This window comes from Bacillus sp. FF-1 (assembly GCF_028548245.1).
GTDB classification, from domain to species: Bacteria; Bacillota; Bacilli; order Bacillales; family Bacillaceae_G; genus Bacillus_A; species Bacillus_A paranthracis.
In genome coordinates this window covers 1-56,955 of the sequence record NZ_JAQQGG010000006.1, presented here as the reverse complement: position 1 = coordinate 56,955, position 56,955 = coordinate 1, and the positions used below count along the sequence as shown (strand labels likewise).

The following is a 56,955-nucleotide window of genomic DNA, read 5'->3' as shown; positions in this document are numbered from 1 at the left end:
CAGCAAAACCGCAGCCTCCGCCGCAACTACCACCAAATCCCATAATAGTTCCTCCTTTAATAAGAGGGGAAAACAAAGGGTCACTCGTGTTTTTTAACGGATTCCATTTACTTTATGTTTGACGCCTGAATGTGAGTAGGTCCTTTTGAAAATAAAAAAAGACACCTTGAGGTGCCTTCCGTCCCATTTATTTCATTCATATTCGTTAGCGTAAAATTCTTTTATTAGCTTTATTTCATTTGTATCTGGGTTAAACTTAAATATTTTAATTTGATTAGATTCATCTTTATAGGCAAATGTATGATCGCCAATTTGGGTCATATTACTAGTGTTTAACATAGGATCGCTACTATGGTCAGTGATTTCTACAGGTTTCTCACGGTCCCAAAATGCGATGACGATAATTAAGATGATAAGGCATATACGTATGTTACGTAATTCTCTTGCTAGAGGATGCTCCATATGATAGTCTCCTTTTTCATTTGCTAGATTTTGTGTATAAAAGAGATATTTTCGATGAGAATATAAATAAAAAAGACACTGTAAAAAGTGTCTTTTTTATTTGATTTATGCGCATTGCTTAATAAGACGCTAGTTCCTCAAGTTAAATATGAGTAACTATGTAGGGTGATTTCATTATAACATTTTAACCATTACTGGGTCTATATGGAATTTTATCGATGGTTATGTTTGATTATTCAGAATGGTACATGTAGTGAAAGATATTTATTGCCTATAGTAATTGTAAAATATAACGATGTATATAACTAGTCTTGTAATGAATTTTTATTATATTTAAGATTGAAATAGAAATGAAAAAAGCACAAAGAAGGAGCTGTGGCATATGGGCGCTTGGGGAACTGGATTATTTGATGATGACACGACTTGTGATGTGAAAGATCAATTTATTGAGTATATAGAAGAGGGTAATAGTGCGGAAGAAGCAACTAAGTTCATTTTAGAAGAGTATGTAGATGAGTTTGATATAGAGGAAGAGTTAGAAGAAATATCTTTAGTATATATTGGTCTTGCGGCAATACAATTGGAGAAAGGTTGTCTTCAAGAAGAAGTTCGTAACAAGGCAATTGCATTAATTGAACGTGGGGCTGACCTTGAGCTTTGGGAAGAAGCCGATACGGAAGATTATGAAGAGAGAAAGAGAGTTTTAGATGAATTTAAGCAACAGTTAATTAACGGTTAGTAGTTTACAACATAAAACTTATATATTGTCTAATATATAAGTTGAGGTGAGAGAAACACTTTTGCTTGTATAAAGATGTAATTGAGAAGAATAGTGAAAGTTTAGAGCTTTACGTATGAAAAGGAGACATCTTAATGGATGTCTTCTTTTTTTAAGTATGGAAATTGATTTCCCTTTACACAAGCATAACGGTATAATATAGTTAAGTTAAGTGAACTTAACTATTAAACAAAATAACAGCATGGAGGAAGAGTGCTATGACTAGAACGTATAAAGAAATAATTAATGAAATGAACCGAGCCTATAATGAATTCTACATTTTACTATTTCAGGAGTTGAAAGATGAGTATGGTCTTACAGGCCAGCAAGAGAGTATGTTATTTCATATTCATTTAAATGAAAACACGACAGCGAATCACATTGCGACTACTTTTAATATATCGAAAAGCGCTGTGAGTCAAGTTTTATCGAAATTGGAAAAGCAGAAGATGATTTCAAAACAAGTAAATCCTAATAATAAAAGGGAGTATTTCCTTACACTTGGTCCAAACGGTAGTAAGTATATGGAGCAGTTGTCTAAGTTAGATGATGTATTAATTGAGAAGTATTTTTCTAAAATCGATATAAATGCTTTAGAGCAAATGACGGATACGTTAAAGAAAATAAATAATGTGATATTGGAAGAAAAACAGAAGGATCTTGATTGTAATGAGTAAGAATCTAGATGAAGCAATGAGTAGAAAGGAGGAGAAGCATGTGATGAGTTACATACCAAATATGATGACGATAGCGAATTTTATGTGTGGGATATTGGCCATTTATTCTGTTTTCTTTCAAGATATATATAGGGCAGTCATGTTCATTATTACAGGTATGGTATTTGATTTGTTTGATGGCATGGTTGCTCGGAAACTCGGTTCTGTTTCAGAAATTGGCGGAGAGCTAGACTACTTTGCGGATTTAGTTACCTTTGGTGTGGCACCATCTATTCTTGCATATACTGTCGTGTTAAAAGATTTACAGTCTATCGGGATGATATGTGCGCTTGCTTATAGTGTGTGCGGAATGCTTCGGCTTGCGAGATTTAACACGCAGCAAAGCAAACTCCCGACATTCATCGGAATGCCAATTCCATTCGCAGCCATGTGTCTCCTCATTTTATGCTTTTTGAATAATCCAGTTTCCGTAGCGTTTGGCACATGCGTACTCGCGTATTTAATGGTGAGTAAAATCAAATTTCCTCATTTTAAAAAAGATATATCGGAAAGCTTGAAGTCCGAAAGATGGGAGTAATAGGAAAGGTAAGGAGCAGAACATGATTCGTATGGCATTAAGATCATTTAACATACAAATGTATTGTTTGCTAGGCGTGATGTTACTGGGATGGTGGATGACACCTTTTTCAGCCCAGTTCGTAGGAATAAGCATTGGCCTTTTAGTTAGTATGTACTGCGCCTGGATTTTAGGAAGACGTATCGAAAAATTTGGAAATAGCATTGTAAAAAAAGAAAAAGCACCGATGCTTGGCATGATGAATCGGTTTGCAGCCGCAATACTTGGCGCAATTATTATGTATGAAATTGAACACCGTGAGTACATGTGGACATTTGCTGGGGGAATTATGGTTGGGTATTTTTTGGTTATTATTAATTTGGGGTATTACAGTATGAGAGATGCGGAGGAATAGATGAGTAAACTCTCAAGTATAGAATGATATACTTGAGGTTTTTTTATTATATAAAAAGTTTGCTCATTTTAAATGTATCTATTACTTGTTGCAACATATCCATTAGAAAAATTCCCATTTCAGTACCTTTAACAATATAACATATATATTCATTATTTTTGAAATCTTAATCTATTACATGTCCCTTTTTCGGAGGTATTTCATTTGTCTAGAAGGATTTTCTATTTTTTACAAGAATGAACAGTAACGTATAATCTAATTTCCATGAATGTAATAGGGAGGCAGTGAAATTTGAACAGGAAAATTTGGTATGTATTTACTTGTTTTGCTCTTTTAGTATCTGGTTATATTGTTGTCCAATATTCTATTATGGATGGATTTCAAACAGGGCTTGTAAAAGCGAAACTTATGTATGGATCTAAATTAAGTGAGTTCTGGTATATGATGCTATTTATACATATTACAACGAGTATAGTAGCATTAATAATTGGTCCGTTTACATTATCTACTAAATTTAGAGAAAGGAATATCAACCGTCATCGAATAGCTGGGAGAATCTATATGGTTGGTATATTATTAGGAGGCATTTCTGGACTGTACCTGTCCTTTTATGCTACGGGGGGATTGGTAGCGAAGCTAGGTTTCGGTTTGTTATCCGTATTTTGGCTAACATCAGCATATCAAGCATTACATAGGGTTAAGAATAAAAAAATGAAAGACCATCGAAATTGGATGATCAGAAATTACTCTTTAACCTTTGCGGCAGTTACATTAAGAATTTGGCTACCGTTGTTTATCGTTCTATTTGGAATAGAGCAGTTTGAACTTAGTTACGCGGTTATTGCTTGGTTAGCGTGGGTACCTAATTTAATTATCGCAGAATTATTTATAAGACAAAGACTGAATAAAGGAAAATACGAGGAAAAGGAGGATTTACATTTTTGATGTGAATCTGCTGTCATATTGAGGGCAGAATTTTTCAGTAGTTCAATGTTTTTATAGGTGTAAGCATGTTGCTATCTAACAACGAATAGCGGATTCCTAACGAGAGTAATAATAAAACCCAACATAAAATTTAAGAAAAATTTTATATTTACCCCACTTTTTATTTTAAAAGTTTCTCCTATCCTATAAACAAGTTACATCAAGGAGGAGACTGAAAATGAAGAAGTGGGGATTTTTATTTTTCATATATTCCCGATATTCGAAGACAAAGTAGAAGATTAAATATATGAACAAAGTACCGATTCTTAAACTATGTTCTAAATAATAGATGAAAATGTAAAGTTAGGGGATTCCACATGCATACAGGAGTTTTAATGAGTTATTTGTATACTTATTTTTTTACAATTATGTTTTGTATTTTATTTCAAATTGGATTTTATTTTAAAGCGAAAAACAATATATCTATTCGGCATTTTCTATGGGTATATGTTTTTCTATTCTACCTTTCGCTAGTGTATAAGGTGACGCAGATTGCGACTGTATGGGATATAAGTAGATATGAAACGTGGATTCGTGTAAATCAAATCAACTTGACTCTATTTGATACGGCAGGTAGTACTACGTATCTTTTGAATATTTTACTGTTTATGCCTTTAGGTTTTTTATTACCGACCATTTGGCCGCAGTTTAGAAAAATGAAAAACACCGTATGCACAGGATTCTTTTTTTCATTAGCAATTGAGTTAAATCAATTGTTAAATAATAGAATTACAGATGTTGATGATTTATTTACGAATACCCTCGGGGCGATTATTGGGTATGTATTATATAAAGTATTATATACAGCGTTATTTAAATTGATATTGAAAAGAGAGGAAAAAAAGCTTGATACGAACTCTTCTCTAGTCATAAAATACGAGGCTATTTTTTGTTTAGTGTGTTCATTTGTAGGTGCGATGTTAATTTATTATCCAGCTTTATTTGGAAGACCTGTCATCCTTCAGTGAGGCAATTAAGAATTTCTTGTTAATGCCCGTACGATATTTCAATTTGCAAAAAGCCTTTAACTCGTTATAGTTAAAGGCTTTTATCATCATAATTTTAGTTACCAATTACCCACTCGAGCACCCGCCTTCAACCACTTCACCCAATCCAAATCTTCTACCTTAAGCAAACTGAGTGAAACACCTTTCATATCTAAAGAAGTTAACAGTGTACCGACCTTTACGAATGTAACTTGTAATCCTTCCAGCTCACATAAACGGCGAATGTCGTTTGCGAAAATGTATTGTTCCATTAATGGAGTGGCTCCGAGTCCATTAATGAGGATGGCGAAGTTGTCGCCTTTTCTCCAGCGATAAATGCTTTTAAGTTTGTTCATTAGTTCAATCGCTAATATTTCAGAAGAGGATAGTGCTTCTTTACGGTAACCTTTTTCGCCGTGAATACCGACGCCGTAAAAGACTTCATCTTCGTTTAATGTGAATGAAGCTTGTCCTTTCACCGGATCGTTGGCAGGTGAAAGGGCGACTCCTAATGTGTGTAAGTTTTCAGTGATAGAACGGCCGAGTGCAGTCAGTTCTTCTAAAGAATGACCTTCAAGAGCGGCCGCACCTAATATTTTTTGAACGAAAACAGTACCAGCGACGCCGCGTCTTCTTTTATTAAAAGAAGCATCATCTTCAATTGAAACGTCGTCATTTACGATGATGTGGTCAATTTGTCTTCCTTCTTCTTTTGCGATTTGTTCTGCCGCTAAAAAGTTAGCTACGTCATCTTTAAAGTTTTTTATGATGAATAGTATACTTTTTTCTTTTGGCATGAGGCGAGTTGCCGCCACAATTTGTTCCACTGTAGGCGGAGTAAAGATGCTGCCGTTTACGGCCGCCGTAAGCATTCCTTTTCCTACATAACCAATATCAGCTGGTTCGTGTCCGCTACCACCTCCGCTTATAATAGCGACGTTTTGCTTTAGTTTTTCAATATCTTTTACATAAATGATGTTATTTGTTTCGTCGTAATTTACTTTGTCGTTATGTTCAAAATAAAAGCCATGCAGCATATCTTGAACGATATTTTGTACATCATTCATAATCTTTTTCATTGCTTTTGCCACCCTTTAATTACTTTGCTGATTGCTCCAGTAATAGTAGTAATTGATTGTTTATCATATTTTTCATGAGAGAAGACATAATGGAAGGATCTACTTCGCACTTACTTTCAATCCAATCTTTTATCGTTCCAACGAAGCCGTGACTATAAAAGGAGGCAATCGTATTTTTTGTCTCATCAGAAAGGCTGAATCCGCAGCTCACGGATAGTTCATCAATAATTTTCATATATAAGTTTTTCGTATGCTCAAATAAATAGTGATTAAACGAGTTTTGTTCAATGACTTTGAAAGCATTTCGGTAAAATTTTTGATTTTCATAAAAGTAATCCAATAATAAATCGAAAATATTTTCCCACGTTTCATAGTCGAGAAAGTCGATAATGTTTTCTTTCGTTTCTTCTCTATAGATCCAGCTTAATAGTTCAAATTTATCTTTAAAATGATAATAAAAAGTTTGCCTACGCATTTGACAGTGTAACATAATATCGCTCACTGATATTTTATGAAACGACTCTGTTTCCATTAAATACTTCAATGAGTTCGCAATTATCTTTTTAGAAATTATAGAAGAGGTCATCTGAATCATCCCTAGAATGTTAGTAATATAAAAATCCTATCTATAAATGAGAGCGGTGTCTTTAGACAGATTGTCCATTTTGTCCGTTTACTATAAAACGCTTTCATTTTAACATGGATAGTAAGAAGAAGATTTCAAATATATCACAATATATTAAAGGAATTGAGGGAGAATCACAATGAAAAAGATTATAAACAAACCAGAAACATTAGTAATGGAAATGTGCAACGGAATGGTTATGGCTCATCCAGAGCTTGAGCTTTTGAAAAAATATAAAGTCATTAAGAAGAAAGAAATGAACGAAAATAAAGTAACATTAATTAGTGGCGGCGGTAGTGGTCATGAGCCAGCACATGCAGGGTTAGTCGGAAAAGGAATGTTAGATGCGGCAGTGTGCGGAGATGTGTTTGCGTCACCTTCACAAATTCAGGTATACCAAGCGATTAAAGAGACAGCTAGTAAAAAAGGTACGTTATTAATTATTAAAAATTACAGCGGCGATATTATGAATTTCAAAAACGGAGCGCATTTAGCGACGGAAGATGGAATTGAAGTAGATTACGTAAAAGTGGACGATGATATTGCGGTAGAAGATAGCCTGTACACAGTAGGGCGCCGCGGCGTTGCGGGCGTTATTTTAGTCCATAAAATTGCCGGTGCAGCAGCGGAAGCAGGTATGGATTTAGGAGCGGTGAAAGCTGTCGCAGAAAAAGCAGCTGCTAACGTGCGCACAATCGGTTTAGCGTTAACTTCTTGTACAGTTCCAGCGAGCGGATCACCTACTTTCACACTTGCGGAAGATGAAATGGAATACGGCGTAGGTATTCACGGCGAACCAGGAATTAAACGTGAAAAAATGTTGTCGGCTGATGAATTAGCGAACCGTATGACAAATGATTTAATGAAAGATTTAGGAGTAAAAGACGGCGAGGAAATCGCACTGCTAGTTAACGGTTTTGGCGGAACACCACTGCAAGAACTTTACCTATTTAACAATGCAGTTACGAGAGAATTAGCTGCTAGAAACATTAAAATCAATAGAGTATTCGTCGGCAACTATATGACGAGTATCGACATGGCTGGTATGTCTTTAACAGTGATGAAGCTAGATGACGAGCTAAAAACATTACTATCGAAAGAATGTAATACACCTGCATTTAAAGTAGATGGACCAGTTGAAAGTGTAGAGTACGTAAATGTGCTTGAAGAGACAGAAGAGAAGGAAGTTTCATTTGAACTAGAAACAGCGGAAGAGCACGCTGTGATTAAAGAGAATGTCATCACATTAAACAACATGATTTATCTCGTTGATAAAATGAGCGATATTATTATTAAAAATGAAGTACCATTCTGTGAGTTAGACACGCATGCAGGTGACGGCGACTTTGGAATGAGTGTGGCAAAAGGATTTAAGCAATTAAAACGTGAGTGGCATTCGATTGTAGAACAAGAAAACGTAACGATCGGATCATTCCTTGACGGTTGTTCCATGATTATTATGGAACATTGCGGCGGCGCATCTGGTCCAATTTGGGGCGGTGCATTCCGCGCAGCTAGTAAAGCAGCAGGCGAAAAACGTGAGCTAACAGTGAAAGAATTCGCTGAAATGTTGCAAGCAGCACTGCAAGGCATACAATCGATCGGTGAAAGATCATTCGGCAGAGGAGCGGTAGTTGGTGATAAAACGCTTGTTGACGCACTTGCTCCATGTGTAGACTCTTGGTTAGCTAGCGCTTCAAGCGAAGAAGACATGAAAACTGCCTTTGAAAAAGGAGCAGAAGCAGCGGTCAAAGGAGCAGAGTACACGAAAGAAATCGTAGCTCGCATGGGCCGCGCCGGTACAGTAGGTGAAAGAAGTTTAGGATATCCAGATGCAGGTGCACATGCGCTTGGAGTTATCTTTACGGAGATTGCGGGTAGTTTGAAATAGGAATGAGAAAGTCCCTTTGCCTTAAGGTGAAGGGGCTTTTATATAGTTGGTAGAAGACTATTTTCGGGCTCTCTGTAAAATATGAATTTGTTACTATTTTTGATAAAATTTTATTTCAAAAATACAACTAATATTTCTCAACATTAATATATTGAAAATAATTAGAATATTTAAGATAATCGTTTGTGAAGAAAGAAATTATAAAAAAAGGGGGAATTTATTTTGTTACGTCGCTTATCTATTTGTACTTTATTAACAGCTTTTATGTTTACTTTATTTACATTTAACAGCTCTGCTTTCGCGGCTACGAATACTACTGAAAATAAAACAGTAGTAGCAGCTTGTGCCAAGGGAGGTACGGTAGGTACATATGGTGCAAAGATGCGCAGTGGTTACACTGTGGGATCACCTGTCTTACATACATTTACTAGTGGTCAGAAAATTACTGGCACATGGGTAACAGGTGAGTATGTTCAAGGGCATTATAGTAATTCTAAACAGTGGTTAAAAGTTACTTATAAAGGGATGACAGGTTATGTATCCCACACAACATTATATAACGTTTGCTCATAAAACTATGTAATATAATAGCTTTTGAGATATTGAACTAATCCCTTATAGGGATTAGTTTTTTTTATCTCCTTGAAAAATATCCATATTTAACTAAATTAGTGTATAGATAACCATTTTTTCTAAGGATTTATTGGATTAATAGTTTTAATATTAGTTGTTAATTAGTATGGAGAAATTTATCATGCAAGAAGAGTTAGAAATCAAGAATTATAAAAAATTATAGTATCTTCGATATAAAACTTTCTTTGGATTTATAATTATAAGTAAAATCGCAACTATGGAATAAAAAATTGCAGTATACATAATTAATTCAATTAATGGTCCATTGATTATGCCAATAAATAAGTTAAAGAAAAAGTGGATGATCATTGGAATAATTAAATTTTGATTTAAATTATAAAATGTTGTCATGATAATTGTAGTAGATATAATTGCAATCATAAAAAATAAAATATATTTGATTAAATTACTGCCTGTAAAACCTGTAGTAAACCATATAGGTAGATGCCACATTCCCCACCAAAAACCAATAATGATGGAAGATTTTAATGGTGAGTATTTTTTCTGGAGCTCCATTAATGCAAAACCCCTCCACCCTAATTCTTCTCCTAGTGGTCCAGATACAATAGTTTTAACAACATAATAAATTAACACGCCCCATGTAGTTCTATTAAAAATAGAGTCTGCTTCACTATTAGTCGAAATGAGAAACAACATCGTCAAAAATATAATTATTTGAATCATACTGACAGTAAGAACGATAGAGTAGTTAAGTTTATTTTTAAATCTATCTTTTACGAATTGAATAAAACTTTGTCCAGGATAAATTCTTTTAAATAGAAACATAAAAGCAAAAGTGGAAGACCAAGCTGATATGCAGAGCATTACATCAAAAATCCAAGTTGGAAAATGTAATAACTTTGTAATTCCTACAAGCAGAAAAAGTGGCCAAAAAATAATGTTGGTTAGTAATATAAAACTTACCACCGGCTTTTTCAGTCTTTTATCTTCAGTCATATACAATTCCACCTTAAGTTAAATTTTTAACATGCAATAATGTACCTATTCAGCGCGTTGAGATGATGCACCGAGTATTCTTTCTATTATATCTATATGTTCTTTCAAAATATTACTTAGTTAATTAATAAAGGGAACTTCCAACTAATTATCCACATAAAATCCATTCTTGGAAGTAAAGTTTTAAAAGTAATTTATCCATAGTGATATTAAAATTACTACTAACAGGGGGAGCACCACATCGCTATCATGCTAACAAAAATAAACTACACAAAATTAATTTTTTTGCTTCATATGTTAAAGAATATGGAGTAAAAACCAGAAAATGAAATGATTTATACAGAACTAGAGGTATATATAATTTTATACATTTACATAGTTTTTTAATTTTAAACAGTAAACTAATTCTGGATGGTGTCCTTCTTCAATCTCTCCTGTTGGCCTAAAACCCACTTTTTCATAAATCCGCTTTGCGCGTTCATTATCGTGAATAACCGATAAGAATATTTCTTCACATTTGTACGTCTGAACCATACTATCTATTACTGCTTTTAAAACAGGAATCCCATACCCTAACCCTTGATATTGATGGCCAAGCATCATACTAATTAACTCATATTGCTTCGTTTCATTTCTAAACCCATACGAAGCAAAACCTATTAAAACATCATTATCATATATAGCTTTCGGAGTAAACCCAAACGTTTGGCAAGCTGCAAGAAAGAAAGCATTTGAACCAACCCATCTTTCATATATTTGAATGTGTTTTTCTTGAAGTTTATCTGATTTTAAATTAATAATTTCAAAGAAATTTTCTTCTGTTACATCTATTAATTTTAGATTCATCTTTTCCCCTCTTTCCATTTTTTACATTATCTATTCTAATTCTTCATCGTATTTCTCATTCCTTTATCTTCTTAATCGATAACTCATTAGTATTCCACATACTAATTGCATGAATTAAGAGGTTTCGTGCACTACTTCTTGGAAGTTGATCATGTAGCGCTCTATTTCGTAATTCACTATGTTTTCCAAAGAAAATAATGAAAGGCAAGGCGATGAATACATTTGCAAAATGACAATATTGTAAGAATACACGAATGTTTGTAAGAAAGTTCGATGTTTTCCTTTTTCTTTTTTTATTATAGTGAAAAAGAAGAACGAAATATTCTCTTATGTAGGAAAGGAAGATAATAATGATTGATTTATTAAATAAATGGATGTTAGAAAGTACAGGGAATTTCAATATTGTTGTAGGACTTACAGCACTTCTATTTTTAGGTTCAGTAATTGCACTTATTATTATTTACAAAAAAATTGGTAAACCAGATGAAGGAACAAATGCTATTTATTTAAAAATTACTTCTCGTATGTTTATTACTCAAATTCTAATGAATGCCATATTTATTTCTTTAGTTGGTAAAGATATCGAGAATTTCCGTCAAATCTTTATATTATTTGAAGCTTTTGTATTCTTTATTGGAGCTATTTATTCGTTTAAATTATATAGACAGGAATACAAATAGTTCACTTATAAGAAACAATAAAAAATGTAAAATTTTCCTTTTTAGTTTACTGTATATTCTATACATATGAGGTTAATATAACGTCTCATTATCGGTAGCAAGAAAAAGGCGAATTCCAAACTTCAAAAGGAATTCGCCTTTTTCTTTTTCTATAACCCTATCCATCTCTTTATACATTCCTATCATGGCGGTACCCCATTTATAGGTTATGAGAAAGGGTGTTTTTTGCACTATTATCTATTCTTAGATATTATTAATAATATCTATATGAACTTCTTTTTTATTAAAAAAGGTTTGGCGGTGTGTAAAATGATGAAAGGGATTAAAAATATTGAAACGAAAGAACCGATAAACATGTTTCTATTTATTCCCTGTAGTACTCTTTTGTTTGATAATATTTATCAACATTTTATTCTTGGAAAGGATTTTACACTAGAGAAGCTTTTATTTGAACTCGTATTTTTATTTATTTTCATTTCATTTTTTTTATGTAATAAGTGTTTACAAAAAATGAATAAACAAATGTTTACAAAATATATTTTTCTTGGTGTTAGTATTATTTATCTTTTGGCATATGATCTTATGTTTATACGTGATCCAGGTTCGTCTTTACATATCCCATATTTAGAGTGCTTCCTAGTAATTTCTGCACCTTTATTTTTAAGTATTCATTATCTTCTAACGGTATCTATTTGTATGGTATGTAGATTTTTAATTGCTATTTATTATTTTGAAATTAACTATCCAATATCATTAATTTTATTGTTTCTAATCATTTTTGTTACGTCATTTTTTGTATTTCTTTCATTAAAATTTTTAGTACAAAAAATTAAAGCATCCTATGAAAAACAAATGAAAGAAACAGCTTTATCGATAATGAGGATAATGGAATTAAAGGATCAATATACGAAAGGACATAGTGAACGTGTAGCCAATTATGCTACGATTCTTGCTAAAGAAACAAATGAATATGATGATAATTTTTTAAAACAATTTCATTTTATTTGTTTATTACATGATATAGGGAAAATAGGTATTCCGGATGAGGTTTTAAAGAAAGCATCTTCTCTTACAGAAGAAGAGTATAATATTATTAAGACACACCCACAATTAGGATTAGAAGTTTTTAAAAATATATCTTTAATAAAAGGTAGCGAAGATATAATTCTTTCTCATCATGAAAGATGGGATGGAAAGGGCTATCCTCAAAAACTAAAAGGAAATCAAATACCATTATGCGCAAGAATTGTTGCAATAGCAGATGCTTTTGATGCGATGACTTCTTCAAGAGCGTATCGTTTGGCTCTATCTCCTGAAGAAGCGTATAGACGTATTATAGAAGGATCTGGTACACAATTTGATCCTTCCATGGTAGAGATTTTCAAAAAGGTATTTCCTTTGTGGGAAAAAATGGTCCCCAATTCTTTTCGTTAAAAACACATGTCTGAAATCGATTCTTATTTCAGGTATGATGAATACGAAAAATGAAAAAACAAATTCAATCGTGATAAAAATTTGGAACTAGATAATGAATAAGGCATATAAAGAAGAGGTACCCATATAGGTACCTTTTCTAATAGTTTTTTAGCAGAAACAACTGCATCCGATAATGATTAATAGAATAAATAATACAACTAATAAAGCAAATCCTCCAGCGAAAGCAAAGAAGTTAGGTGGGGGATCAACTGCCCATAAAAGTCCGATTGGTTCAACTAATAATCAGTGGAGGATAAAGACCCCCCACTGATTAAGGTTTCACTTTATTATGCACTGTTACATACTTCTCTAAATTCCTCTATTTTTCATTTGATAAAATAAAATCCTAATATTACCAAGAGTTAAATAAATATTTCTACATATTCAAGATATTTACATAAATTACAAAAGTGATACATTTAAGTTGTAAGCTATAAAAACTATTAAAGGGGGATTTATTATGTTTAAGAAATTAGTAGTAGGGCTATTGGCAACTGGTATTGCATTAACAGGAGGAATTGGAGCGGCTTCAGCTGATACGCAAAAAGCTGTGAGTTCTCCGAAGCAAGCAGCATGCTCAATTCCTTATGAGTATTCTAATGGTAAATTTAAAAGAACTCTTTATTACTCAAATGGAGTATATGCTAATAGTTTTAATGAAAATGTTTGTGGCGGGACGATTACATGGTATTTAAAGCATGTTCAAAATGGAGTTGCTTTTTACGAAGGTAATTTAAAATAGTAGAGTTTTTGAACCTCATGTATTGAGGTTCTTTTATTTTTGATTTTTAAACTGATTCTCTATAAAAAAGCTAGGATTTCTCTTAGCAAAAGAGTTATATGTCATACAGAAAGACAATTGTATGCAAACTGGATATTTTCAATTTTATTATATAACGTTTATTGAGGGATAAATTGAATTATAGCAATCTTTACGTAAGCTTTATGTGATATTAAAGTTTTTGGGAGAGGTTGAAGTAGAATTTTGTACAAATAAGTAGGAAGTATGGAGATAATATTATAAATAAAGGGCTCAATTCTCAAAAGGGAGAGAGTTGAGCCTGAAGAGGTAATTACTAAGCTCTCGGGTTGATGAAAACTAGTAATTAAATAAAATCGCCCTAGGTTTAAGGGGTCTAGGGTTTCACGTTTTGGTATATCTCACACGACATTATAAAAAGAATAGAACGTACTGAAGATAACACATGAATGTTTCATAAATGTATCAAAAAAATGAACAAATTGTGTTTGAAATAAAAAAGGTCCTTACTATTATGTAAGAACTCCATAAACAAAGAAAAAAGTCGTATGTGCCTCTATATTAGAATCGAAATAACATTTTTAATATTCAATTATATATAGTTTTCTATATAACTTAACGTGATGAAGTTAAATAAAAATGTTATTTTAATACAAAACGAAATTGAAAGTTAGCAAGCAATACTTAAATAAGTAAAAGCGGCAAATCCATAAACTAATAAGCTACTAGTAGCAAGGAATTTTATAATTTCATTTGTAGAAATAATAGTTAAACATATTGCTATAGATGCACCTATAAAGAATTGGTACTTCGTATGTATATTTGTAAGATTAATTATTACAAGTACAGTTAAGAAAAGTGAAATGAAGTTCAAATATCTTTTCATTGTCATATTTCCTTTCAATATTTGATCTGTATTTATTATACCGGATTGTACCAGTAATAACATACTTTGTAATAGATCGTAATAGAAATCTCATTTTGCCATAAATAAAAAGGCGGTTGTTTCCGCAACCACCTTTCAGCAAAATAAAGCACTTTTTCAGAAATAAAATATGGATAATTCCTGAAAATGTTATAGGATATAATCCCATTTTTATAATTCAAGTGACGAGCTTAATTTATAAGAAAGGAATGACTACATTATATGAAAACTTGTCTAACAAGGTTACAAATAAAAGAGCAGCTAGCAAAGGCTAACTGCTCAATACAAGGAGATACAGAGAAAACTAAATGGGTTTTGGCATACAGCCTATCAACATTATGGACATAATATTGAGTTTTATTCGAAGGAATTCATGTTTTATAAATTAGATTATAATAATAGATAATTTAATAAATGATACGATTGGTTTAGGGTTAGTAAGGCAATACATCGCTCCACAGAAATTAGAAATGGCTGTAGCTTGTATAATGAAATAAGTGATGATATGGCACGAAAGCAAACGCGAGAGTCTCTTAGTATTGTACTAGATAAAACGATAAATACGTTTATAAAAATGAGGAATAAAAGAAAGGACCCCCTGGAGTTCGGGTCCTTTTAGAAGTGATGATGTTTTCTCGGCTTGGGAAACTGAGAAAATACAAAAATATAATACATTGAGATTTAGAGAATTTCAATACTAAATTAGAGATTATCATGAGGGAGTTATAACGAGTTACTATTTATATATTCACAAATAAAACAACATAATATCACCATGAATCCCTATAACAATATGAATTTTTGCATATTTCAAAACCTAATATATCCTTCAAAAAATTTTAATAGTATAATATGTTTTGTCATATTCTTTTAGATTTTTCGACAAAAAATAACATAAATAGAAAAGATATTGGGAGAAGGAATTATGTACACAAAACTACTAAAATCAATTACATCATTATCACTTATTGGTGGTGCTTTACTATATACAAATGGTAGTGATGTGAGAGCAGCTGAGGCAAGTATTTTTTCTGATGTGCCTACGTCGCATTGGTCGTATCCGGCGATTAAAGATTTATCGAGTAAAAATATTATTTCTGGTTATGGAAATGGGAAGTTTGGTTTCGGTGATGTTGCGACGAGAGAGCAAGTTGCAGCTTTAATTTATCGTGCGCTGTTACCGGATAAGCAAGGTGGTACGTTTAGTAATGACAGTGCTCGTTACGTATTACAAGATGGATCTACTTTAAACAATCCGTATCGAGATATTCGCGCAGGATCCACATTGTTTCCAGAAGAGGTTTTAACGTTAACGAAATTAGGGATTTTTAACGGGGATGGAAACGGAGGTTTTAGACCGAAAGATTCTGTTAGCCGTGCAGAAATGGCGCAAATTATTAAAAACGCTTTTCAAGTTTCGGCTAAGCAAAAGCATACATTTAATGATGTTCCTAATGGTTTTTGGGCAGAAGGGGCGATTAGTGCGGTGCAGTCAAACGGGATTGCATCTGGTACAGGCGACGGGAAATTTGAACCTGCTAAAACGGTAACGCGTGAACAATATGCACAGTTTTTATATAATGCTTTGCAGTATAAAAAGCCTGCGGTTGCGGTGCAAAATACAGGAGATGCAGCACTATTAGCAGCATTCAAAGATGAAGTGCAGAAGCGTATTAATGCGTACGAAACGAATATTACACTTCCATATAAAACGACAAATAGTAATACAAAAGAAGTGATGAATACACTTTTTAACGCCTATAAAGAAGTGGCAAGTAAAAATGAGTATACAAATAATAATAGATCGAATGTTTCATATGGACTTTCTGGATCACCTGGAAATTATACGTTTACGCTAAAAATTACATATCGTGAAACGAAAGAACAAACAGAATATGTAATGAAGCAAGCGAAGGCAATTGTTTCTTCTATTACACAAGTTGGGATGGATGATCACGAAAAAGTGAAAGCGATTCATGATTATGTCGTAAAACATGTTTCTTATGATACGTCTTATAAAGCTTACACAGCATATGAAGCACTCGTAAATCGTTCTGCGGTTTGCCAAGGTTACGCACTATTAACTTATCAATTATTAAAAGAAGCAGGAATTGAGAATCATTTTGTAGTAGGAACTGGAGACGGTCAGCCTCATGCTTGGAATTTAGTGAAAATCGAAAACAAATGGTATCACCTTGATACAACATTCGATGATCCTCTGCCAGATGAACAAGGCCGCGTAACATATTCTTATTTCAACTTATCAGATGAGCAAATCGCAAGAAATCATGAGTGGAACCGCGGGGACTATCCGCAAGCTACAACAAATTATTATAGTACATTAACAAATAAAATTGCTGCAGGTGGTACGAAAATCCCTGCCTATCAGCAAATATTAAAAGATACAAAGTTAAACTATTTAGGAAATGAATACATTGCAAATAACTATAACGAATTAAAAAATAAAATGCAGCAACGTTATAACGAAAAGTCACCAAAGATCGAAATCCTTTATAAACAATCAATGGATGGCGCATTGCAAGATGTGAAAAAAGCAATTGGGGAAATCGGTTATCCGCAAGGGGCGAGCCGTGTTTCTTATAAAGCGGAGCCGTATAATGCGAAAGAAGGGTATTCTTTAGTGACGATTACGTTTATGTAAAAAATAACCTAGATCCTATGGGATCTAGGTTGTTTTTTTATAACTTAATGTAACATATCATTTTATTTATATGTTACACCGTTCAAAAAATCTGCTTTATAGAGCGTGCCCTGTGCCTATTAACTTAAAAATTTTAAATTACCCCAAAACGAAAAAATGAACTTTTTTATTGTAAGTTAGGATACAATCTCGTTCTGGGGTAGTTGTATTTTCTTAGCTTGATAGGCGATGAGAGTCCAATACATATTATTAAAATTAAGATAATTCAAGCCGGAGAAAGGCACCATAGGGTGTTTTTTATTATCCTTCGACAAAACATGACAATATACAAACGAATTGTTTGCTACTATGAGATGAGAAATCTTACATTCTAAAAAATCTATTTAAAATAACCAATACAGATAGGCGTGAAAAAATGAAACGAAAGTTACTTACGGCGTTAACATGCAGTACATTGCTTATGGGAATGGCTGCTTGTAGCTCAAATGAGAAGGCTGCAACTGAATCAAAACCTAAACAAGAAGAAAAGGTTCAGGAAAAATTGAAAGTTCAAACCATTCAAAAGCAACAAAAAGATAGTTATGTAGTAAGTGAAGATGAATTATCTAAAGCGGCACAGTCGATTGGTGAAATCCAAAACGAGCAAACGATAAATGATATGATGATACATATGTCTTTACAAAAACTCACATTCAATGGGAATAATCTTCATGTTTCTGGTACTCGTGATGTAGGGCGGTTTCAAATGATAAAAGAAAACATTCAATACTTAAAAAACAACTTAAATGTTATCAATAATGATGAAAGACCCAAATATGAATCTATTCTGAACAAATGGTACGATGGAAATTTCGAATCTGCAGTTGAAGACTTTAGGGAAATTCATTATTTACGTTCTGGAACAAAGCAAAGTATGGAAGGATCTAAACTAGCTAAAAAAACTGTTAGTGATGAAAAAGAATTTATTCTCCATTTCTTTGGTCAAGAAGGATTAGATATTCATAATAAAGAATGGAAACATGGAGAGTTATAAAAATAACACTGAATTTCACTCCACTAGGAAGTACAATGTTTTTACTCTGTAATACGGTATTTCCTTCGGAGATAGTATCACATTGGCTTAGTGCATAATTTTACTCATGCCCTCTTCTATATCATTTTTAAAAATATAGATTTTAATTGTAAATAAGGAATCTAAATTTTATTTAATACCATTTTTTACGTGATAAATGAATGGTGAAATTTTCTTATGCGCAGTTCCACTAGGAGATTGCTTATAATGAGATTTAATAAATACACAGTCATGCTTATGTTTCTAACCATTGGCTCAAATGCCGCATTATCTATGTGGCTCAAGCAAGGACTTTTAGGTGTTTATCACGGCTATTGTTCTCTTGTTAATCGCTGCATGGACTACAAAGGATCTCATACAGACGGTCAGCATAAATAAATTATTGTATTTCTCAATAAACAAAAACAACTTAACATGGTAAAATAATAGTTGGATGGGAGTCCAATACATATTATTAAAATTAAGATGGTTCAAGTCGGAGGAAGGCACTTTAGGGTGTCTTTTCTTTTTTCTAAAAGAGAGTTTTGCTTTCAAGAAGATACATTTTTAATGGATTACTGCCATGAGTATATAGATAAAGTCCATCAAAACATGTATGTTCATGAATATGTAAAATTACATAAAATTTCCGAGAAAAAGAGAGTATACTTTCTTATTGTGTAATAAAGATAAAGCCCGCCTACGGAAATAGGCGAGCTTTTTTAACATATAAAGAAAAGCAACTTTTAAGGTGCCTTCCTTCGAGTTGAAACATTTTACTAGGTTAAGTTTTGTGATGATTATTTCTTTTCATTTAAATGAACTAGAGTAGTACATCACTTTATTTTTAAGCATCCTTCTCAACAAATATGAATATTTTCATTATCCTTTTCACTACAAAGGGTAGTAATTTAGAAGCTAAAAATGCAAGCACGAAAGCAATTGCCCATGTTTTTATCCATGATTTGAGAAATAAAGCTGTATACCCAACATTCATTGAAACCATGACGAAAGAGATAATACTAGATATACCTAAAATCATAAAGAGATTAAAAATTATCGGTTCAAATTTTTTATTGATTTTCAAAATTAACACCTATTTTCTATATATACTTTGCTGTCCGATTTCACCAACATCTAATCTTACAGTTTGAAATCTATGTTGTCCAGCTTGTTGTACTTTTCTGCAATAGCAATTATTGAGATGTTAACTAGTTTGTCTGGGATGGGAACTCATGATATTGCTATCAAGCTAAGGTTGTATAAATGAACACTTTATCTTTTTTATAGCATCGAAGTTCATTTTGGGGGCGAATGTAATATTACATCATTAAAGTAATAGTTGCACTTGAAACTCTGCATATCGCATGTCTTTTCCAATAGTTTTTTAGCAGAAGCAAGCAGCTCCAATGATGATTAATAAAATAAACAATACAACTAATAAAGCAAATCCTCCCGCGAAGCCATAACTATCACCAAAGCCGAGAACAGTTCCTCCTTTAAATAGGAGGGGGAAAACAAAGGATCAATTATGTGTTTTAACGGATTCCATTTACTTTATGTATTTATGAATGGAGCAGGTTCTTTTTAAAATAGATTTATTCTTTGAAGGAGTTCAAGGACAAAATAGGAGAATTTATATTATTTATTAATAGGGAATAAGTAGGAAATAAAATTTCCAAAAACACAGATAGAAATCCGCTTTTATACCTTTCATTAAAATAATACTAGCATTATATATTATAAGGAATACTTATCCTTAATTGTAAATGAAAGGGGGGATTAGTATGAGTTATGGCTATGATCATCCTCCTGAAAAGCATCATAAACACCACAATGAAACTTTGTCAACGGGTGTATTACGTAGACATTCCGCTACGTTGTTTCTTACTGTGGAAGCTATGAATGTTGATCCAGATGATACTCATACAGTAACTGTTGAAATGTTTGATTGGTCATCGGGTTCTCCGGTATTGTTACCATTAGTAGACCCTTCAACACAAACATTGGCACCTAATCGACGTGTTACTTTTCGTTCAGCAGCTCTTTCTTCAGGTGTTTTTGCTTATGAAGTAAGAATCATTCGTTCGAAAGATAGAGATGTTGTTACGAATGTTTTTGGTCTTAGTGCAATCGTATTTAACCCACAAGAAGGAAATAATGTTTTACAACATGATTTAGCAAAATTAGATCTTAAATAGCTTTTATAAAAGTTTATTTATTGGACAAGATTAAAAAAGAGTAGGATTACATCCTACTCTTTTTTAACATCAATTATATTAAAATTTTAAAAGAAATCCTTCATCATTTTCACATCTTTAATATTCACTGTTACACCTTCAACCTTATCCTTCTTCTCATCTTTAGCAATCGTAATTTTCTCATTATTATCAACCCAAACAAGAAATTCTTCTTTTGTGTCATCTTTATATGTAACGGTAATAGTAGAATGTGCCGATTCTCGCTTTTTTTGATCTAAAGTGATTGTTTTAGGCGTGCCTTTTTGAACTGCGGAAACGATAGATTGTATCATTTCTTCGTTGTCTGTTTGAGATTTAGAAGTAGTATTATTGGTTGTCTGAAGTATTTCGATATCTGTAATGTTTGCGGAGTTTAATTGAAAGGCATTTTGTTTCTGTTCTTGCTTAGCTTGTGAAGCTTTATCTGTAGCTGAGGTGCTTGTGCAGCCTATTAAAGTGAAAGATAGAGCGGTTAGAGCGCATATATAAGTGGTTTTTTTCATTATATCCCCTCCTTGGCTTAATCATAACAATTTTCTGTTAATTTAGGTAGTTATTGTAAGAGGATTTATTTTACTAGTTTTAGGATAGAGAAAGTTCAAGAGGAGGTTAACCGTAAATAATAACCATCAGGGTCTACAATACGAAAATCTTTCATTCCCCAAGATTGCATTTTAAGGTTAGATTCCACTGGATAATTTTTTTCTAATACATGTTGGTATATTTGTTCAATATTATCAAAAACCATGATAACTTCAACACCTTTACCTTTTGGCTTAAGTCCACCTGTTTTTAAATAATGATTTTCATTGAGAATATAATCAGGGGTTAATAATAAAGAAAAATCCCCTAGTTTAATCATTGCACTAGTTGCATTCTTTTTTGAGAATACAAGGGTAAGGATTTCCTCATAAAAACGAATAGATCTTTGCAAATCTTCTACAAATAACTCTAGACGAAAGTGCATATGTACTCTCCTTTTCATTTTTTTTTCAAATTTTATGTTTAACATTTCGAAAATAGGTGTACTACATATAATATAACAAATAATTCATTTTAAAGGAGGAAGTTAAAGATGGAAACGAAGTATAGGAAACCTTTTGTATATGAATTTATTACGGAGAAAGAGGTCATGAATGCGGCGAATGATCTAGTAAAGAAAGGAATAGACCAAAAAGATATTTACGTATTAACACACGAGAAAGAAAGGACAGATAGAATCGCAGACAATGCAGACGTGAATACAATTGGTATACAAGAGGAGGGACTTGGGACAAGTATTATTAACGTCTTTCAAAAAACGGGAGATCAGTTAAGAAATAAGATGCAGGAGTTAGGGCTTAATGAGGAAGAAGCGAACTTCTACGAAGAAAAGCTGGATGAAGGGAAAATCTTGTTATTCGTTAAAGATTTAGAGAGAGTCGGTGAATGGTTACAAGAAAGAAGATGCATGTATTCTATTTAAGTTTGTATCCTGTAAATCTATAAATCTATTACGAAAAGGAGATGGGAAATATGAGTGAGAGCGGACTAAAAGAACAAATTACTGGTAAAGTGGAAAAGACAAAGGGACAAGTAAAAGAAGGAATTGGTGAAGTTACAGAAGATAGAAAGTTGAAAAATGAAGGGAAGTGGGACAAGACGAAGGGAACGATAAAAGAAAAAGTCGGAAAAGTGAAACAAAAGATAAGTGATGGGTTGGATAATAAAGAATAATACATGTTTATCAAGCTTTGGTTACATACCAAAGCTTGATAAATACAATATAAAACGAATATAGGAGGGTTAATTGTGGGACTTATTATTACGTGTATTGTAGGTGGACTTATTGGTGCGTTAGCTGGAATGATTACGGGAAAAGACTTTCCTTTAGGTATAGTTGGTAATGTGATTGCCGGATTAATCGGATCTTGGGTAGGTAGTGCGTTATTTGGTCATTGGGGTCCTGAATGGGGAGGCATCTTTATTCTTCCAGCGTTATTAGGTGCAATTGTCTTTATTTTAATCGTTACATTCTTCTCTAGAATGCTACGGAAAGCGTAAGTATGATAATGAATAGTAATCTTAAGTTTATTATATATAGTTATAAAGTAAATAGAATGATAAATATACATAAAAAAGCATCCAATTCAAATAATTTGGATGCTTTTTTATGTAATCTGCATAGGAATGAGCGGGGGATGAAGGCCCCCGCTCATTGAAATTACACTTTCTATTTATGTATTAAGCCATCGTTACTTTTTTACAAGCGTTTATTCTTACGACCTGCCTTGGTTCTATATGAGATAAGTCCTCGTTATTACCTATATCCACTACAATTGTATTCGTTAGTATATTAATAATGGAACCAACTAATTTTGTAGCATGATCGTGTCGATAAGAAAATTGAACAAAATCTCCTTTTTTAAAATTGTGCTCTTCCATAGATAGATCCCCCTAAAAATAATGTTTATAGATTATATATACACAAATTTATAAGGTTTAAACATTTGGTAGTATTTTTTACGTGTTAAGCCGAGAAAGGTGTGGAAAATTTATTTATAATAAAAATAAAAAAATATGTTTAAAACTAATTTTTATGGGTAATTAACATAGTAGTAGTTTGAGATAAGGGGGCGGAAATGATGAATTTGGGAATAAATATTTTGCAAAATGATGTAGGTTATACGGTACAACTTAATGGTGAAATTGATGCATATACGGCATCAGATTTAAAAAATAAGATGATGCCTATTGCAAGCGAAAAAGAGGTTCATATGGTAGTAGATTTTACTGAGGTAGAGTATATGGATAGTACAGGATTAGGCGTGTTTATAGCGCTATTAAAAGCAGTTAAGAAAAATGATGGAAAACTAGAGTTTATTGGTGTATCTAAAAGGTTAAAAAGATTATTTGATATTACAGGGTTAACAGAAATATTAAATTTGAATTCCGATTTTGAAAAAGTAGAAAGAAGGTGACTAGGGATGATGGAGAGATTTGAAAAGATAGAAATGAAAATTCCTGCAAAGGCAGAATATGTGGCTATTATTCGTTTAACGATGGCTGGTGTTGCGAATCGAATGGGCTTTGCTTATGACGATATAGAAGATATGAAAATTGCTATTAGTGAAGCATGTACAAACATTGTACAACATGCATACAAAGAAGACGTTGGAGAAATTGCAATTGTCTTTGGGCTATATGAAGATCGATTAGAAATTATGGTTGCTGATAATGGGGTTAGCTTTGATTTTAATAACTTAAAAAGGAAAGTTGGTCCGTATGATATTAGTAAACCAGTAGAACATTTGCCGGAAAATGGTTTAGGTTTATATTTAATTAATACGTTAATGGATGATATACAAATCATGCATGATGAGGGCATGACAGTTTTAATGACAAAATATATACAAAGAGAGCAGGTGGAGAATGATGGAAATCCAATCTCAACCTACGAATCTTACTAAAGAAGACGTTATGAAACTAATTGCAGAATTTCAACAAAACCAATGTGATGAAGCACAGGAAAGGTTAGTTGATCATTATAAAAATCTCGTATATTCCATTGCATATCGCTATTCAAAAGGCGGGCCGATGCATGAGGATATTATACAAGTAGGCATGCTAGGGCTCTTAGGCGCAATAAGAAGGTATGATTATTCGATAGGGAATGCTTTTGAGCCTTTTGCAATACCTACGATAGTAGGGGAAATAAAGAAGTATTTACGCGATAAAACTTGGGGCATTCACGTTCCAAGGCGAATTAAAGATTTAGGCGGAAAAATTAAACTTGCGATAGAGGAGCTAACAGATCATTTGCAACGTTCACCGAAAATTATAGAGATTGCGGATCATTTAGGACTATCCGAAGAGGAAGTACTAGAAATTATGGATGCGAAAAATAATTATCGAGTATCTTCCTTAGATGATGTAGTTGAAAATGCATCTGATGGAAGTTCGGTAGCGAGAATTGAATCTGTAGGTGAAGTAGAGCAAGGATATGAAGAGACAGAAAGGCGTCTCGTTTTAAAGGATATTTTTAATGTATTAAATGAAACGGAAAAGAGTGTTATTCATTATATATTTGAAGAGAATTTAAATCAAAAGGATACAGGAGAACGGTTAGGTATTTCACAAATGCACGTTTCTCGTATTAAAAGACAAGCGATAAGTAAATTGAAGCAAGCCGCATTTTTAGATACATAAAAAATTTAAAATAATGATGTTTAAAACATGAGAAAAGGGGTACGTATTAAGTATAGGAGGAGATATAAAAATGTCACACGATGTGAAAGAACTAATCGAAGGATTGAATGAAGATTTAGCAGGAGAATACTCAGCAATTATTATGTATAACCATAATGCAGCAACAGTTTCTGGTATATATAGACAAGTGTTAAAACCTTTCTTTGAATCTGAAATTAGTGATGAACAAGGACATGCCCTATATTTAGCGGAGAAAATTAAGACGTTAGGTGGTACACCTACTACGATTCCTTTACCAGTGAAACAAGTAGAAGACGTTAGAGAAATGTTAGAAGAAGCTAGAAAGTCAGAATATGAAACAATTAAGCGTTATGAAAAGAGAAAAGAACAAGCAGCGAAATTAAATATGACAGAGTTAGTTGTAAAGTTAGAAGATATGATCGCAGATGAAACAAATCATATGGAAGAATTGGATCGTCTTTTAAATGATAAAGCAATGGTGTTAAATTAAAAGTGGAAACTTATAGAGTGAAAGAACAAACTCTCATTTCTGGGGGTTTGTTCTTTTGCTGTATAAATGTGTTTGAGTAGGAAATTTTCATTTTATAACTGAGTATGTAATACTAGAAAAATAGAAAATGATAATCGATTTACATTTTATATAAGAAAAGGGGAAATCACTTGTGTCCATTTTAATTGTAGATGATAATCCGGTGAATATCTTTGTAATTAAGAAGATTTTAAAACAAGCCGGATATCAGGATCTTGTATCGCTTAATTCTGCACAAGAGCTTTTCGAATACATCCATTTTGGAAAAGATTCTTCCAGGCATAACGAAATAGATTTAATACTATTAGATATTATGATGCCTGAAATTGATGGACTTGAAGTTTGTAGGCGATTACAAAAAGAGGAGAAGTTTAAAGATATTCCTATTATTTTTGTTACAGCTTTAGAAGATGCAAATAAATTAGCTGAAGCTCTTGATATGGGGGCAATGGATTATATTACGAAACCTATAAATAAAGTTGAATTGTTAGCGCGTATGCGTGTGGCATTACGCTTGAAATCAGAATTAAATTGGCATAAAGAACAGGAAGAAAACCTTCGGAATGAACTAGATTTAGCTACGCAAGTACAAAGAAACTTATTAAGTAGTCCATTAAGGGAAGAGCATATAAAAATTGAAGCAAGTTACTTACCTTCATTTAAACTAGCTGGAGATATGTATTACTGGTATAAAATCGATGAAAACCGCTACGGTATTATATTATTAGATGTGATGGGACATGGTGTATCCGCTTCCTTAGTTTGCATGTTCATTTCGTCTGTATTACGTGAAACGATTAAATGTTTAATCGATCCAGAACTTGTCATGAAAGACTTAAATAAATATATGACTCTTTTACATAATGAGAATGACAATATTCCATATTATTTTACAGCGATATACTTAGTAGTGGATACAGAAAAGAGAACGATTGAATATGTAAATGCAGGACATCCTTCTGGATACGTTTTAGTTGATGAAACAAATGTAGTGGAACTAAATCGCGGGAGTTGTGCGGTAGGATTTTTTGATGAAATAAAAGTTGAAAAGACAGTTATACCTTTTGAGAAGAACGCTCAAATCGTATTGTTTACAGATGGTGTACTTGAAGCAATAGCAAATGATGAATTTGAGGCTGAAGAGAAATTACGTACTTTTACAGAAAGAAAATGGGGAGAGTTAGAAGAAGAGATAGAAGGGTTTTACAAGGAAGAACAGAAGGAAGCACAATCAGATGATATGTGTCTTATCATGATACAAGCGAATGCGAAATAAAAAGCGTATGAAATCCAAATAGAGGATTTCATACGCTTTTATTGTATTTTTTGATAGATTTGTTCGTGTGGATTAAATTGCGTATAATGCGGCATGATATCCGAGAAACGAAGAGTTTCTTTATTTCCTAAACATAGGAATCCATTGTGACTTAAACTTTCATAAAATAGTTGCTGTACTTGGTTTTGAAGTTTACTTGTAAAGTAAATTAAAACGTTACGGCAAAGGATAATATGAAATTCGTTAAAAGATTGATCGGTTACTAAATTATGTTGTGCAAAAATAATGTTTTGTAACAGTGAAGGATTAAAATAAGCAAAACGACTATCCGTTGAATAATAGTTAGAAAATGCTTGTGTACCGCCAGCTTGTAAATAATTTTTCGTATAAGTTTGCATTTTATTTAATGGAAGAATACCTTGTTTTGCTTTTTCTAACACGTCTGTATTCATATCTGTTGCGTAAATAACAGCTTTTTCACTTAATCCTTCTTCGTGAAGTAAGATGGACATGGATAATACTTCTTCACCAGTGGCACATCCAGCATGCCAAATTCTAATTTCAGGATGCTTTCTTAATTCAGGAATGACATGCTCTCTCAGCGCCTTAAAAAAGATAGGGTTACGGAACATCTCAGTTACATTAATCGAGAAATCATTTAATAACTGTTCTAAAACCCCTTCCTCGTGAATTACTTTTTCTATTAATTTTGAAATGGTAGGGATATTAGAAATCTGCATTCGATTACAAATCCGCCTATAAATAGATGTGCGAGCGTATTGGCGAAAATCAAATCCTGATAGTTTAAATACCGCTTCCAATAGTAAGTCAATTTCTAAGTTCGTACGCTTATCCATATCTACTGATGGATCAAAATTATAATACTTATTTTCCACTGAAACGAAACCTCACTTATTTTATTAACCATACACTCATTACCGAATAGAGTTGATGTAAATTTAATGGTTTACTTATATAATCTGAAGCGCCAGCAGATAAACATTTTTCCTTATCATTTGGCATTGCTTTAGCAGTTAATGCGATAATAGGTATTTCATGTAACCCTAAGTTCATTCGGATATGTTCCATCGTTTCATAACCGTCCATATTTGGCATCATAATATCCATTAAAATAAGGTCGATATTTGTATTGTTTTTTAGTATTTCTAAACACTCTAGGCCGTTTTGTGCAGTAATGATATTGGCATGGTGTTTTTTTAATGCATTTTGTAATGCAAATATATTTCGATGATCATCATCGACAATTAAAATGGTTTTCTCTTGGAAGACATTATTTGTTTCTGGAAGAACGATGGTTTCCTCAACAACTTCAGCAGGAATAACTTCATCTACCGTTGCTGCGACTTCTAAATTGGATACTTGTATATCAGTTAATCCGTTTGGAAGGTTAGGAATATATACAGTGAAAGTACTACCTTCTCCTACATTACTTTCTAACGTAATCCAACCACCTAATAGTCTAGCAAACTCTTTACAAATAGATAAACCTAATCCTGTACCACCATACTTTCGAATCGTCGCGCCATCTGCCTGTTGAAAGGCTTCGAAAATAAGTTGATGCTGTTCTTTAGCGATACCAATACCAGTATCTTTTACTGAAATTGATATCCAGTCTTTACTTATAGACTGCATATCATGACTCAAGTTGCTTGTTTCTATTGAATCGAAATGTAAAGAGATGGATCCTTTTTCCGTGAATTTAAATGCATTGGATAATAAGTTTTTAATAATTTGTTCAATCCGTTTTGCATCTGTATAAAACAGATCAGGAATGGTGTCACTGTCTTCAACAGTAAATTCTACATTTTTTTGTGCAGCGATATGTAAGAAGTTTTGCTGCATACTTGCAGCCATATCACTTATGTTCGTTGCTTCAAAAATAACATCTAGTTTTCCGGCTTCTACTTTAGATAAATCTAGTATGTCATTAATTAAAGTAAGTAAATCCTTCCCTGATGAATGAATGACGGTTGCCAATTCAATTTCATCATCGGATAAATGATTATCATGATTTTCTTTTAACATTTCAGATAATAGTAAAATACTATTTAACGGTGTGCGTAATTCATGTGACATATTTGCTAGGAATTCTGATTTGTATTTTGAGCTACGTAACAACTCGCTTGCTTTTTCTTCTAATTCTAATTTAGTCACTTGTAAGTCAGCTGTCTTTTGCTCGGCCTCTTCCGTTCTAGACTCTAACTGTTCGTTCGTTGTTCTTAATTCCTCGGCTTGCATTTGTAGTTCTTCCGCTTGCGTTTGCAATTCTTCTGATTGAACTTGCAACTCTTCTGTCATTGCTTGTGATTCATGTAAAAGAGTTTGAATTCGCATGCGTCCCATAATACTATGGATTGTTAAACCTAGATTATCAACAGTTTGGTGAATTAAATCTTGATGTAAATCTGAAATGTCAGTTACACTTACTAACTCCATTACTGCAATCACTTCATCCTCAAATAAGACAGGGATGACTAGTAAATTTTTAGGGCGTATTTCTAATAATCCAGTAGTAACGTAACGAAACTCTTCAGGTATGTCCCTAAGAATAAAACTTTTCTTTTCTAAAGCAGACTGTCCAATGAAGCCTTCACCCATTTTAATAGATTGTTTTCCAATATCAACACCTTGATCGGCGAAAGAAGCTTTTTTCACAAAGTAGACAGTTTCTTCAACTTCTTCACGTACATAAAATGCACCGCAAGAAGTTTGCGTTTTCTGTATAATGCCACTCAAAATTTTGTTACCTAACATCTCAATAGAAGATACACCTTGATACATTAAAATTAATTCTGCAATCTCCGTTTGTAACCACTCTCTTTTCGATATTTCGTCTAGCAGATGGTTCGTTGTATGAGCAAGATCTTTTATTTCATCATGTGTATTTACATGAATTCTTTCCGTAATTTTTTCTTTAGAAGAAATGGATTTAATAGCTTGAATTACATTTTTAATCGTTTTTGTAATGGAATTGGAAATATAAAGTGAAACGATAATAGAAACACAAGATAGTAAAAACAATAAACTGTATAACCAAAGCTCTAATTTATTATTTTTAGTATCTAATTGTGCAGCTCTTTTTTTCGTTAATTGTTCCTCAGTGCTCCGGAAGTCAGTTAGTTGTGATTGTAATGATTGGATTTCGGTAGTGTCGATTTCTTGTATTTTATTACTATTATGATTTGCAATTAACGGGTGAATCTCTTTATTCATCCAATTAGTAATGTTTCCATTAATCTCTTTTAATTTTTCTTGCTGAGATGGATTATCTTCTAATAAAGAAAAAAGATTATGGTAATGTTTTTCATAATCTCTTTCGGCAGAGTTAAGAGATTGCAAATAGTTCGCGTTATTAGAAGTAATAAAGCCTTTCGCTTTATTTTCTATTGTTAGCAAGTCTTTCTCCACTTGATTCGTTAAATTGAGAACTTTAAAATCGTGATCAATAATAAAATTACGAGATTTTTGTAAATTGGAAATCTGATTGTTTAGCATAATAAAAGAAATAAGTAAAAACAAAATGATAACTAAATAACCAGCCATAATTTTGTAGCGAATACTAAATTTTGCTTTCGATTTCATTAAAAATTCCTACCTTCAAGGTTATTAAAAGTTTTCTATTTTAAAGAATGAAAAACGTAATATATATTATATCAGTTTTCATAGGGCTAAACTAGAAATCCCCCTATTGTATTAGGGGGTCTCGTTTTGAATAGAGGAAATCATTTTGAAGTATAAAACTATGTATGAAAAATAACAATCGAGGGAATAGGGGGTAATAAAACCTTTAAGAAGGAAAGAGTGTTCTTAAAGCTCTTTTTGCATCTATTCCTTCAAATATAAATAATACAAGCTCTCTCTTTTTTACAGTAAGGAAAAATGATACTAATGTGCTTAAGTTTTTAATAGAAGTAAGTGTTCCTCGTTTACTTATAAATACATTCGTTTGAAATGTTGTCATTAAAGCATAAAAATGATGAATCTGCGTTATTGTAGGTGTTTCATTATAAAGAATAGTAGTAGAGTGAATGGCGTTCATCGTAATTTTCCTTTCCATATAATAAGCATAACAATATAAACGTACCCGTTTTAAAAAATGTTAAACATATAAATAAGAAAAAATATAATTATAGTTTTTTACGTTTAGAAAGGGGGAAGAAGGGTATACATATACCATAAAGAGATTGACCGAAGATGGATTGTAAAGTTTTAGTCTATAAAAATATACTTTTACTTTAAATAAAAAGGAGACTGTTACATATGGATAAAATGATAACGGATATTACATTTGATTTCATTTACTTGTTAAGTAGTTCTCTTGTAGTCCTTTTATTATTAGCATTTTTCGTAAATGGTTATGTGAATAAAAAAATAAGTGTATATAAAAACGAAGAGTAATAAAGATACGTTATATAAAATTTTAGGAGGTTAATAGTTATGAATATGGATAGAAAAATAGTAGGTGTTTTTCAAACAATTGATGATGCGGCACTCGTTATTAATGAATTAAAGGAAAAAGGATACCCGGCAGATAACATTTCAGCTATTGCGAAGGATCAAAAGGAAATTGAACATCTGGAAGAAAAATCAGGTGAGAAAGTGAATCATGAAACTGCACATAAAGGAGATATCTTTTCAGCGACAGGACTTGTAGCAGGAGGAGTAGCAGGTGGACTCGGAGGTTTATTAACAGGCCTTGGTGTACTTGCTGTATCTGGACTGGGCCCAATTGTAGCAGCGGGACCGATCGCAGCAGCTATTGGGGGAGCCGGTATTGGCGGAGGAGCTGGAAGTTTAATAGGAGCATTTATAGGATTAGGCATTCCAGAAGAACACGCTAAGAAATATGAAGAATACATTTACGATGGAAATATATTAATTTTAGTAGATGCAAAATTAGATGATAAGTTAGAAATCTATAAAATATTTGATAAGCATAATGCTTATAACTCTGATTTCTTTAAATAAAATGTAAACAAAGTAAATATCGTTTTTGATCTTACAACTTTGGCGCGACCGAGGAGTCGTATGACTATAAGAGAGGAAGGGCTTATGGTAAAAGATCAAGTTTAAGAGAGAAGGGGTGTCTTGTCGTGATTGTAAAAATATTAAAGGATAGTAATAATAGTTTCCTTTGTACAGTGCAAAATAAAAACGGGGATCAGTATGTGAAGAAATGGTTTCGTAAACATGAAAACAATGAAGAATTAGGACGACCAACTTTTAAAGAAGTAGAACGCGACTGGAAAGAAAATAGGGAATCGTTTATGTATCCTAATGTTAAAGCACTTTATTAAACAAAATAGTCGCTGTATTCTTACAAAACTGTCACATTCCTGTAAGGTAATTCAATAGATTCGTTGCTTGTTCCATGTCATAATAAAGACATAAGAAAGCTAATTAAAACTACAACTTATTAGGAGAGTGTCAGTCATGATTGTAACAACAACGTCTGGAATTCAAGGTAAAGAAATTATTGAGTATATCGATATTGTAAATGGTGAAGCTATTATGGGTGCAAATATTGTCCGCGATTTATTCGCTTCTGTTCGTGATGTTGTCGGTGGTCGTGCTGGTTCTTACGAAAGTAAGCTAAAAGAAGCTCGTGATATCGCAATGGATGAAATGAAAGAACTTGCAAAACAAAAAGGTGCGAACGCTATCGTTGGCGTTGACGTAGATTACGAGGTTGTTCGTGATGGAATGTTAATGGTTGCTGTAAGTGGTACAGCTGTACGTATATAAGTAAATAAAAAAACAGGCTCACCCCTTGAAGATTATGCTTTGAGGGGGTTTTTTTGTTCATAACTAAAGGTAAGAGGGAGAAGAGCTGATATACTAGCCTGCTTATTTCAAATGTAGTATATTATTCTTGAAGATAAAAGTAATAATATGGAAAAATGTTAACTTTATGACAAATAATAAAATTATTATTTGAGGTAAGAAGAGAAATAATAGTATGAATAGCTTTAGAGAGTGTATAGTTGATAGAAATAAACGATTGAGCATGTAAAGAGTTATATTACATAAAATTTATTATGGATGGAGGCGATTATATTATGTTTTGGTTAGGATGTTTTTTAGGATACATTGTAGGCTCAGTTATTACATGCGCTCTACTTTACTATGGGTATAGATCTAATGAAAATAAAAAAGCGAATATACAAAAGAGGGAGGAGAGGAAAATCAATCAAAAAGGTGTATAGGATGTGGAAGGTACGGTGATAACGTTGATGCAAAAATAAAGGACAGTACATATTTTATATGACTATTATGTACTGTCCGGCTTATTCTTTTTGGATTAGGAAAAATTGTTGCCTGTCTTACTATAAATTTCATAGGCGAAATAACCAAATAAATAGCCTATTCCAGATCCTAAACTAACTGAAAGCAGGGAGAAGTCCGGGAAAAACATACCGAAAATCAAACCGATTATACAGCCAACAAGCATTCCTATAGGTATGAGACTATCTAATAAGTTTTGAGCTTCTTTTGATTTTTTCTTACCTAATTTTCCGTTCTTATATTTATGTTCCAATCTTTTTATTACAAATACTACAATTCCCCCGACTAGTATAACAGGCCAAATTGCCGAAATTAACCACATGTGAAAATCTCCTTTCACCTTTTAATAGAATTATACCAGATACTTACAAATGTTCGCTCTTAAAGGTATTATCTAGTCTATTTAAAAGGCCAATCAAAAAGCCCACTTCAATTGTAGTTAATAACTAGTCAAAAATACTTTCCCTTTCGTTTTCTCAGCAGACTGCACAACATCAACTGCTGCTTTCACATCCGCTAAGTCATATGTAGAATGTACTTTCATAAAACGTAATTGCTTATTTTCTACTAAGTGAATTAAATGACGAAACGTCTCTTGCCATTTATATGGCGTTACTTCTTTATTCCAATGCCGTAAATGAAATATGTTCGCGTGCACTTTTGCTTTCGTGACAATCTCTGCCCAGTTAACTTGTACACCTGATAGAAGACCGATCGTTAAAAAGTGCCCGTTTGGACGTAAGGAGAAAGCCAATTCATTTCCATCTGATCCCCCGATAGAATCAATTGCAGCATCCGCGCCGAGCCCGTTCGTTAATTCCATAACGGTTTCATAAAGCGGGGTAGTGGAAGTATCGATTACATGGTGGGCACCAAGCTCAAGTAATTCCTCTGTATGTTTACTATTTCTTGTCACGGCAATGAGTCGGAAGTTTAAAATGTGTGATAACTGCGCAAAAAGATGACCAATTGCGGATCCACAAGCATTCACTAATAAAACATCATTCTGTTGTAAGTTTAACGTTTCTGTACATGTAACCCACGCCGTAAGAGGATTAATATACATTTGTGCCGCTGTAAAATCATCGATGGAATCAGGAATAGGGACTACAAAATCAGCTGATGTTTTCACATATTCTTGCCAAGTACCTTCTCCGCGTAACGGTAAAACACGTTTGCCGATAAGTTCTCTAGAAACAAAAGCCCCTACATCTTCTACAATGCCAACACCTTCATAACCAGGTATGTTAGGTAACGGAATTCTATGTGCGTACGCTCCGGTTATTGGAATTAAGTCAGATGGATTAATCGGTCTAACTAACATACGAACTAGCACTTCATTATCTCTTAATGGTTCTATATTTTTATATTCAACTTGTAATACATCTTTTGGATTGCCGAACTTGTGAAATTGAATGTGTTTTCCGTGCAAGATAAATGATCCCCCTTAGTTTGATTGGGTTTATTATAGCATTTTTAGTTTGAAGGGCTATTTTGTTGAAAATGAATAAAAGGGAACAAAAGGCTATTATTCTTCTCGTTCTAGTTTGTAAGGTTTAGCCTAGTATTGCATAATTTGCAGTGTAGGCCTTATGTTAATAATCAGTATGAGTATGTATTTTATATTTAATTGGAAGTTAATTGTAGTAATTGTCTTAATTTATTTAAAGTTTCTGGGTCTTTAGGTCGATACATAGTTAGTTTTAAGTCTGGAGCGTCATACACCCGGAATGTAATATGTTCGAATAATAGTGTGCCTACTATTGGATGATGGATTTCCTTTTTTCCACTCGGTGTACCGAGAACATCGTGAGCGGGCCACCATTCTTGGAACTCTGCGCTAATAGCCATTAATTCTTCCACTACTTCTTTGAGCCATTCTTCACCAACAAAACGACTACATGTAGCTCTAAATTGTGCTAAAAGTCTCCTTGCATGGGCCTCCCAATCATTTGCTAATAAGGTTCGATATTCTTGGGAGGCAAAACATCTCCAAACTGCATTTCTTTCTTTGAAACTCATAGTTTCAAAATCTCCAAATACTGCACTTGCAACACGGTTCCAGGTTACAACATCCCAAAGTTGATCTGTTACATATATCGGGTAAAACTTTAAATCATCTATAAAATTTTGTAGTACAGGGCTTACTTCGTCATCAGTTTTTAAAGGCTTTTCAGGAGGTAACTGTTGATGAGCTAATAAAAACATATGCTCACGTTCTTCTTTATCTAAGCGTAAGGCATCAGCTAAACTTTCTAAAGCCTGTATTGAGACTTGGATATCTCGGCCTTGTTCAATCCACGTGTACCAAGTTACCCCAATATTAGCTAGTTGTGCTACTTCTTCACGACGTAATCCTTTGGCTTTTCTGCGTGAACTAATTGGTAATCCAAAATCTTGTGGAGAAAGTCGGTTGCGTCTAGACTTCAAAAAATTTCCGAGTTCTTTTTTTCTTTCCTGTTCACTGTTCATAAAAAGCCCCTTTCTTTAAGGTAGTACTGTTAATACTAGTATAACTGGATATCTATTTACATTAAAATATTTGTTTTATATTAAAGTTGTAGTTTTGATAAAGGGGGTGAATAAAGTGAATAAAGCCAATGCTTCTGTACAAGAAAACCCAAGAGTTACAAAGGGAGTAATCTTTTTCATGGCAGTTGCTTGTGGATTTACAGTGGCGAATGTGTATTTAAATCAGGTTTTGCTTGTAAGCATGGGGAAGACATTTAATGTAGCAGCAGCATCTATTGGTATTGTAGCCACTTTAACACAAGTAGGATATGCTTTAGGGAATCTTTTAGTAGTACCACTTGGGGACATATTTGAGAGAAGAAAATTAATTTTAACGTTGCTATGTGCAGTAAGTCTTTCACTAGCAGCAGCCGCTATTTCACCAAATGTGACTTGGCTTGTGGTGACCAACTTTTTGATAGGGATTTGTACGGTTATTCCTCAGATAATTGTACCCCTTGTAGCTAGTTTGGTTGATGAAAAGGTGCGCGGAAAGGTCCTAGGAAATGTAGCCATAGGCTTGGTATGTGGGATTTTAGGAGCACGTTTTGTTAGTGGCTTGATTGACGTGCATTTTGGTTGGAGAGCAATGTATTGGGTCTCCTTTGCAAGTATGCTGGTAATCATTGTACTCACAAGACTTTTACTACCCAAAAGTCAAGGGGTTGCTTCTATGAAGTATAGTGAGTTATTGACTTCATTAGGCCCCATGTTTATACAAGAAAAAGTACTGCGTCAAGCTTGTATAAGCCAAGGAATGATATTTGGTGCATTTAGCGTGTTCTGGACAACTCTTGGCTTCCTTCTACAATCACCTTCTTATTCATATGGAAGTGATGTTGTAGGATTAGTTGGGTTAGTTGGAATAGGAGGTGCATTTGCTACTCCTATAATTGGGCGGGTAATTGATAAAAAGGGTCCAATTTATGCGAATACTCTTTGTATGACAATTACATTCATAGCATTTATTATTTCTATTACGTTAGGTTACTGGTTAACTGCTTTAATTTTATCTGCATTATTAGTAACTGTAGGTACACAAGCAAATCAAGTTGCATGTCAAGCCAGAATATTTCAGCTCTCCCCAGATAAACGTAGTAGATTAAATGGACTGTATATGGTAGCCACTTTTTTAGGTGGGGCACTTGGATCGTATATAGGGGTATTAGCTTGGAGCAATTGGGGTTGGCTAGGAGTTTGCATAACAGGTATGGTGATGGTGAGTTTAGGATTTACGAGTCTTTTAAACATGAAAAATGAGGTTAAGAGCTTAAAAATGGTTGAAAATATGAAAAGGGGCGATGCATAATGGTAAGGAATGAAGAGAATTATCGAAAAGGTCTAGATATTCTGAAAAAAATAGACGAGGAGAATTATCAAGCGATTGTCGATAGTTTTAAAGATTCTATTGCACCAGATTTAGGCACATTAGCTGTTGAATTTAATTACGGACAAATTTTTTCAAGACCAGGATTAGATTTAAAGTCTCGTCTATTAGCTACAGTAGCTGGGTTAACGGTATTAGGAAATACGCAACAACTTAAGTTTTATATTAATGGAGCTTTAAATGTAGGGTGGACAGAAGAAGAAATTGTAGAAGTAATGATGCAAATGTTGATTTATGGTGGTTTTCCAATAGCTTTAAATACGATTTTGACAGTTGCTACGGAAGTATTTGAAGAAAGAAAAATGGCAACAAAGTAAAAAAACGTAAGGGATGGAGAATAATATGATTATTGATAGCCATGCACATAGCAGGTTTAATGGAAAATAAAAATGTCTTTGTGAATGAAAGACATAATTTTACACTAGTTGATGTTGCAGTTGAACCCTTACAAGGAGGTGGATTTGAAATTAATGACACTGATTTACGAGCAGCTAGATTTGCTATGGATACATAAGTGGATTGGTGAGCATACGGAATTAATTCTCACGGATAAACCTTATGTTAAAGAGATGGATAAAGATACTACCATGGAAGGGTTTCCTAATACTCTGACAAGAAGCCACTTGAAAAGTGGCCTCTTCTATTTTTTATTAAGCCGAAGCTCTCTTCATTCTCTCAAGTAAACTAGATAACACATGCGTACGATACGATTCTAGTTTTTTGCCTTCATAAGTACGGATACCTAATTTTTTTAGTTCTTTTACATACCAACCTTTGCTTCCGAAATACATGTGATCGCTCCCCTTCAACTTTGTTTTATTTGTTCTGATTGCATATGGAGGTACAGGTAATATAATGAAGGAAATGAATTTCGCGCGAAAATGGTTAACTTTGTTGCAAAAGACATATATACTAAAGATAGTATATAACGAGGTGGACAAGACGTGATTATAGAGAAGCACGAAATTCAAATTGACCAAATTACGAGCGGTAAAGTGAATATCTTTACTTTCTATAGAAATAGAAAGCAAATTGATGATCAGTTTTTACGATTGCAAGAACCATCGCTTACAGCAAACTACTTCTTCCATTTTCATTTTGATGCAGAGAGCTTGCATCTACTGCAGGAAGAGTTTCAGGGCGTATATCCGTACGACGGTAGTGAAACGATTCACGACTGGACGGAAAAGATGAAAGCAGAATTGCAACATCAGATCCAAACAGGAAAATGGAATAAACGCGTACGTATCGGTAATCGCATTCTAGATGTGGTGTTTACGTGGTGTGATGAAGATATAGTAGAGTGAAAAAGAAGCGGATGACGCTTCTTTTTTTTAGCGCTGGAATAAAACGAGCTTACCTGCAGAAGATGTGCAGCGATGTGTTTTTTCATACAATCCTTTTTCTCGTAAAATAGATTCACCTTTTGCTTTCGCTTCTTTTTCAGTTGCCGCCTCGAATGATTCGTCTAATGCTTTTGAACCATCTTTTTCAAAGACTGTTAGAACGTATACTCCCATGAAAATTCCCTCCAATAATAAAAATCAGAATCTTATAACTATTTTGGCATAAATCACTAGAATATGCAAAGAAATATATGACATTGCGTGGTAAAATAAAGTGAAAGTTTTATGGACATTAGATTTACTATTCGTAGTAAAGTACGGAAAAAGAAAGGATCGTTATTTGTGAAACAAGTGAAGTTTATACATGCGGCTGATTTGCATTTGGATAGTCCGTTTAAAGGGATGGAGATGAATGTACCGCAGTCTGTTTGGGAGAGAATGAAGCAAAGTACGTTTGAATCGTTCGAGCGTATTGTTGATAAAGCGATTCAAGAGCGCGTGGATTTCGTATTGCTAGCCGGGGATTTGTATGATGCGGAGACGAGAAGTTTGAGGGCGCAAGTGTTTGTGCGTGAGCAAATGAAGAGACTTTCGCAGTACGATATCCCTGTTTTTATTATTCACGGTAACCACGATCATTTAGGGGGAAGCTGGGCAGCAATTGAGTTTCCGGAAAATGTTCATGTGTTTACGGAGCCTTACGTAGAAGAGAAATCATTTTATAAAAATGGTGAGCTATTAGCTTCTATTTACGGATTTAGTTATTTGCAGCAAGCGGTAACGGATAATATGACAGCGCAGTATACGAAAATGAGTGATGCGCCTTTTCATATTGGCATGCTTCACGGAAGTGTGGAAGGTGATGCAGAGCATAATCGCTATGCACCGTTTCAAATTCGTGAGCTAAAAGAAAAGCAGTTTGATTATTGGGCTCTTGGCCATATACATAAACGTGAAATTTTATCAGAGGAGCCATATATTATTTATCCGGGTAATATACAAGGGCGCCATCGTAAGGAAACGGGCGGGAAAGGTGCATACCTGATTGAACTTACGAAACAAGGATCGCATTGTTCATTTTTCCATACGGCGGATGTTGTGTGGGGTGAGATAGAAGTGAATATTGATGGACTTGAAACTGTTGATGAACTTATGACGAGTGTGTCAACTGCGATGAATGAGTGCCGAAGAGAAGAGGAAGGGACGCTATTAACTGTCGTATTTACAGGACAAGGCCCACTTTCTCCGTATTTACGTGACGAAAAGCGTGTGGAAGAGATTTTTCATATTTTAGCAGCTGGCGAAGAGCGAAAAGATTTCGTGTATGCGATGAAGTGGAAAAATGAGACGGTTTCTTTTGCAGAAATCGAGCGTTTGAAAGAAGAAAATCATTTCGTCGGTAGTGTGCTGAAGGAGTTAGAAGCTTTCACTAATATGGACGGCGTGTTGCGCAGTATTTGGATATCTCCTATAGCGCGTAATAGTATTGAATCTTTTACAGAAGAAGAGAAGAAAGAGATTCAAAAGGAAGCGGAAAATATTATTTTAGAACAATTATTCCAGCAAGAGAGGGATAAGAAATGAGAATGGAAAAACTCCATATTTATGGATACGGAAAATTAGAAAATGTGGAAATGGACCTTTCAATGCTGACGGTGTTATACGGTGAAAATGAAGCAGGGAAATCAACAATTCGCTCGTTTATGAAAAGTATTTTATTCGGTTTTCCGACGAGAGGACAGCGCCGTTATGAACCGAAAGAAGGCGGGAAGTATGGCGGAGCAATCACTGTGCAAACAGAGAAGTACGGCCGTTTGAAAATTGAACGATTGCCAAAGACGGCTGTTGGTGAGGTAACTGTTTATTTTGAAGACGGGAAAACGGGCGGCGAAGAAATTTTACACGATATATTAACCGGGATGAATGAAAGTTTATTTGAATCGGTCTTTTCTTTTGATATGCATGGTCTTCAAAACATTCATCAGCTAGGCGAAGCGGATATCGGCAATTATTTATTTTCGGCAAGTGCAGTCGGAAGCGATGCGCTATTACAGCTAGATAAAAAGCTAGAAAAAGAAATGGACCAGCGCTTTAAGCCGAGCGGGCGTAAACCGGAAATTAACGTGTCACTGCAAGAGATGAAGAAACTTGAAGAGAAGATGAAAGAGTGGCAAGGGAAAATTGGCACGTATGAAAAGCAAGTGGAGCAGTTAAAAGAAAGTGAAGAGAAACTTGCTTCTGTTCGCGCAGAAAAAGAGAGTGCAGAAAAGCGAAAGCAAGATTATGAAATATTAGTAGCGCTAGAGCCTCTCGTTATTGAAAAGCGTGCGTATGAGAAAGTGTTAGAAAACGAGAGCAGGCAATTCCCTGTAAACGGAATGGCGCGCTATGAAGCGATTAAGGCGAAAATGGAGCCGCTCCAATTACAAGTTGATTCGCTGCATAAAAAAATAGAGAATGTGCAGTCAGAAATAGAATCGATTCAAATAGATGAAGAATTTTTACAAAAGGAAAGTTATGTAGAAGAACTTCGTATGCAGCATATGTCTTACGAAAATGCACGCCAAGAAATGCGTGATATAACAGGAACGATTACGAATATAAAAGAAGAGCTTGCAAAACTCGAGCAACAAATCGGTGCTACTTTTGAAAAAGAAACAGTCCTTTCGTTTGATATGAGTTTGGCAACGAAAGAGTTAATTACGCAAGCAGTACAAAAGGCGCGCGAATTAGAAACGCAAAAAGCACAGCTTGATGATCGTTTTAAAGTAGCGCAAGAGCAATTAGAAGAACAAGAAGAAAATATAAGACAAATTCAGAAGCAAATGTTAGCGGATGAAGAGCGAAATACGTTAGTTGAGAAAGAAAAATCGTTCCAAGATGCGGCGTTTATCGGTATGGGCGCTGAGAGAATGAAGCGCAAATATGAGGAAAAAGCAGGAGCAGCGATGCAAAAGAAAAAACAGTGGCAAAGAGTTTGTCTTCTGTTACTTCTTATTAACACAGGCGTGTTATTCACAAGCTTATTTATAGATAACCGCCCGCTCTTATTTATTAGTGTCATTGTTTTTGTAGGGATTGTTCTTGCTCTTGTTTTATATAAAGATCCGTCAAGTGGGTTACAAGAAGAGCTCCTTACTCTTCAGCAAAGTGCTGGCGGGAGACAAAGTGAAGAAGCGATGTCTGTTCGTTATGAGTTAGAAAAAGACGAAGAAATTCGTAAGTTATTTGAGCGTGAGTCATATAAATTGCAGCAAATGGAGCGAGCGTATGATAAAGTCGTTTCATCGTATGAGGAATGGGAGAGAGAAACGTTCCGCACGAGCGAACAAGTCAATGTGTATAAAAAGCGCTATACGTTCCCTGAATTTTATACGTATGCACACATATTGCCGGCATTTGAGCGTATGGAAAAAATGCAACAATTATATCGTGAATTAGAGAAGCAAGGTGCGCGAAAATCTTCATTATATGAAATGATTTCGCAATTTGAACATAAACTAGAAACTGTTATCGGTAGCGCGGAGTATAGTAAGCTGCACGAGGCGCAAAGTCGAATGCAAAATGAGAAAGAAAAACGCCAAACTTGTAAGCAGTTAAAAGAAAAACTGACGGAATGGCAAGAAGAATATGAGTTTATGCAAGAACAATTAAAGCAATTACTAGTAGAACGAGACAGTTTATGGCATATTGCAGAAGCTACAAATGAAGAGATGTTTTTAGCAGCAGGTAAACTAGCGGAAAAACGTGAAGATGCGGAGAAGCAAGTAGGACGTTTATTACCGCAAATTGATCTTTTAGAACAACGTTTAACGAGTTTATCATTAGCTGAACATTATGAAGCTGACGGTTATGATGAAAAATTAAAGCAAGAACTGACAGCCGCGCAAAACTGTCTGGCACAAGAAAAAGAACTGACAGAGCGTATTGCACAGCATCGTATGGAAATTGCGAATTTAGAAGAAGGTAGTACGTACGGTGATTTAATGCATGAATGGGAAATGAAAAAAGCGCAAGTGCGTGAGCAAGTGAAGAAGTGGGCTGCGTATGCGGCCGCAAAGACAGTGTTAACGAAAACGAAGCAATATTATCATGAAGTACATCTTCCTCGTATTTTACAAAAATCAGAAGAGTTTTTTGTGTATTTAACGGGCGGACGATATAGTAAAATCTTTTCACCGTCAGAGGCGGAGCCGTTCATCGTTGAGCGTAACGACGGTATGCGTTTTTATAGTCATGAATTAAGCCAAGCGACAGCTGAGCAGTTGTATTTATCGCTGAGATTTGCATTAGCGAAAACATTTGAGCATGATTATCCATTTATTATTGATGATAGTTTCGTGCACTTTGATGCGGTAAGGACGAATCGTACGATTGAACTTATAAAGGAAATTGCAAAGGATAGACAAGTCATATTCTTTACATGTCATGCGCATTTACTCGCGTATTTTACAGAAAAACAGATTATAAAATTAACGCATATGCGTAAAGAAAACGAGTTGTAGTGTGCTATACTAAAAGTAACTGATTTGGTGGAGGAATTCGAATGAAAAAGAAAATTGCAGAGTATGAAGTTGGTGAACAAGTCGATGTTTTCTTGTTAATTAAAACAGCGACAAAAGGTATCGCAAGCAATGGAAAGCCATTTTTAACAGTAATCTTACAAGATCCAAGTGGAGATATTGAAGCGAAATTGTGGGACGTATCACCAGAAGTTGAGAAACAATATGTAGCGGAAACAATTGTGAAAGTAGCTGGTGACATTCTAAACTACAAAGGCCGTATTCAATTACGTGTGAAACAAATCCGAGTTGCGAATGAAAATGAAGTAACAGACATCTCGGACTTCGTAGAAAAAGCGCCAGTGAAAAAAGAAGATATGGTTGAAAAAATTACGCAATACATATTTGAAATGAGAAATCCAAACATTCAACGTTTAACAAGACATTTATTAAATAAGCATCAAAACGAATTTTTAGACTATCCAGCAGCGACGAAGAACCATCATGAGTTCGTATCTGGATTAGCTTATCACGTCGTATCGATGCTTGATTTAGCGAAAGCTATCTCAAATCTATACCCATCGTTAGATAAAGATTTACTATATGCAGGCGTTATTTTACATGACCTTGGTAAAGTAATCGAGTTGTCTGGTCCAATTTCCACAACATATACGTTAGAAGGAAATTTACTAGGTCACATTTCGATTATGGTGAACGAAATTGGTAAAGCAGCAGATGAGCTGCAAATCGATGCAGAAGAAGTATTAATTCTTCAACACATCGTGCTTTCTCACCACGGAAAAGCAGAATGGGGTAGCCCGAAACCACCATTAGTAAAAGAAGCAGAAATTCTGCACTACATCGATAACTTAGATGCAAAAATGAACATGATGGACCGTGCATTAGGACGCACAAAACCAGGCGAATACACAGAACGTGTCTTTGCTCTTGATAATCGTTCGTTCTATAAACCATCGTTCCATAATTAATAGTGTGAATAAAGTGGCCTCATTAAGTGTTAATACGCTTAGTGAGGCTGTTTTTATAAAAAATGAAATGAAATAGTTAAAAAGATAGTACAGGATTTTCAGCTATTGAATACGCTAGAAAATTCCCATATAGATCAAGTTTAATTGAAGGGGTGAGAAAATATGGATAAAAAAGAGTCTGTTAAATTTATTGAAAAAGCTGGGGCCAGTATTGTTTCAAAAAATATAATAAATAAAACATGGAAAGGATGATTACCTTTGGATATTAAGAGTCATCTAAAAAGACTATACGATAATCGTTTATTAGAAAATGAAAATGAGATACGAGATTTTAATGAGTCATTAATGGAAGTAATAGAGTACAACGACGTCTCTGTTATTACAGATTTATGTTTAGTTTTGGATGATGAGACTGAGCAATTTGAGGTTATGTTTGGTTTAATTCATGAAATAGAGAGCTTATATAAAAATAATATAGAAGAAGGACTTGTATGTATTGCTAAAGCTGTTCCGAAGATGATTAACTCAGCAAAAGAATGGGTAGAAATTTTACATTATAGAATTCTTAATCACCCTCAAGTAAGATTAGCATATGGAAAAGTACTTTCGGAATTTGATCCATCAATTACGATTAGTATTAAAGAATTATTGATTGATATAAAAAATGAAGACCCTGATATGTTTAGTGAATCTGTTAATGAGGTAATTAAGAGCATCTAATGTTTAAAGTTGGAAAGATATAAAAGCACATAAGGCAAGTCAACAAGAAAAGAACTTATTATTGTAGTGGAAAGAAAAAGAATAGGTTGTTTAAAAGTGCATACTCTAGATGGTACAACCATCATAGAGTGCTATGTGCAATGATAGAAGAAGAAAACGAGGTACGAGGTTAGGAGAATGACATTTTACTGGGTGATGAATATAAACACACGGAATGTATATAAAACTAACGAACTCGTACAAACTCGTAAGATTTAACGTAGTAGTTGTCATGACATGTAAAAGGAGGCTAGTCTCTTATCTTACTTAAACTCATACCACCAACATCTATGATCAAGGTATCCTTTCAATCCATTAAGTTGCTCATCTGGTGTTTCATAGGGTGAGCAAGCTCCTGATTTGATGATGTTTTGTTTTGTTGATGGCGTTGCAGCTTTAATTTAGAGTGACTGTTCTTTTCTCCACTCATGTTTTTAATATTTACTAAACCATTCTCCAGTCCAAAATGTTATGCAATAAAAAAATATCTCGAATTTGAGATAAATCTCTTGCTTTTTAATCACTTGAGGTGTAAAGTGATAGTAACGAAAGCGATTGAGTCATATGAAAAACATACACTCAGTTGCTTTCGATAAAAAACAAAGTAAGTTATGCAGTAAAAACTAAGATGAATTTACAAAAACATAATGAAGAATAAATTGAAACGTTAAAAACCATATTAGTTGTGGGAAATGTTATTTTTTTAGTTATCACTTGACTAGTAAAACGAAACGGAGGAATAAACAATGTATGAGATTAAAGGGCATCATCACATTTCGATGGTTACGAAAAATGCAAATAAAAATAATCATTTTTATAAAAATGTACTTGGTTTACGTCGCGTGAAAATGACAGTGAACCAAGATGATCCATCAATGTATCACTTATTTTATGGAGATAAAACAGGAAGTCCAGGTACGGAATTAACGTTTTTTGAAATTCCTTTAGTAGGAAAAACATATCGCGGTACGAATGCCATTACTCGAATTGGGTTACTCGTTCCTTCAGAGGATAGCTTGCATTACTGGAAAGAACGATTTGAGACATTTGATGTGAAACATAGTGAAATAACAACATATGCAAATCGTCCTGCTTTGCAATTTGAGGATGCTGAAGGTCTTCGCTTAGTATTACTCGTTTCAAACGGAGAAAAAGTAGAGCACTGGGAAACTTGGGAGAAATCAGAAGTTCCTGCAGAGCATCAAATTCAAGGAATGGGTTCTGTGGAAATGACAGTTCGTAGACTTGATAAAATGGCGAGTACACTTACAGAGATGTTTGGTTATACAGAGGTTAGCCGCAGCGAAGAGGAAGCGATTTTTCAGTCCATTAAAGGCGAGGCTTTTGGAGAAATCGTTGTGAAATATTTAGATGGCCCTACTGAAAAACCGGGCCGCGGTAGCATTCACCATTTAGCAATTCGTGTGAAAAATGATGCAGAGCTTGCTTATTGGGAAGAACAGGTGATACAAAGAGGCTTCCAGTCTTCAGGAATCATCGACCGTTTCTATTTTAAAAGCTTATATTTCCGCGAATCAAACGGAATCCTATTTGAAATTGCGACAGATGGACCAGGATTTACAGTTGATGGAGATGTGGAACATTTAGGAGAAAAACTTGATTTACCACCGTTCCTAGAAGATCAGCGTGCAGAGATTGAAGCGAATTTAGCACCTATTGAAGAGAAGTAATAGAAGAGAAAACATAAATTTTAAAACCATTGGAGGAATATAAAATGAACCAATTAAAAGGAATTCACCACGTTACAGCAATTACAAGTAGTGCAGAAAAAAACTATGAGTTTTTCACTCACGTTTTAGGAATGCGTTTAGTTAAAAAAACAGTAAACCAAGATGACATTCAAACATATCATTTATTCTTTGCAGATGATAAAGGTAGTGCAGGAACAGATATGACATTCTTTGACTTCCCAGGTATTCCAAAAGGAGTACACGGTACGAATGAAATTTCAAAAACTTCATTCCGCGTGCCAACTGATGCAGCATTAGAATATTGGGTAAAACGTTTTGACCGTCTGGAAGTGGAACATACAGGAATTAAAGAACAATTCGGTAAGAAAACTCTTTCTTTCGTTGATTTTGATGACCAACATTATCAATTAATCTCAGATGAACTTGATAAAGGAATCGAATCAGGTACACCATGGCAAAAAGGTCCAGTTCCATTAGAATATGCAATTACTGGTTTAGGCCCTGTATTTATCCGCATTGCGAACTTTAGTTTCTTCAAAGAAGTGTTAGAAAAAGTTCTATTATTTAAAGAGGTTGCGCAAGAAGGAGAATTCTATTTATTTGAAGTGAACGAAGGCGGAAACGGTGCATCTGTCATTGTAGAACATAATACAGTTCTTCCAGAAGCACGACAAGGTTTTGGTACAGTGCACCATGCTGCATTCCGCGTAGAAGATCGCGCTGTATTAGAAGAATGGATTGAGAGAATCAGTAGCGTAGGGCTTCCTTCATCTGGTTATGTAGACCGTCACTTCTTCGAGTCATTATACGCAAGAGTTGCACCACAAATCTTATTTGAATTTGCAACAGACGGCCCAGGATTTATGGGAGATGAGCCATACGAAACACTTGGCGAAAAATTATCTTTACCTCCATTCCTAGAGCCAAAACGTGAAGAAATCGAAAAATTAGTTCGTCCAATTGATACAGTGAGAAGTACGAAGGAATTTATTAAAGAGTAACAATAGAGATAGTAAGTAGGAGAGCAAGTAGTTTTAGCGGAACGCTGAAACTGCTTGCTCTTTTATTTGCCCTATAAAATTTTCTGAAAAATGTTTCTCAAGTTTTTTAAATAGAAATATTTGGTATAATTCATTTAAATTATAAATTTTCTGACAATTGTTTTTCAATACATAGAAAAGAGGTGATACTATACAATTTTGATAATTGTATAAATATCCTAATTTTGTAAGTTTGGAGAAAAGGAGATGCGGGTGTATGGGAGCAGATGTAGTAACAAAGGAGCAAATGAAACATTCTTTAGATGATTGGTATCGTGTAATGTTGCAGCAAAATATAGAGAAGGCCACAGAAATGAAAGAGGAGATTGAAAGTAAGATTAGTGGGCTGGATGTGGATCAGGATGTATTGCTTTATCATGCATTGTTGAATTTTAGGTATCAAGTTTTGAGTGATTGGGTTTCCATTAAAGAAGGTAACTTTAATCAAGTAGAACCTTTTGAAGTTCCGCAAGAAGGTTTGCTAGCTTATTATTATCATTTGTTTAAAGCGCTTTATTTTAGAATGGTTGAAAATTATGAGGAAGCTAGTAAAGAATTTGAACAGGCAGAAAAATTATTAGAATACATTCAAAATCCTTGTGAAAAAGCAGAATTTAATTATCGTTTAGGTGAATTTTACTATCATACATACCAGGAAGTGAAAGCTATTCACCATATTCAAAAAGCGAAAGAAGAATTTATAAATCATCCTGAGTACCAAATTAATGTTGCATTATGTGAAAATATATATGGTTTATGTTGCGTAGAATTAAAGCAATTTGAATTAGCTGAAGAAAGTTTTAATATTGCTTTAGATGTATTCCAAAGATTAAATCATAAAAAGTACGTTCTGATGATTAGAAACAATTTAGGCTGGTTATATGGTACTCAAAATCTATCTGATTTAGCCATTCGTCATGCTTCTGAAGTTGTTAAGAAATTACCTAAACATTATAAAGCGATTTTTACAGTGGCTGAAGAGTATTGTAAATTGGGTGAATTTGAGTTAGCGCAAAAATATATTGCGATGGGAATTGAAATATGTAACGAATTAAAAAATAAAGAATTTCAATATCGTTTTATGATATTGGAAGAATTGAATAAGGGCTCTAATGCAAATGAAATGGAGAAAATTGTATTAGAAAGCATTGCGTATTTTGAAAGTAAAAATCTGTTAGAATGTATAAAAGAATACAGTGAAAAATTAGCAATGCAATTTTATGAAGAAGGTAATCATATCAAAGCAAGTAAATATTTTTATATAAATAATAAAGCGAATAAAAAATATTTAGAAAAGGGAGCTTTGAAATAATGAAAAAACTTAGCAAATTAATAACGGGATTAGCACTTTTGGGGGCTTTAGCCATAGGATTAAACAGCTCTACTGAATCTAATCAATACGCTAGTCGAGGAGACACAGGAGGAGCGCCAGCAAGACCAGACTACGTTAACATTGGCGACACAGGAGGAGCACCAGCAGATAATAGAGGAGACGGCGGCGGAGTAAGCCAACTATAATAACAAAGAAAGGGACCTCACAACGAGGTCTCTTTTCTTTTTACGACTAAAAACAATTGACTTACTTTAAATGTGTAACTATAATGGTTACAAAATAACCATCAGTAATAGAAGTAAGTAATATTTTTTTAATATAATTGTAACTATTACGGTTACGATTAAAATTAATTATAAAACAACCAAATAATGTAAAAACTTTAAATAGCAACAAGAGAAAGGAGACGGGAATGTTGAAACGGTTTAAGTTTTATATGATTAGCGGTATTGTGCTCGTTTTACTTATCGTATGTAACTTCGTTGATAAGCCAATTGCGAAGGTTGGAGAAGTAAAAGATACTGTTATGATGAAGCTGAATACGAAAGAGAGTATGGCACAAATTGACGGGCAGACGATTTATTTTAAGAAAATTGGTGAGGGGAAACCACCTTTACTTATGCTGCACGGGTTTGGTGGTTCTTCAGATGGATTTAGTGATATTTATCCGGAACTTGCGCGGGACCACACGATTATTGCAGTGGATATTTTAGGGTTTGGGCGTTCTTCTAAGCCAATTGATTTTGAGTATTCGTTTCCTGCACAAGTGAATTTATATTATAAGTTAATGAAAAAGCTCGGATACGATCAGTTTGCGGTGCTCGGTCATTCAATGGGCGGAGAGATGTCACTGAATTTAGCGTATTTATATCCGGACGCAGTGACGCATCTCATTTTAGCAGACTCTACAGGAATTGAATCTTTCCAGCAAAAAGAAAGTTATGAAGTGCCGCCGTTATCGACAGACTTACAAACTGTAACTGAGATTACGGATTACAATAAAAATGAAGTGAAAAATAGTCGTGACGATAAAGAGCACTATGATCAGCTGACGAAAATGAGAGAGCGCCGCATTGCGATGGAAGCCGATAAAATTAAGGTGCCGACTTTAATTATATGGGGACGACACGATAAGAGTGTTTCTTGGAAAAATGGTGAACTGTATCATGGACTATTTGCAAATAGTACGTTTCATATTATTGAAAAGGGATACCATGCACCGTTTCGCCAGGAACCAATCGAGTTTATGGAATATGTACAAGCGTTCTTCGCGAAGAATCCACAATGATAAAATTTTAAGCATAAATGTACTTCTTTCCTCATACAGTGAAACTAATAAGGCTTGTCTAAGGAAAGGAATGAAGTAGAGTGGAAACTTTACCATGGTGGGTGTATCTTGTAATCGTTGGGATCGTATTAAGTGGCTACATGGTTTTATATACTTCAAAAAAAGAGCAAGAGATGGATAATGAGTTTATTGAAAAAGAAGGCGAAGTGTACATGAAGCGCTTAGCAGAAGAGCGCGAGAAACGTAATCAGGATAGTGATAAAGATTCTGTATTGCTTTAATAGAAATGTTGAAAGGCTATTATCTAGTAGAAGTTTACATCTAGGTGGTAGCCTTTTTCTTTGTTGGGAAGCATGTATACGAAATTCATTATGAACTTTTATTGAGGGCATTTATATATATGTTTCTTCATAAGAATGGAACTAGCGGGGTATTTTACTGGGGGGGATTAACAATGCATAGGGATGAGACTCCATTACATCCGGATACAGGTGTTACATCTGTAATGTTTGTTGAGCGTTCATTAAATGAAATTCGTTTTTGGTCTAGAATCATGAAGGAGCATTCTCTTTTTCTTCGCTTAGGGTTTAGATGCGAGGATACGCAACTAATTGAAGAGGCGAATCAATTTTATCGATTGTTTGAACATATTGAACAAATAGCGCATTCCTACACAAATGAAACAGATCCTGAGCAAATCAAAAGATTTAATGCAGAAGTACAACAAGCCGCAACTAATATTTGGGGATTTAAACGAAAGATTTTAGGGTTGATTCTCACATGTAAATTGCCGGGACAAAATAACTTTCCACTGTTAGTTGACCATACGAGTAGGGAAGCTGATTATTTTAGAAAACGTTTAATGGAATTAAATGAAGGAAAATTAGATGCTCTTCCTGATGCTATTATTAAAGAAAATGTTTTCTTTTTGAGGATTATGGCAGACCATGCTAAATTTATTGGCCATCTTCTTGATCCATCGGAAAGAAAGCTTGTAGATACAGCGCGAAATTTTAGCAATGATTTTGATGCATTAATGTATCAAGCAATTGACTTAGAATCAATGAAACCACAATCCCAAACTGTCCCTCTTCTAGATCAATTTTTAGATCAAAATCGTGTGTCGGTTGCATCTCTTCGGGACTTTAAGAAAACAGCACGTGATTTAATTGAGCAATGTAAAATAAAGAGTATCATCCACCCATTATTGGCAGACCATGTCTTCCGTGAAGCTGATAGATTTCTTGAAATCATTGATATGTATGATGTTCATCTTACAAATATTCAATCACAACCTAGATATTAGAAGGTAAGGAAAGATACTATTTTGCTTTCAGTTGAGAAGTTAACACTGAATTGTTAGCTTCTTTTTTTGAAGAAAAGGTTTGAAAATGAAACTTTACGTTATTCTTTCTGGAGACTGATAAGAAAGGATAGCGTATTTTTTATGCCCCATTTAGTCTTTATTCGTATTAATTCTTTGTATTATTGTTCGGGAAATTATTATAGAAGAAAAATATCTGAAACCTACATTGTATAGCACATGAAATAGCACCATTACAACCTGTAACGCACAAGTTGCACAGCCAACGCAACGACAACTTGCTTTACTCATCATCATGTATTTGCTCTTACTAGACGTAGATAGGTGAGAAACATCGTATGATTTTTAGTGAACGTTTAAAAGAAGAACGAGAAAAATGAAAGAAATCCCCTACACCAGCTGTTCTTTTCACTCAAATTGTGTACTATAAAGGATAGGATGACATAAAGAAGGGGACATTTAGAATGGAATTTCATGAACAAAAGATTTTGCCGGCAGTGAGGCAAATTAAAGATTTGGAAAAGCTATTACATAGTTCGTATGAGTATATCGTTATTTTAGATATTCATGTCGGTCAATTGAAGAGTGTTATATCACTTGCGAAGCAATATTGTAAAAAGGTGTTTTTACATGTGGATTTAATTCATGGCTTGCAGAGTGATGGGCATGCGACGGAGTATTTATGTCAGGAGTTTAGACCGTACGGGTTACTTTCAACGAAGGCGAGCGTCATTATGAAGGCGAAGCAAAAAGGTGTTGTGGCAATTCAGCGTATTTTTTTAATCGATTCGAGTGCAATGGAGAAGAGTTGCAATCTTTTAGAAAAGACGAAGCCGGATTATATAGAGGTGCTCCCAGGAGCGTTAACGGATGTGATCGCTGAAGTGAAAGAGCGTACTGGTGTACCAATTTTAGCGGGTGGTTTTATTCGTACTGTTGATGATGTAGAGAGAGCTTTAAATGCTGGTGCGACAGCAATTACGACATCAAAACGCGAACTATGGAAACATTACCAAAAAAAGTGACGAAAATGTGAAATAATTCTGTTGACACCGCTTTCATTAACGGTTAACATTATAGACAAGTTAATAAACGTGACGGAGAAAAGTAGAGATCCACATTTCATTGTTTCTATATAAATTTATATAGAAGCGTGCAAAGCTGTGGGTCTTTTTCTTTTGACAAAAACGAATGGCCATTCATTTTACCTCTATCACATTTGAAAGCGTTTAAATTGATTGTGGAGGGATACTATGTCAGCATTTTTAGGAGAGTTAATAGGGACTGCGTTGTTAATCGTACTTGGTGGCGGCGTTTGTGCTGGTGTAAGTTTAAAGAAGTCGTTTGCGAAAGATTCTGGTTGGATTGTTATTACAATGGGCTGGGGCTTAGCGGTAGCGGTTGCAGCGTACGCGGTTGGATCAATTAGTGGGGCACATTTGAATCCAGCTTTGACGATAGGATTAGCGTTTAAGGGAGCGTTCCCATGGAGTGACGTACCTGGTTATATCGCAGCACAAATGATTGGGGCAATTATCGGGGCAGTTATCGTATATTTACATTACTTACCACACTGGAAAGAAACAGAAGATCCAGGAACAAAGTTAGGTGTATTTGCAACAGGTCCAGCAATTCCGAACACATTTGCAAACCTTTTAAGTGAGATGATTGGGACATTCGTTTTAGTATTTGGTATATTAGCAATTGGTGCAAATAAATTTGCAGATGGATTAAATCCATTTATCGTAGGTTTCTTAATTGTAAGTATTGGTTTATCATTAGGTGGAACGACAGGATACGCAATCAACCCAGCACGTGATTTAGGTCCGCGTATCGCGCACTTCTTCCTTCCGATTGCAGGAAAAGGCGGTTCAAACTGGAAGTATGCATGGATTCCAGTAGTAGGTCCGATTTTAGGTGGATCACTTGCAGGATTATTCCATCAAGTTGTATTTGAAGGAAAACAAAATGCAGCACTTATTTATGTGATTATTGCAACTGTGATTGTACTAGCAATCTCTTATATGACAAGCAAAAAAAGTGGAAGCAATACAAATAGTAGAAAAGTAGCATAAGGGGGAAACCATTATGAAAAAATATATTCTTTCATTAGACCAAGGAACAACTAGCTCACGCGCAATTCTTTTCAATAAAAAAGGTGAAATTGTTCATTCAGCTCAAAAAGAGTTTACGCAACATTTTCCAAAGCCGGGCTGGGTAGAGCATAACGCGCAAGAAATTTGGGGATCTATTTTAGCGGTTATCGCAACTTGCTTAAGCGAAGCAGATGTAAAACCAGAACAAATCGCTGGTATCGGTATTACGAACCAACGTGAAACAGCGGTTGTATGGGATAAAACGACTGGTAAACCAATTTATAACGCAATTGTATGGCAATCTCGCCAAACAGCTGAAATTTGTGATGAGTTAAAAGAAAAAGGTTATAGCGAAATGGTTCGCGAAAAAACAGGTCTTTTAATTGACGCATACTTCTCTGGTACGAAAGTAAAATGGATTTTAGATAACGTTGAAGGTGCAAGAGAGAAAGCAGAAAACGGCGATCTATTATTCGGAACAATTGATACGTGGCTTGTATGGAAACTATCTGGTGGTAAAGCGCACGTAACGGATTACTCAAATGCATCACGTACATTAATGTTTAACATTCACGACTTACAGTGGGATGATGAACTTCTAGACATGTTAACAGTACCAAAGAGCATGCTTCCAGAAGTACGTCCATCATCTGAAGTGTATGGAGAAACAATTGACTATCACTTCTTCGGTCAAAATGTACCGATTGCCGGTGTAGCTGGTGATCAACAAGCGGCATTATTTGGACAAGCTTGTTTCGGTGAAGGTATGGCGAAAAATACTTACGGAACTGGTTGCTTCATGCTAATGAACACTGGTGAAAAAGCGGTAGCTTCTGAGCATGGCCTATTAACAACAATTGCATGGGGAATAGATGGTAAAGTAAACTATGCATTAGAAGGAAGTATTTTCGTAGCAGGTTCTGCAATTCAGTGGTTACGTGACGGAATGCGCATGTTTAAAGATGCAAGTGAGAGTGAAGTGTATGCGAATCGCGTTGAATCAACTGACGGTGTATACGTTGTACCAGCATTCGTAGGATTAGGTACACCTTACTGGGATAGTGAAGTACGCGGCGCTATGTTTGGTGTAACACGCGGTACGACGAAAGAGCATTTCATTCGTGCAACACTAGAATCTTTAGCTTACCAAACGAAAGACGTATTATGCGCAATGGAAGCAGATTCAGGTATTGAACTGAAAACATTACGCGTTGATGGCGGAGCAGTTAAAAATAACTTCTTAATGAAGTTCCAAAGTGATATTTTAGATGTTCCTGTAGAGCGTCCAGTGATCAATGAAACAACAGCTTTAGGTGCAGCGTACTTAGCTGGTCTTGCGGTTGGATATTGGAAAAACCAAGATGAAATTAAAGAACAGTGGCATATGGACAAACGCTTTGAACCAACAATGGAAGCGGAAACAAGCGAAGAGCTATATGCTGGATGGAAAAAAGCAATTGAAGCAACAAAAGCTTTCAAATAATCATAAACAGTGTTATAATGGTGACAAGTTAATAATTCGGTAGGAGATTTGGAGAGACCACAACACGCTATAGAGGCGAAATCTATAGCGGAGTTTGTGGTCTCTTTTTTCGTTATCAAAGGGAGGAATTACCATGAAATTTTCAAGTAAACAACGTAAAGACGTATTAAACGGAGTAAATAAACAAGAATTAGATGTGATCGTAATTGGTGGAGGTATTACTGGTTCTGGTATTGCATTAGATGGAGCAACACGCGGATTATCAACAATTGTGTTTGAAATGCAGGACTTTGCAGCAGGTACATCAAGTCGTTCAACGAAGCTTGTACACGGTGGTCTACGTTATTTAAAACAACTTGAAGTGAAAATGGTAGCAGAGGTGGGGAAAGAGCGTGCGATCGTATATGAGAACGGTCCCCATGTAACAACACCAGAGTGGATGTTACTTCCGTTCCATACAGGCGGTACGTTCGGATCATTCAGTACATCAATTGGTCTTCGTGTATATGACTTCTTAGCAGGTGTAAAACGAAGCGAGCGCAGAAAAATGTTTAACCGTGAAGAAACGCTGAAGAAAGAGCCTCTTGTAAAACAAGAAGGATTAAAAGGCGGCGGTTACTACGTAGAATATCGCACTGATGATGCGCGTCTTACAATTGAAGTAATGAAAGAAGCAATTGAGCACGGCGCAAAAGCTGTTAACTACGCAAAAGTAGATAGTTTCTTATATAAAGATGGAAAAGTATGTGGTGTACGTGTAATCGATTTACTAGATGGTGAAGTATACGAAGTTTACGGTAAGAAAATTGTAAACGCAGCTGGTCCTTGGGTAGATACACTTCGTGAAAAAGATAACTCGAAAAAAGGAAAAGTACTTCAGTTATCAAAAGGTGTTCACTTAGTAATTGATCAAAAACGTTTCCCATTAGGTCAAGCGATTTACTTCGATACACCAGATAAACGTATGGTATTCGCGATTCCACGCGGAGGAAAAACATATGTAGGTACAACAGATACGTTCTATGATAAAGACGCAGCTGTACCACAAATGACAACAGAAGATCGCACGTACATCATTAATGCGATTAACTACATGTTCCCAAGCGTAAAAATTACGGAAAAAGACATCGAGTCAAGCTGGGCTGGTGTACGTCCGTTAATTTACGAAGAAGGTAAGAGTGCATCTGAAATTTCTCGTAAAGACGAAATTTGGACTTCTGAATCTGGTTTAATTACAATCGCAGGTGGTAAATTAACAGGATACCGCAAAATGGCTGAAATGGTAGTAGACTACGTAACAAACTTACTACAAAAAGAAGGCCATAGTGCATATCCGAAGAGCTCAACGAAACATATGCCAATCTCTGGTGGACATGTAGATGGCTCTAAAGGATTACCAGCATTTATCGCGAAAAAAGCAGGCGAAGGTACGAAATACGGTTTAACAACAGCACAAGCAGAAGAATTCGCGAAATTCTACGGCTCTAACGTTGACGTACTATTTGACCTAGCGAAAAAACATAAAGATGAAGCGAAAGAATACAACATGCCGCTAGACGTTCTAATCCCACTTGTATACGCAATGGATTACGAAATGACAGCAAAACCAGTCGACTTCTTCGTACGCCGCAGAGGCGCTGTATTCTTCAACATCCACTGGGTATACGAGTGGAAAGAAGCAGTAATCAACTACATGGCTGCAAAACTAGGCTGGAGCAAAGAAGAGCAAATGAAATACACAGCAGAACTAGAAAAAGCATTAAGAGACGCTGTCATTCCTGTAGATCAACAAGAGCATGCAGCTGCATTAGCGTAAAATAGAGAAACACCTGAAGAGAAACTCTTTAGGTGTTTTTTATCTTGACTAAAAATAAATAAAATGTGTTACAATGATGGTAGAGTATATAGTATGAATTTTGCATAAAATAAAGAAGACAGAAGCCTGAGAAACTTCTGCCTTTGTAACCTAACTTGCTATTGTGGTGGTAGTAGGTGCGGTTATAAGACAATTACATTAACGTTTTAGCCGAGAACCGCCCTTACCTTTTCCACGAAGTGAACCGCACCCAATTTGTTAGACAAATAACTAACAATTGGAGGTGCGGTTTTATTATGTCTAGAAAATATAAATTCGAATTAAAAAGAAATGCCGTTGAACATTATTTAAATACAAATGATTCTT

The 56,955-nt window shown here is 34.5% G+C and carries 65 protein-coding genes and 3 pseudogenes (1 of these 68 only partly in view); 46 read left to right on the top strand and 22 right to left on the bottom strand.

Going from position 1 to position 56,955, the window contains the following annotated elements; all coding sequences use genetic code 11:
- Together PQF83_RS19550 and PQF83_RS19545 are read right to left on the bottom strand one after the other, a co-directional pair.
- Positions 1-43 carry the 5' portion of a YjcZ family sporulation protein gene (locus PQF83_RS19550; protein WP_000505679.1) on the bottom strand. Its footprint begins 68 nt before the window's first position, so 43 of the gene's 111 nt are visible here — the first part of the coding sequence; the start codon lies at positions 41-43; its stop codon lies beyond the left edge, outside the window.
- A 149-nt stretch (positions 44-192) separates the two neighbouring features.
- Positions 193-462, bottom strand: a complete 270-nt coding sequence (locus PQF83_RS19545) for a YmzC family protein (protein ID WP_000400947.1) — start codon at positions 460-462, stop codon at positions 193-195.
- Positions 463-844: 382 nt separating this feature from the next.
- On the opposite strand from PQF83_RS19545, the gene PQF83_RS19540 reads away from it, so the two are divergent.
- The 6 genes from PQF83_RS19540 (at position 845) to PQF83_RS19515 (ending at position 4,840) form a co-directional block, all read left to right on the top strand.
- Positions 845-1,201 carry a hypothetical protein gene (locus PQF83_RS19540; protein WP_000501489.1) on the top strand — a complete coding sequence of 119 codons (357 nt, stop codon included), beginning with the start codon at positions 845-847 and terminating at the stop codon, positions 1,199-1,201.
- Between the two features lie 257 nt (positions 1,202-1,458).
- Entirely contained in the window at positions 1,459-1,917 is a 459-nt protein-coding gene (locus tag PQF83_RS19535) for a MarR family winged helix-turn-helix transcriptional regulator (protein ID WP_000198935.1), read from the top strand.
- Positions 1,910-2,494 carry a CDP-diacylglycerol--serine O-phosphatidyltransferase gene (gene pssA, locus PQF83_RS19530; protein WP_000042029.1) on the top strand — a complete coding sequence of 195 codons (585 nt, stop codon included), beginning with the start codon at positions 1,910-1,912 and terminating at the stop codon, positions 2,492-2,494. Before PQF83_RS19535 ends, pssA begins: the two co-directional genes overlap by 8 nt.
- 22 nt (positions 2,495-2,516) lie before the next feature.
- A complete protein-coding gene (locus PQF83_RS19525) occupies positions 2,517-2,888 on the top strand; it encodes an ATP synthase subunit I (protein ID WP_000620617.1) in 372 nt (123 codons plus the stop codon).
- 291 nt (positions 2,889-3,179) lie between these two features.
- Positions 3,180-3,833, top strand: a complete 654-nt coding sequence (locus PQF83_RS19520; protein ID WP_001080312.1) for a DUF2306 domain-containing protein — start codon at positions 3,180-3,182, stop codon at positions 3,831-3,833.
- A gap of 356 nt (positions 3,834-4,189) precedes the next feature.
- Positions 4,190-4,840, top strand: coding sequence for a VanZ family protein (locus PQF83_RS19515; RefSeq protein WP_000556862.1), 651 nt, complete (start codon positions 4,190-4,192; stop codon positions 4,838-4,840).
- Between the two features lie 98 nt (positions 4,841-4,938).
- Here PQF83_RS19515 and dhaQ read toward each other — a convergent pair whose 3' ends face one another.
- Together dhaQ and dhaS are read right to left on the bottom strand one after the other, a co-directional pair.
- Positions 4,939-5,937: a DhaKLM operon coactivator DhaQ gene (gene dhaQ, locus PQF83_RS19510; RefSeq protein ID WP_000723358.1), complete on the bottom strand. Its 999-nt coding sequence runs from the start codon at positions 5,935-5,937 to the stop codon at positions 4,939-4,941.
- Between the two features lie 19 nt (positions 5,938-5,956).
- The gene (gene dhaS / locus PQF83_RS19505) at positions 5,957-6,523 is read right to left on the bottom strand and encodes a dihydroxyacetone kinase transcriptional activator DhaS (protein WP_000204230.1); all 567 of its coding nucleotides are present in this window, start codon (positions 6,521-6,523) and stop codon (positions 5,957-5,959) included.
- A 178-nt stretch (positions 6,524-6,701) separates the two neighbouring features.
- Here dhaS and dhaK point away from each other — a divergent pair, with 178 nt between their 5' ends.
- Both dhaK and PQF83_RS19495 read left to right on the top strand, forming a co-directional pair.
- A complete protein-coding gene (gene dhaK, locus PQF83_RS19500; protein WP_000720725.1) occupies positions 6,702-8,453 on the top strand; it encodes a dihydroxyacetone kinase subunit DhaK in 1,752 nt (583 codons plus the stop codon).
- A 222-nt stretch (positions 8,454-8,675) separates the two neighbouring features.
- Positions 8,676-9,026 (top strand): SH3 domain-containing protein, encoded by a 351-nt coding sequence (locus tag PQF83_RS19495; protein WP_000946189.1) that lies wholly within the window; start codon positions 8,676-8,678, stop codon positions 9,024-9,026.
- A 207-nt stretch (positions 9,027-9,233) separates the two neighbouring features.
- On the opposite strand, the gene PQF83_RS19490 is transcribed toward PQF83_RS19495, so the two are convergent.
- The gene (locus tag PQF83_RS19490) at positions 9,234-10,043 is read right to left on the bottom strand and encodes a CPBP family intramembrane glutamic endopeptidase (RefSeq protein WP_000133831.1); all 810 of its coding nucleotides are present in this window, start codon (positions 10,041-10,043) and stop codon (positions 9,234-9,236) included.
- Between the two features lie 363 nt (positions 10,044-10,406).
- Positions 10,407-10,889 (bottom strand): GNAT family N-acetyltransferase, encoded by a 483-nt coding sequence (locus PQF83_RS19485; RefSeq protein ID WP_001049724.1) that lies wholly within the window; start codon positions 10,887-10,889, stop codon positions 10,407-10,409.
- 350 nt (positions 10,890-11,239) lie between these two features.
- Between PQF83_RS19485 and PQF83_RS19480 the strand changes: the two genes are divergently transcribed.
- Positions 11,240-11,569, top strand: a complete 330-nt coding sequence (locus tag PQF83_RS19480; RefSeq protein ID WP_000566279.1) for a hypothetical protein — start codon at positions 11,240-11,242, stop codon at positions 11,567-11,569.
- A 309-nt stretch (positions 11,570-11,878) separates the two neighbouring features.
- Positions 11,879-13,003 (top strand): HD-GYP domain-containing protein, encoded by a 1,125-nt coding sequence (locus PQF83_RS19475; RefSeq protein WP_000975376.1) that lies wholly within the window; start codon positions 11,879-11,881, stop codon positions 13,001-13,003.
- A 150-nt stretch (positions 13,004-13,153) separates the two neighbouring features.
- Here the strand turns inward: PQF83_RS19475 and PQF83_RS19470 are convergent.
- Positions 13,154-13,228: pseudogene (locus PQF83_RS19470) on the bottom strand (YjcZ family sporulation protein); the annotation flags it as partial.
- 277 nt (positions 13,229-13,505) lie between these two features.
- On the opposite strand from PQF83_RS19470, the gene PQF83_RS19465 reads away from it, so the two are divergent.
- Positions 13,506-13,787 (top strand): LCI fold-containing protein, encoded by a 282-nt coding sequence (locus PQF83_RS19465; RefSeq protein WP_000473834.1) that lies wholly within the window; start codon positions 13,506-13,508, stop codon positions 13,785-13,787.
- 688 nt (positions 13,788-14,475) lie between these two features.
- On the opposite strand, the gene PQF83_RS28515 is transcribed toward PQF83_RS19465, so the two are convergent.
- Positions 14,476-14,691, bottom strand: a complete 216-nt coding sequence (locus PQF83_RS28515) for a hypothetical protein (RefSeq protein WP_000833256.1) — start codon at positions 14,689-14,691, stop codon at positions 14,476-14,478.
- 964 nt (positions 14,692-15,655) lie between these two features.
- On the opposite strand from PQF83_RS28515, the gene PQF83_RS19455 reads away from it, so the two are divergent.
- From PQF83_RS19455 to PQF83_RS19445, 3 genes and pseudogenes are all read left to right on the top strand, one after another.
- A complete protein-coding gene (locus PQF83_RS19455; protein WP_000288202.1) occupies positions 15,656-17,392 on the top strand; it encodes an S-layer homology domain-containing protein in 1,737 nt (578 codons plus the stop codon).
- A 415-nt stretch (positions 17,393-17,807) separates the two neighbouring features.
- Complete coding sequence (locus tag PQF83_RS19450; protein ID WP_000823726.1) at positions 17,808-18,425, top strand: DUF6241 domain-containing protein; 618 nt, start codon at positions 17,808-17,810, stop codon at positions 18,423-18,425.
- A gap of 246 nt (positions 18,426-18,671) precedes the next feature.
- Positions 18,672-18,842, top strand: a pseudogene (locus PQF83_RS19445) (hypothetical protein).
- A gap of 448 nt (positions 18,843-19,290) precedes the next feature.
- Here the strand turns inward: PQF83_RS19445 and PQF83_RS19440 are convergent.
- Together PQF83_RS19440 and PQF83_RS19435 are read right to left on the bottom strand one after the other, a co-directional pair.
- Positions 19,291-19,530 carry a DUF2798 domain-containing protein gene (locus tag PQF83_RS19440; protein WP_000700215.1) on the bottom strand — a complete coding sequence of 80 codons (240 nt, stop codon included), beginning with the start codon at positions 19,528-19,530 and terminating at the stop codon, positions 19,291-19,293.
- Positions 19,531-19,830: 300 nt separating this feature from the next.
- Positions 19,831-19,905: pseudogene (locus PQF83_RS19435) on the bottom strand (YjcZ family sporulation protein); the annotation flags it as partial.
- Between the two features lie 325 nt (positions 19,906-20,230).
- Here PQF83_RS19435 and PQF83_RS19430 point away from each other — a divergent pair.
- Positions 20,231-20,644, top strand: coding sequence for a hypothetical protein (locus PQF83_RS19430; RefSeq protein WP_000120200.1), 414 nt, complete (start codon positions 20,231-20,233; stop codon positions 20,642-20,644).
- A gap of 86 nt (positions 20,645-20,730) precedes the next feature.
- Here the strand turns inward: PQF83_RS19430 and PQF83_RS19425 are convergent, their stop codons facing one another.
- Together PQF83_RS19425 and PQF83_RS19420 are read right to left on the bottom strand one after the other, a co-directional pair.
- On the bottom strand, positions 20,731-21,186 hold the full coding sequence (locus tag PQF83_RS19425) for a hypothetical protein (protein ID WP_000754259.1): 456 nt from the start codon (positions 21,184-21,186) through the stop codon (positions 20,731-20,733).
- Positions 21,187-21,281: 95 nt separating this feature from the next.
- Positions 21,282-21,650: a VOC family protein gene (locus PQF83_RS19420; RefSeq protein ID WP_000545705.1), complete on the bottom strand. Its 369-nt coding sequence runs from the start codon at positions 21,648-21,650 to the stop codon at positions 21,282-21,284.
- A 108-nt stretch (positions 21,651-21,758) separates the two neighbouring features.
- On the opposite strand from PQF83_RS19420, the gene PQF83_RS19415 reads away from it, so the two are divergent.
- The 3 genes from PQF83_RS19415 (at position 21,759) to PQF83_RS19405 (ending at position 22,726) form a co-directional block, all read left to right on the top strand.
- On the top strand, positions 21,759-22,148 hold the full coding sequence (locus PQF83_RS19415) for a general stress protein (RefSeq protein ID WP_000448798.1): 390 nt from the start codon (positions 21,759-21,761) through the stop codon (positions 22,146-22,148).
- Between the two features lie 50 nt (positions 22,149-22,198).
- A complete protein-coding gene (locus PQF83_RS19410) occupies positions 22,199-22,399 on the top strand; it encodes a CsbD family protein (protein WP_000004269.1) in 201 nt (66 codons plus the stop codon).
- Between the two features lie 75 nt (positions 22,400-22,474).
- Positions 22,475-22,726: a GlsB/YeaQ/YmgE family stress response membrane protein gene (locus PQF83_RS19405; RefSeq protein WP_000522902.1), complete on the top strand. Its 252-nt coding sequence runs from the start codon at positions 22,475-22,477 to the stop codon at positions 22,724-22,726.
- A 180-nt stretch (positions 22,727-22,906) separates the two neighbouring features.
- On the opposite strand, the gene PQF83_RS19400 is transcribed toward PQF83_RS19405, so the two are convergent.
- The gene (locus tag PQF83_RS19400) at positions 22,907-23,107 is read right to left on the bottom strand and encodes a hypothetical protein (RefSeq protein WP_000390993.1); all 201 of its coding nucleotides are present in this window, start codon (positions 23,105-23,107) and stop codon (positions 22,907-22,909) included.
- A 197-nt stretch (positions 23,108-23,304) separates the two neighbouring features.
- Here PQF83_RS19400 and rsbV point away from each other — a divergent pair, with 197 nt between their 5' ends.
- The 5 genes from rsbV to PQF83_RS19375 all read left to right on the top strand — a co-directional run bounded on the left by rsbV (position 23,305) and on the right by PQF83_RS19375 (position 26,697).
- Positions 23,305-23,643 (top strand): anti sigma b factor antagonist RsbV, encoded by a 339-nt coding sequence (gene rsbV / locus PQF83_RS19395; RefSeq protein WP_001996861.1) that lies wholly within the window; start codon positions 23,305-23,307, stop codon positions 23,641-23,643.
- A 6-nt stretch (positions 23,644-23,649) separates the two neighbouring features.
- Positions 23,650-24,132 (top strand): anti-sigma B factor RsbW, encoded by a 483-nt coding sequence (gene rsbW / locus PQF83_RS19390; protein WP_000970573.1) that lies wholly within the window; start codon positions 23,650-23,652, stop codon positions 24,130-24,132.
- On the top strand, positions 24,095-24,871 hold the full coding sequence (gene sigB / locus PQF83_RS19385) for an RNA polymerase sigma factor SigB (RefSeq protein WP_002163732.1): 777 nt from the start codon (positions 24,095-24,097) through the stop codon (positions 24,869-24,871). Before rsbW ends, sigB begins: the two co-directional genes overlap by 38 nt.
- A 70-nt stretch (positions 24,872-24,941) precedes the next feature.
- A complete protein-coding gene (locus PQF83_RS19380) occupies positions 24,942-25,382 on the top strand; it encodes a ferritin-like domain-containing protein (RefSeq protein WP_000017747.1) in 441 nt (146 codons plus the stop codon).
- A 172-nt stretch (positions 25,383-25,554) separates the two neighbouring features.
- A complete protein-coding gene (locus tag PQF83_RS19375) occupies positions 25,555-26,697 on the top strand; it encodes a fused response regulator/phosphatase (RefSeq protein ID WP_000025556.1) in 1,143 nt (380 codons plus the stop codon).
- A 38-nt stretch (positions 26,698-26,735) separates the two neighbouring features.
- On the opposite strand, the gene PQF83_RS19370 is transcribed toward PQF83_RS19375, so the two are convergent.
- From PQF83_RS19370 to PQF83_RS19360, 3 genes are all read right to left on the bottom strand, one after another.
- Positions 26,736-27,593, bottom strand: coding sequence for a CheR family methyltransferase (locus tag PQF83_RS19370; protein WP_000429027.1), 858 nt, complete (start codon positions 27,591-27,593; stop codon positions 26,736-26,738).
- A gap of 16 nt (positions 27,594-27,609) precedes the next feature.
- Entirely contained in the window at positions 27,610-30,300 is a 2,691-nt protein-coding gene (locus PQF83_RS19365) for an ATP-binding protein (RefSeq protein WP_000836720.1), read from the bottom strand.
- 205 nt (positions 30,301-30,505) lie between these two features.
- Entirely contained in the window at positions 30,506-30,757 is a 252-nt protein-coding gene (locus PQF83_RS19360) for a hypothetical protein (RefSeq protein WP_000991342.1), read from the bottom strand.
- Between the two features lie 221 nt (positions 30,758-30,978).
- Between PQF83_RS19360 and PQF83_RS19355 the strand changes: the two genes are divergently transcribed.
- The 4 genes from PQF83_RS19355 (at position 30,979) to PQF83_RS19340 (ending at position 32,463) form a co-directional block, all read left to right on the top strand.
- Positions 30,979-31,116, top strand: coding sequence for a hypothetical protein (locus PQF83_RS19355; RefSeq protein ID WP_000359816.1), 138 nt, complete (start codon positions 30,979-30,981; stop codon positions 31,114-31,116).
- 39 nt (positions 31,117-31,155) lie between these two features.
- Positions 31,156-31,686 carry a general stress protein gene (locus PQF83_RS19350; protein WP_001055607.1) on the top strand — a complete coding sequence of 177 codons (531 nt, stop codon included), beginning with the start codon at positions 31,156-31,158 and terminating at the stop codon, positions 31,684-31,686.
- 125 nt (positions 31,687-31,811) lie between these two features.
- Positions 31,812-32,015, top strand: a complete 204-nt coding sequence (locus PQF83_RS19345; protein WP_001996867.1) for a DUF4028 family protein — start codon at positions 31,812-31,814, stop codon at positions 32,013-32,015.
- 136 nt (positions 32,016-32,151) lie between these two features.
- The gene (locus tag PQF83_RS19340; protein ID WP_000637511.1) at positions 32,152-32,463 is read left to right on the top strand and encodes a YbjQ family protein; all 312 of its coding nucleotides are present in this window, start codon (positions 32,152-32,154) and stop codon (positions 32,461-32,463) included.
- Between the two features lie 556 nt (positions 32,464-33,019).
- On the opposite strand, the gene PQF83_RS19335 is transcribed toward PQF83_RS19340, so the two are convergent.
- From PQF83_RS19335 to PQF83_RS19325, 3 genes are all read right to left on the bottom strand, one after another.
- Positions 33,020-33,325, bottom strand: coding sequence for a hypothetical protein (locus PQF83_RS19335; RefSeq protein WP_000266262.1), 306 nt, complete (start codon positions 33,323-33,325; stop codon positions 33,020-33,022).
- A gap of 117 nt (positions 33,326-33,442) precedes the next feature.
- On the bottom strand, positions 33,443-34,435 hold the full coding sequence (locus PQF83_RS19330; RefSeq protein ID WP_000546065.1) for a zinc-dependent alcohol dehydrogenase family protein: 993 nt from the start codon (positions 34,433-34,435) through the stop codon (positions 33,443-33,445).
- Positions 34,436-34,629: 194 nt separating this feature from the next.
- Positions 34,630-35,475: a helix-turn-helix transcriptional regulator gene (locus PQF83_RS19325; protein ID WP_001083673.1), complete on the bottom strand. Its 846-nt coding sequence runs from the start codon at positions 35,473-35,475 to the stop codon at positions 34,630-34,632.
- Between the two features lie 178 nt (positions 35,476-35,653).
- Between PQF83_RS19325 and PQF83_RS19320 the strand changes: the two genes are divergently transcribed.
- Genes PQF83_RS19320 through PQF83_RS19310 form a run of 3 tightly spaced genes read left to right on the top strand, consistent with a single transcriptional unit; the run spans position 35,654 to position 37,415 of the window.
- Positions 35,654-36,823 carry an MFS transporter gene (locus tag PQF83_RS19320; protein WP_048519793.1) on the top strand — a complete coding sequence of 390 codons (1,170 nt, stop codon included), beginning with the start codon at positions 35,654-35,656 and terminating at the stop codon, positions 36,821-36,823.
- Positions 36,823-37,218, top strand: a complete 396-nt coding sequence (locus tag PQF83_RS19315; RefSeq protein ID WP_000252035.1) for a carboxymuconolactone decarboxylase family protein — start codon at positions 36,823-36,825, stop codon at positions 37,216-37,218. Before PQF83_RS19320 ends, PQF83_RS19315 begins: the two co-directional genes overlap by 1 nt.
- A gap of 32 nt (positions 37,219-37,250) precedes the next feature.
- A complete protein-coding gene (locus tag PQF83_RS19310; protein WP_154214273.1) occupies positions 37,251-37,415 on the top strand; it encodes a hypothetical protein in 165 nt (54 codons plus the stop codon).
- Between the two features lie 136 nt (positions 37,416-37,551).
- Here the strand turns inward: PQF83_RS19310 and PQF83_RS19305 are convergent, their stop codons facing one another.
- On the bottom strand, positions 37,552-37,692 hold the full coding sequence (locus PQF83_RS19305) for a YflJ family protein (RefSeq protein WP_000273537.1): 141 nt from the start codon (positions 37,690-37,692) through the stop codon (positions 37,552-37,554).
- 153 nt (positions 37,693-37,845) lie between these two features.
- On the opposite strand from PQF83_RS19305, the gene PQF83_RS19300 reads away from it, so the two are divergent.
- Positions 37,846-38,208, top strand: a complete 363-nt coding sequence (locus PQF83_RS19300) for a hypothetical protein (RefSeq protein ID WP_000582791.1) — start codon at positions 37,846-37,848, stop codon at positions 38,206-38,208.
- Between the two features lie 27 nt (positions 38,209-38,235).
- On the opposite strand, the gene PQF83_RS19295 is transcribed toward PQF83_RS19300, so the two are convergent.
- The gene (locus tag PQF83_RS19295; RefSeq protein ID WP_000539553.1) at positions 38,236-38,421 is read right to left on the bottom strand and encodes a YhzD family protein; all 186 of its coding nucleotides are present in this window, start codon (positions 38,419-38,421) and stop codon (positions 38,236-38,238) included.
- A gap of 168 nt (positions 38,422-38,589) precedes the next feature.
- Between PQF83_RS19295 and PQF83_RS19290 the strand changes: the two genes are divergently transcribed.
- The 4 genes from PQF83_RS19290 (at position 38,590) to PQF83_RS19275 (ending at position 44,458) form a co-directional block, all read left to right on the top strand.
- Positions 38,590-39,831 (top strand): metallophosphoesterase family protein, encoded by a 1,242-nt coding sequence (locus tag PQF83_RS19290; RefSeq protein WP_002163730.1) that lies wholly within the window; start codon positions 38,590-38,592, stop codon positions 39,829-39,831.
- Complete coding sequence (locus PQF83_RS19285; protein ID WP_272792308.1) at positions 39,828-42,752, top strand: ATP-binding protein; 2,925 nt, start codon at positions 39,828-39,830, stop codon at positions 42,750-42,752. Before PQF83_RS19290 ends, PQF83_RS19285 begins: the two co-directional genes overlap by 4 nt.
- Before the next feature lie 41 nt (positions 42,753-42,793).
- The gene (yhaM, locus tag PQF83_RS19280) at positions 42,794-43,738 is read left to right on the top strand and encodes a 3'-5' exoribonuclease YhaM (RefSeq protein ID WP_000726642.1); all 945 of its coding nucleotides are present in this window, start codon (positions 42,794-42,796) and stop codon (positions 43,736-43,738) included.
- Positions 43,739-43,996: 258 nt separating this feature from the next.
- Positions 43,997-44,458 (top strand): Imm30 family immunity protein, encoded by a 462-nt coding sequence (locus PQF83_RS19275; RefSeq protein WP_000351977.1) that lies wholly within the window; start codon positions 43,997-43,999, stop codon positions 44,456-44,458.
- A gap of 302 nt (positions 44,459-44,760) precedes the next feature.
- On the opposite strand, the gene PQF83_RS28600 is transcribed toward PQF83_RS19275, so the two are convergent.
- The gene (locus PQF83_RS28600; RefSeq protein WP_242269834.1) at positions 44,761-44,808 is read right to left on the bottom strand and encodes a hypothetical protein; all 48 of its coding nucleotides are present in this window, start codon (positions 44,806-44,808) and stop codon (positions 44,761-44,763) included.
- 435 nt (positions 44,809-45,243) lie between these two features.
- On the opposite strand from PQF83_RS28600, the gene PQF83_RS19265 reads away from it, so the two are divergent.
- From PQF83_RS19265 to glpD, 11 genes are all read left to right on the top strand, one after another.
- The gene (locus PQF83_RS19265; RefSeq protein WP_000272995.1) at positions 45,244-46,188 is read left to right on the top strand and encodes a ring-cleaving dioxygenase; all 945 of its coding nucleotides are present in this window, start codon (positions 45,244-45,246) and stop codon (positions 46,186-46,188) included.
- A gap of 44 nt (positions 46,189-46,232) precedes the next feature.
- Positions 46,233-47,210, top strand: coding sequence for a ring-cleaving dioxygenase (locus tag PQF83_RS19260; protein WP_001072547.1), 978 nt, complete (start codon positions 46,233-46,235; stop codon positions 47,208-47,210).
- A 256-nt stretch (positions 47,211-47,466) separates the two neighbouring features.
- Positions 47,467-48,561, top strand: coding sequence for a response regulator aspartate phosphatase (locus PQF83_RS19255; protein ID WP_000500571.1), 1,095 nt, complete (start codon positions 47,467-47,469; stop codon positions 48,559-48,561).
- The gene (locus PQF83_RS19250) at positions 48,561-48,767 is read left to right on the top strand and encodes a Phr family secreted Rap phosphatase inhibitor (RefSeq protein WP_000736509.1); all 207 of its coding nucleotides are present in this window, start codon (positions 48,561-48,563) and stop codon (positions 48,765-48,767) included. The genes PQF83_RS19255 and PQF83_RS19250 overlap by 1 nt, the downstream gene beginning before the upstream one ends.
- Before the next feature lie 230 nt (positions 48,768-48,997).
- Positions 48,998-49,870, top strand: a complete 873-nt coding sequence (locus PQF83_RS19245; RefSeq protein ID WP_140157328.1) for an alpha/beta fold hydrolase — start codon at positions 48,998-49,000, stop codon at positions 49,868-49,870.
- An 80-nt stretch (positions 49,871-49,950) separates the two neighbouring features.
- Positions 49,951-50,151, top strand: a complete 201-nt coding sequence (locus PQF83_RS19240) for a sporulation YhaL family protein (RefSeq protein WP_000449227.1) — start codon at positions 49,951-49,953, stop codon at positions 50,149-50,151.
- A 173-nt stretch (positions 50,152-50,324) separates the two neighbouring features.
- Complete coding sequence (locus tag PQF83_RS19235; protein WP_000554476.1) at positions 50,325-51,176, top strand: DUF2935 domain-containing protein; 852 nt, start codon at positions 50,325-50,327, stop codon at positions 51,174-51,176.
- A gap of 482 nt (positions 51,177-51,658) precedes the next feature.
- Entirely contained in the window at positions 51,659-52,219 is a 561-nt protein-coding gene (gene glpP, locus PQF83_RS19230; protein WP_000394287.1) for a glycerol uptake operon antiterminator GlpP, read from the top strand.
- A 228-nt stretch (positions 52,220-52,447) separates the two neighbouring features.
- On the top strand, positions 52,448-53,269 hold the full coding sequence (glpF, locus tag PQF83_RS19225) for a glycerol uptake facilitator protein GlpF (RefSeq protein ID WP_001272193.1): 822 nt from the start codon (positions 52,448-52,450) through the stop codon (positions 53,267-53,269).
- A 13-nt stretch (positions 53,270-53,282) separates the two neighbouring features.
- Complete coding sequence (gene glpK / locus PQF83_RS19220) at positions 53,283-54,773, top strand: glycerol kinase GlpK (protein WP_000759991.1); 1,491 nt, start codon at positions 53,283-53,285, stop codon at positions 54,771-54,773.
- Positions 54,774-54,906: 133 nt separating this feature from the next.
- Positions 54,907-56,589 (top strand): aerobic glycerol-3-phosphate dehydrogenase, encoded by a 1,683-nt coding sequence (gene glpD, locus PQF83_RS19215; protein ID WP_000672807.1) that lies wholly within the window; start codon positions 54,907-54,909, stop codon positions 56,587-56,589.
- Positions 56,590-56,955: the final 366 nt, after the last annotated feature.

Bases quoted from the DNA above. Each gene is read 5' to 3' on its own strand.
- PQF83_RS19415 (WP_000448798.1), top strand. From the start codon at position 21,759: ATGGAAACGAAGTATAGGAAACCTTTTGTATATGAATTTATTACGGAG.
- glpF (WP_001272193.1), top strand. From the start codon at position 52,448: ATGTCAGCATTTTTAGGAGAGTTAATAGGGACTGCGTTGTTAATCGTA.
- dhaK (WP_000720725.1), top strand. From the start codon at position 6,702: ATGAAAAAGATTATAAACAAACCAGAAACATTAGTAATGGAAATGTGC.
- PQF83_RS19260 (WP_001072547.1), top strand. From the start codon at position 46,233: ATGAACCAATTAAAAGGAATTCACCACGTTACAGCAATTACAAGTAGT.
- PQF83_RS19355 (WP_000359816.1), top strand. From the start codon at position 30,979: ATGGATAAAATGATAACGGATATTACATTTGATTTCATTTACTTGTTA.
- pssA (WP_000042029.1), top strand. From the start codon at position 1,910: ATGAGTAAGAATCTAGATGAAGCAATGAGTAGAAAGGAGGAGAAGCAT.
- PQF83_RS19525 (WP_000620617.1), top strand. From the start codon at position 2,517: ATGATTCGTATGGCATTAAGATCATTTAACATACAAATGTATTGTTTG.
- PQF83_RS19265 (WP_000272995.1), top strand. From the start codon at position 45,244: ATGTATGAGATTAAAGGGCATCATCACATTTCGATGGTTACGAAAAAT.
- PQF83_RS19250 (WP_000736509.1), top strand. From the start codon at position 48,561: ATGAAAAAACTTAGCAAATTAATAACGGGATTAGCACTTTTGGGGGCT.
- PQF83_RS19515 (WP_000556862.1), top strand. From the start codon at position 4,190: ATGCATACAGGAGTTTTAATGAGTTATTTGTATACTTATTTTTTTACA.
- PQF83_RS19255 (WP_000500571.1), top strand. From the start codon at position 47,467: ATGGGAGCAGATGTAGTAACAAAGGAGCAAATGAAACATTCTTTAGAT.
- PQF83_RS19235 (WP_000554476.1), top strand. From the start codon at position 50,325: ATGCATAGGGATGAGACTCCATTACATCCGGATACAGGTGTTACATCT.
- PQF83_RS19335 (WP_000266262.1), bottom strand. From the start codon at position 33,325: ATGTGGTTAATTTCGGCAATTTGGCCTGTTATACTAGTCGGGGGAATT.
- PQF83_RS19420 (WP_000545705.1), bottom strand. From the start codon at position 21,650: ATGCACTTTCGTCTAGAGTTATTTGTAGAAGATTTGCAAAGATCTATT.
- PQF83_RS19465 (WP_000473834.1), top strand. From the start codon at position 13,506: ATGTTTAAGAAATTAGTAGTAGGGCTATTGGCAACTGGTATTGCATTA.
- PQF83_RS19455 (WP_000288202.1), top strand. From the start codon at position 15,656: ATGTACACAAAACTACTAAAATCAATTACATCATTATCACTTATTGGT.
- dhaQ (WP_000723358.1), bottom strand. From the start codon at position 5,937: ATGAAAAAGATTATGAATGATGTACAAAATATCGTTCAAGATATGCTG.
- PQF83_RS19305 (WP_000273537.1), bottom strand. From the start codon at position 37,692: ATGTATTTCGGAAGCAAAGGTTGGTATGTAAAAGAACTAAAAAAATTA.
- PQF83_RS19480 (WP_000566279.1), top strand. From the start codon at position 11,240: ATGATTGATTTATTAAATAAATGGATGTTAGAAAGTACAGGGAATTTC.
- glpP (WP_000394287.1), top strand. From the start codon at position 51,659: ATGGAATTTCATGAACAAAAGATTTTGCCGGCAGTGAGGCAAATTAAA.
- dhaS (WP_000204230.1), bottom strand. From the start codon at position 6,523: ATGACCTCTTCTATAATTTCTAAAAAGATAATTGCGAACTCATTGAAG.
- PQF83_RS28515 (WP_000833256.1), bottom strand. From the start codon at position 14,691: ATGAAAAGATATTTGAACTTCATTTCACTTTTCTTAACTGTACTTGTA.
- PQF83_RS19490 (WP_000133831.1), bottom strand. From the start codon at position 10,043: ATGACTGAAGATAAAAGACTGAAAAAGCCGGTGGTAAGTTTTATATTA.
- PQF83_RS19475 (WP_000975376.1), top strand. From the start codon at position 11,879: ATGATGAAAGGGATTAAAAATATTGAAACGAAAGAACCGATAAACATG.
- PQF83_RS19545 (WP_000400947.1), bottom strand. From the start codon at position 462: ATGGAGCATCCTCTAGCAAGAGAATTACGTAACATACGTATATGCCTT.
- glpK (WP_000759991.1), top strand. From the start codon at position 53,283: ATGAAAAAATATATTCTTTCATTAGACCAAGGAACAACTAGCTCACGC.
- PQF83_RS19340 (WP_000637511.1), top strand. From the start codon at position 32,152: ATGATTGTAACAACAACGTCTGGAATTCAAGGTAAAGAAATTATTGAG.
- yhaM (WP_000726642.1), top strand. From the start codon at position 42,794: ATGAAAAAGAAAATTGCAGAGTATGAAGTTGGTGAACAAGTCGATGTT.
- PQF83_RS19425 (WP_000754259.1), bottom strand. From the start codon at position 21,186: ATGAAAAAAACCACTTATATATGCGCTCTAACCGCTCTATCTTTCACT.
- PQF83_RS19295 (WP_000539553.1), bottom strand. From the start codon at position 38,421: ATGGGAGTATACGTTCTAACAGTCTTTGAAAAAGATGGTTCAAAAGCA.
- PQF83_RS19430 (WP_000120200.1), top strand. From the start codon at position 20,231: ATGAGTTATGGCTATGATCATCCTCCTGAAAAGCATCATAAACACCAC.
- rsbW (WP_000970573.1), top strand. From the start codon at position 23,650: ATGATGGAGAGATTTGAAAAGATAGAAATGAAAATTCCTGCAAAGGCA.
- PQF83_RS19315 (WP_000252035.1), top strand. From the start codon at position 36,823: ATGGTAAGGAATGAAGAGAATTATCGAAAAGGTCTAGATATTCTGAAA.
- glpD (WP_000672807.1), top strand. From the start codon at position 54,907: ATGAAATTTTCAAGTAAACAACGTAAAGACGTATTAAACGGAGTAAAT.
- PQF83_RS19360 (WP_000991342.1), bottom strand. From the start codon at position 30,757: ATGAACGCCATTCACTCTACTACTATTCTTTATAATGAAACACCTACA.
- PQF83_RS19485 (WP_001049724.1), bottom strand. From the start codon at position 10,889: ATGAATCTAAAATTAATAGATGTAACAGAAGAAAATTTCTTTGAAATT.
- PQF83_RS19410 (WP_000004269.1), top strand. From the start codon at position 22,199: ATGAGTGAGAGCGGACTAAAAGAACAAATTACTGGTAAAGTGGAAAAG.
- PQF83_RS19535 (WP_000198935.1), top strand. From the start codon at position 1,459: ATGACTAGAACGTATAAAGAAATAATTAATGAAATGAACCGAGCCTAT.
- PQF83_RS19325 (WP_001083673.1), bottom strand. From the start codon at position 35,475: ATGAACAGTGAACAGGAAAGAAAAAAAGAACTCGGAAATTTTTTGAAG.
- PQF83_RS19540 (WP_000501489.1), top strand. From the start codon at position 845: ATGGGCGCTTGGGGAACTGGATTATTTGATGATGACACGACTTGTGAT.
- PQF83_RS19365 (WP_000836720.1), bottom strand. From the start codon at position 30,300: ATGAAATCGAAAGCAAAATTTAGTATTCGCTACAAAATTATGGCTGGT.
- PQF83_RS19350 (WP_001055607.1), top strand. From the start codon at position 31,156: ATGAATATGGATAGAAAAATAGTAGGTGTTTTTCAAACAATTGATGAT.
- PQF83_RS19285 (WP_272792308.1), top strand. From the start codon at position 39,828: ATGAGAATGGAAAAACTCCATATTTATGGATACGGAAAATTAGAAAAT.
- PQF83_RS19320 (WP_048519793.1), top strand. From the start codon at position 35,654: ATGGCAGTTGCTTGTGGATTTACAGTGGCGAATGTGTATTTAAATCAG.
- sigB (WP_002163732.1), top strand. From the start codon at position 24,095: ATGATGGAAATCCAATCTCAACCTACGAATCTTACTAAAGAAGACGTT.
- rsbV (WP_001996861.1), top strand. From the start codon at position 23,305: ATGATGAATTTGGGAATAAATATTTTGCAAAATGATGTAGGTTATACG.
- PQF83_RS19400 (WP_000390993.1), bottom strand. From the start codon at position 23,107: ATGGAAGAGCACAATTTTAAAAAAGGAGATTTTGTTCAATTTTCTTAT.
- PQF83_RS19450 (WP_000823726.1), top strand. From the start codon at position 17,808: ATGAAACGAAAGTTACTTACGGCGTTAACATGCAGTACATTGCTTATG.
- PQF83_RS19380 (WP_000017747.1), top strand. From the start codon at position 24,942: ATGTCACACGATGTGAAAGAACTAATCGAAGGATTGAATGAAGATTTA.